The 57671-nt window shown below is 59.6% G+C and carries 45 protein-coding genes, 4 tRNA genes and 1 pseudogene (2 of these 50 cut by a window edge); 43 read left to right on the top strand and 7 right to left on the bottom strand.

What is annotated here, in order from left to right:
• The 13 genes and pseudogenes from nuoE to AC1DA5_RS05395 all read left to right on the top strand — a co-directional run.
• Positions 1 to 532, top strand: partial view of an NADH-quinone oxidoreductase subunit NuoE gene (gene nuoE / locus AC1DA5_RS05455; RefSeq protein WP_092648796.1) — the 3' portion only. The gene continues 158 nt to the left of window position 1, outside the view; the window shows 532 of its 690 coding nt (coding positions 159-690); its start codon lies beyond the left edge, outside the window; the stop codon is at positions 530 to 532.
• The gene (gene nuoF / locus AC1DA5_RS05450; protein WP_092648795.1) at positions 529 to 1830 is read left to right on the top strand and encodes an NADH-quinone oxidoreductase subunit NuoF; all 1302 of its coding nucleotides are present in this window, start codon (positions 529 to 531) and stop codon (positions 1828 to 1830) included. The genes nuoE and nuoF overlap by 4 nt, the downstream gene beginning before the upstream one ends.
• Positions 1827 to 4421, top strand: coding sequence for an NADH-quinone oxidoreductase subunit G (locus tag AC1DA5_RS05445; protein WP_480289488.1), 2595 nt, complete (start codon positions 1827 to 1829; stop codon positions 4419 to 4421). The genes nuoF and AC1DA5_RS05445 overlap by 4 nt, the downstream gene beginning before the upstream one ends.
• Positions 4421 to 5761: an NADH-quinone oxidoreductase subunit NuoH gene (gene nuoH / locus AC1DA5_RS05440; protein WP_480289522.1), complete on the top strand. Its 1341-nt coding sequence runs from the start codon at positions 4421 to 4423 to the stop codon at positions 5759 to 5761. The genes AC1DA5_RS05445 and nuoH overlap by 1 nt, the downstream gene beginning before the upstream one ends.
• Positions 5754 to 6446, top strand: coding sequence for an NADH-quinone oxidoreductase subunit NuoI (gene nuoI, locus AC1DA5_RS05435; protein ID WP_058237191.1), 693 nt, complete (start codon positions 5754 to 5756; stop codon positions 6444 to 6446). Before nuoH ends, nuoI begins: the two co-directional genes overlap by 8 nt.
• Positions 6447 to 6466: 20 nt before the next feature.
• Positions 6467 to 7360 (top strand): annotated as a pseudogene (locus AC1DA5_RS05430) (NADH-quinone oxidoreductase subunit J); the annotation flags it as partial.
• Between the two features lie 191 nt (positions 7361 to 7551).
• Complete coding sequence (gene nuoK, locus AC1DA5_RS05425) at positions 7552 to 7851, top strand: NADH-quinone oxidoreductase subunit NuoK (protein ID WP_058237190.1); 300 nt, start codon at positions 7552 to 7554, stop codon at positions 7849 to 7851.
• 15 nt (positions 7852 to 7866) lie between these two features.
• On the top strand, positions 7867 to 9822 hold the full coding sequence (nuoL, locus tag AC1DA5_RS05420) for an NADH-quinone oxidoreductase subunit L (RefSeq protein WP_480289487.1): 1956 nt from the start codon (positions 7867 to 7869) through the stop codon (positions 9820 to 9822).
• 18 nt (positions 9823 to 9840) lie between these two features.
• Positions 9841 to 11484: a complex I subunit 4 family protein gene (locus tag AC1DA5_RS05415; RefSeq protein ID WP_070725374.1), complete on the top strand. Its 1644-nt coding sequence runs from the start codon at positions 9841 to 9843 to the stop codon at positions 11482 to 11484.
• Between the two features lie 5 nt (positions 11485 to 11489).
• The gene (gene nuoN, locus AC1DA5_RS05410; protein WP_480289520.1) at positions 11490 to 13058 is read left to right on the top strand and encodes an NADH-quinone oxidoreductase subunit NuoN; all 1569 of its coding nucleotides are present in this window, start codon (positions 11490 to 11492) and stop codon (positions 13056 to 13058) included.
• Positions 13055 to 14080: a polyprenyl synthetase family protein gene (locus AC1DA5_RS05405; RefSeq protein WP_480289486.1), complete on the top strand. Its 1026-nt coding sequence runs from the start codon at positions 13055 to 13057 to the stop codon at positions 14078 to 14080. Before nuoN ends, AC1DA5_RS05405 begins: the two co-directional genes overlap by 4 nt.
• A 123-nt stretch (positions 14081 to 14203) precedes the next feature.
• Positions 14204 to 15703 (top strand): FAD-dependent oxidoreductase, encoded by a 1500-nt coding sequence (locus AC1DA5_RS05400; protein ID WP_480289518.1) that lies wholly within the window; start codon positions 14204 to 14206, stop codon positions 15701 to 15703.
• A 12-nt stretch (positions 15704 to 15715) separates the two neighbouring features.
• On the top strand, positions 15716 to 16606 hold the full coding sequence (locus AC1DA5_RS05395; RefSeq protein ID WP_480289485.1) for a M48 family metalloprotease: 891 nt from the start codon (positions 15716 to 15718) through the stop codon (positions 16604 to 16606).
• A gap of 351 nt (positions 16607 to 16957) precedes the next feature.
• Here the strand turns inward: AC1DA5_RS05395 and AC1DA5_RS05390 are convergent, their stop codons facing one another.
• Positions 16958 to 17461: a YajQ family cyclic di-GMP-binding protein gene (locus AC1DA5_RS05390; RefSeq protein ID WP_480289483.1), complete on the bottom strand. Its 504-nt coding sequence runs from the start codon at positions 17459 to 17461 to the stop codon at positions 16958 to 16960.
• A gap of 137 nt (positions 17462 to 17598) precedes the next feature.
• Here AC1DA5_RS05390 and AC1DA5_RS05385 point away from each other — a divergent pair.
• The 6 genes from AC1DA5_RS05385 (at position 17599) to AC1DA5_RS05360 (ending at position 20802) form a co-directional block, all read left to right on the top strand.
• Positions 17599 to 17680 (top strand) — tRNA-Tyr (locus AC1DA5_RS05385).
• A 116-nt stretch (positions 17681 to 17796) separates the two neighbouring features.
• Positions 17797 to 17869 (top strand) — tRNA-Thr (locus AC1DA5_RS05380).
• A 33-nt stretch (positions 17870 to 17902) separates the two neighbouring features.
• Positions 17903 to 17976: transfer RNA gene (locus tag AC1DA5_RS05375), tRNA-Met, on the top strand.
• A gap of 55 nt (positions 17977 to 18031) precedes the next feature.
• Entirely contained in the window at positions 18032 to 18202 is a 171-nt protein-coding gene (rpmG, locus tag AC1DA5_RS05370; RefSeq protein WP_074026201.1) for a 50S ribosomal protein L33, read from the top strand.
• A 151-nt stretch (positions 18203 to 18353) separates the two neighbouring features.
• Complete coding sequence (locus AC1DA5_RS05365; protein ID WP_480289480.1) at positions 18354 to 19586, top strand: MFS transporter; 1233 nt, start codon at positions 18354 to 18356, stop codon at positions 19584 to 19586.
• Position 19587: 1 nt separating this feature from the next.
• The gene (locus AC1DA5_RS05360; RefSeq protein WP_480289478.1) at positions 19588 to 20802 is read left to right on the top strand and encodes a UDP-N-acetylmuramate dehydrogenase; all 1215 of its coding nucleotides are present in this window, start codon (positions 19588 to 19590) and stop codon (positions 20800 to 20802) included.
• Here AC1DA5_RS05360 and AC1DA5_RS05355 read toward each other — a convergent pair.
• The 4 genes from AC1DA5_RS05355 to AC1DA5_RS05340 all read right to left on the bottom strand — a co-directional run bounded on the left by AC1DA5_RS05355 (position 20799) and on the right by AC1DA5_RS05340 (position 25158).
• A complete protein-coding gene (locus AC1DA5_RS05355; protein WP_480289476.1) occupies positions 20799 to 21779 on the bottom strand; it encodes an esterase/lipase family protein in 981 nt (326 codons plus the stop codon). The genes AC1DA5_RS05360 and AC1DA5_RS05355 overlap by 4 nt on opposite strands.
• Position 21780: 1 nt before the next feature.
• Positions 21781 to 22881 carry an adenosine deaminase gene (locus AC1DA5_RS05350; protein ID WP_058237862.1) on the bottom strand — a complete coding sequence of 367 codons (1101 nt, stop codon included), beginning with the start codon at positions 22879 to 22881 and terminating at the stop codon, positions 21781 to 21783.
• A 25-nt stretch (positions 22882 to 22906) separates the two neighbouring features.
• Positions 22907 to 23746 (bottom strand): alpha/beta hydrolase, encoded by an 840-nt coding sequence (locus tag AC1DA5_RS05345; RefSeq protein ID WP_058237184.1) that lies wholly within the window; start codon positions 23744 to 23746, stop codon positions 22907 to 22909.
• A gap of 197 nt (positions 23747 to 23943) precedes the next feature.
• Positions 23944 to 25158 carry a pyridoxal phosphate-dependent aminotransferase gene (locus AC1DA5_RS05340; protein ID WP_092648790.1) on the bottom strand — a complete coding sequence of 405 codons (1215 nt, stop codon included), beginning with the start codon at positions 25156 to 25158 and terminating at the stop codon, positions 23944 to 23946.
• Between the two features lie 204 nt (positions 25159 to 25362).
• Here AC1DA5_RS05340 and AC1DA5_RS05335 point away from each other — a divergent pair.
• The 12 genes from AC1DA5_RS05335 to AC1DA5_RS05280 all read left to right on the top strand — a co-directional run bounded on the left by AC1DA5_RS05335 (position 25363) and on the right by AC1DA5_RS05280 (position 41672).
• A tRNA-Trp gene (locus tag AC1DA5_RS05335) sits at positions 25363 to 25436 on the top strand.
• Positions 25437 to 25519: 83 nt separating this feature from the next.
• Positions 25520 to 25816: a preprotein translocase subunit SecE gene (gene secE / locus AC1DA5_RS05330; protein WP_058237861.1), complete on the top strand. Its 297-nt coding sequence runs from the start codon at positions 25520 to 25522 to the stop codon at positions 25814 to 25816.
• A 100-nt stretch (positions 25817 to 25916) separates the two neighbouring features.
• Positions 25917 to 26906 (top strand): transcription termination/antitermination protein NusG, encoded by a 990-nt coding sequence (nusG, locus tag AC1DA5_RS05325; RefSeq protein ID WP_480289473.1) that lies wholly within the window; start codon positions 25917 to 25919, stop codon positions 26904 to 26906.
• Between the two features lie 200 nt (positions 26907 to 27106).
• On the top strand, positions 27107 to 27538 hold the full coding sequence (gene rplK / locus AC1DA5_RS05320) for a 50S ribosomal protein L11 (RefSeq protein WP_058237182.1): 432 nt from the start codon (positions 27107 to 27109) through the stop codon (positions 27536 to 27538).
• A 74-nt stretch (positions 27539 to 27612) separates the two neighbouring features.
• Positions 27613 to 28326, top strand: a complete 714-nt coding sequence (rplA, locus tag AC1DA5_RS05315; RefSeq protein WP_058237181.1) for a 50S ribosomal protein L1 — start codon at positions 27613 to 27615, stop codon at positions 28324 to 28326.
• 1010 nt (positions 28327 to 29336) lie between these two features.
• A complete protein-coding gene (gene rplJ / locus AC1DA5_RS05310) occupies positions 29337 to 29858 on the top strand; it encodes a 50S ribosomal protein L10 (RefSeq protein ID WP_058237180.1) in 522 nt (173 codons plus the stop codon).
• Positions 29859 to 29960: 102 nt separating this feature from the next.
• The gene (gene rplL, locus AC1DA5_RS05305; RefSeq protein WP_058237859.1) at positions 29961 to 30347 is read left to right on the top strand and encodes a 50S ribosomal protein L7/L12; all 387 of its coding nucleotides are present in this window, start codon (positions 29961 to 29963) and stop codon (positions 30345 to 30347) included.
• A 255-nt stretch (positions 30348 to 30602) separates the two neighbouring features.
• Positions 30603 to 31616: a dTDP-glucose 4,6-dehydratase gene (rfbB, locus tag AC1DA5_RS05300; protein ID WP_480289470.1), complete on the top strand. Its 1014-nt coding sequence runs from the start codon at positions 30603 to 30605 to the stop codon at positions 31614 to 31616.
• 399 nt (positions 31617 to 32015) lie between these two features.
• On the top strand, positions 32016 to 33365 hold the full coding sequence (locus AC1DA5_RS05295; protein ID WP_480289468.1) for a serine hydrolase domain-containing protein: 1350 nt from the start codon (positions 32016 to 32018) through the stop codon (positions 33363 to 33365).
• 270 nt (positions 33366 to 33635) lie between these two features.
• Entirely contained in the window at positions 33636 to 33857 is a 222-nt protein-coding gene (locus AC1DA5_RS05290; RefSeq protein ID WP_480289466.1) for a hypothetical protein, read from the top strand.
• A gap of 279 nt (positions 33858 to 34136) precedes the next feature.
• The gene (gene rpoB, locus AC1DA5_RS05285) at positions 34137 to 37616 is read left to right on the top strand and encodes a DNA-directed RNA polymerase subunit beta (protein WP_480289465.1); all 3480 of its coding nucleotides are present in this window, start codon (positions 34137 to 34139) and stop codon (positions 37614 to 37616) included.
• A gap of 150 nt (positions 37617 to 37766) precedes the next feature.
• The gene (locus AC1DA5_RS05280) at positions 37767 to 41672 is read left to right on the top strand and encodes a DNA-directed RNA polymerase subunit beta' (protein WP_092648787.1); all 3906 of its coding nucleotides are present in this window, start codon (positions 37767 to 37769) and stop codon (positions 41670 to 41672) included.
• A gap of 416 nt (positions 41673 to 42088) precedes the next feature.
• On the opposite strand, the gene AC1DA5_RS05275 is transcribed toward AC1DA5_RS05280, so the two are convergent.
• Complete coding sequence (locus AC1DA5_RS05275) at positions 42089 to 42742, bottom strand: hypothetical protein (RefSeq protein ID WP_480289463.1); 654 nt, start codon at positions 42740 to 42742, stop codon at positions 42089 to 42091.
• Positions 42743 to 42921: 179 nt separating this feature from the next.
• Positions 42922 to 43602: a DUF6318 family protein gene (locus tag AC1DA5_RS05270; RefSeq protein WP_480289462.1), complete on the bottom strand. Its 681-nt coding sequence runs from the start codon at positions 43600 to 43602 to the stop codon at positions 42922 to 42924.
• A gap of 398 nt (positions 43603 to 44000) precedes the next feature.
• Between AC1DA5_RS05270 and AC1DA5_RS05265 the strand changes: the two genes are divergently transcribed.
• From AC1DA5_RS05265 to rplV, 12 genes are all read left to right on the top strand, one after another.
• Positions 44001 to 44954, top strand: a complete 954-nt coding sequence (locus tag AC1DA5_RS05265; RefSeq protein WP_480289460.1) for a cutinase family protein — start codon at positions 44001 to 44003, stop codon at positions 44952 to 44954.
• 3148 nt (positions 44955 to 48102) lie between these two features.
• Positions 48103 to 48477 (top strand): 30S ribosomal protein S12, encoded by a 375-nt coding sequence (gene rpsL, locus AC1DA5_RS05260; RefSeq protein WP_058237858.1) that lies wholly within the window; start codon positions 48103 to 48105, stop codon positions 48475 to 48477.
• A complete protein-coding gene (gene rpsG / locus AC1DA5_RS05255) occupies positions 48477 to 48947 on the top strand; it encodes a 30S ribosomal protein S7 (RefSeq protein ID WP_058237171.1) in 471 nt (156 codons plus the stop codon). The genes rpsL and rpsG overlap by 1 nt, the downstream gene beginning before the upstream one ends.
• Positions 48948 to 49096: 149 nt before the next feature.
• Positions 49097 to 51220 carry an elongation factor G gene (gene fusA / locus AC1DA5_RS05250; RefSeq protein ID WP_058237170.1) on the top strand — a complete coding sequence of 708 codons (2124 nt, stop codon included), beginning with the start codon at positions 49097 to 49099 and terminating at the stop codon, positions 51218 to 51220.
• 349 nt (positions 51221 to 51569) lie between these two features.
• On the top strand, positions 51570 to 52760 hold the full coding sequence (tuf, locus tag AC1DA5_RS05245) for an elongation factor Tu (RefSeq protein ID WP_058237169.1): 1191 nt from the start codon (positions 51570 to 51572) through the stop codon (positions 52758 to 52760).
• Between the two features lie 1737 nt (positions 52761 to 54497).
• Positions 54498 to 54806: a 30S ribosomal protein S10 gene (gene rpsJ, locus AC1DA5_RS05240; RefSeq protein WP_058237857.1), complete on the top strand. Its 309-nt coding sequence runs from the start codon at positions 54498 to 54500 to the stop codon at positions 54804 to 54806.
• A gap of 11 nt (positions 54807 to 54817) precedes the next feature.
• Positions 54818 to 55486 carry a 50S ribosomal protein L3 gene (gene rplC / locus AC1DA5_RS05235; protein ID WP_058237167.1) on the top strand — a complete coding sequence of 223 codons (669 nt, stop codon included), beginning with the start codon at positions 54818 to 54820 and terminating at the stop codon, positions 55484 to 55486.
• Position 55487: 1 nt separating this feature from the next.
• The gene (rplD, locus tag AC1DA5_RS05230) at positions 55488 to 56144 is read left to right on the top strand and encodes a 50S ribosomal protein L4 (RefSeq protein WP_058237856.1); all 657 of its coding nucleotides are present in this window, start codon (positions 55488 to 55490) and stop codon (positions 56142 to 56144) included.
• The gene (rplW, locus tag AC1DA5_RS05225; RefSeq protein ID WP_058237166.1) at positions 56141 to 56446 is read left to right on the top strand and encodes a 50S ribosomal protein L23; all 306 of its coding nucleotides are present in this window, start codon (positions 56141 to 56143) and stop codon (positions 56444 to 56446) included. The genes rplD and rplW overlap by 4 nt, the downstream gene beginning before the upstream one ends.
• Positions 56447 to 56473: 27 nt before the next feature.
• Positions 56474 to 57310, top strand: coding sequence for a 50S ribosomal protein L2 (rplB, locus tag AC1DA5_RS05220; protein WP_058237165.1), 837 nt, complete (start codon positions 56474 to 56476; stop codon positions 57308 to 57310).
• Between the two features lie 15 nt (positions 57311 to 57325).
• Complete coding sequence (rpsS, locus tag AC1DA5_RS05215; RefSeq protein WP_058237164.1) at positions 57326 to 57607, top strand: 30S ribosomal protein S19; 282 nt, start codon at positions 57326 to 57328, stop codon at positions 57605 to 57607.
• A 31-nt stretch (positions 57608 to 57638) separates the two neighbouring features.
• Positions 57639 to 57671 carry the start of a 50S ribosomal protein L22 gene (gene rplV / locus AC1DA5_RS05210; protein ID WP_058237163.1) on the top strand. It continues 339 nt past the right edge of the window, so the window shows 33 of its 372 coding nt (coding positions 1-33); it begins with the start codon at positions 57639 to 57641; its stop codon lies off the right edge, out of view.

Here is a 57671-nt window from a genome sequence, read left to right as displayed (position 1 = left end):
CGCTGACATCCTCGACCTGACACGTGCGGAAGTGTCCGCTGTGGCGACGTTCTATACCCAGTACAAGCGCCATCCCACGGGAGACTACCTGGTGGGCGTGTGCACGAACGCGCTGTGCGCCGTGCTGGGCGGTGACGCAATCTGGGAGGCCGTCTCACAGCATGTGGGAGTTGGCACCGATGAGACCAGTGAATCCGGCAAGATTACGCTGGAACGCCTCGAATGCAACGCCGCGTGTGACTACGCGCCCGTCATGATGGTCAACTGGGAGTTCTTCGATAACCAGACACCGCAGTCAGCGATTCAGCTGATCGACGACATCGAGGCCGATAAGCCGATCCACCCGACGCGTGGTGCCGACACGGTCCACACGTTCAAAGAGGTCGAGCACGTACTTGCCGGTTTTCTTGATGGTCACGAACATGAGGGCCCTTCAGCGGGCGAGAACTCACTGCTGGGCCTGCGCATCGCAGAGCAGAACAACTGGAATGCTCCGGTGCGGACCGGTTCTGAACAGGAGGAGGACAAGTGAGCTCCTTAAGCGCACCATCAACCCTCACGCCGATCCTGACGCGCGGGTGGGATGCAGAGCGGTCATGGACGCTGCAGTCTTACCTGAGCCGTGGCGGATACGAAGGATTGAAAGCCGCCCGCGCCCTTGAACCGTCTGACATCGTCGAGAAGGTCAAGGCTGCCGGTCTGCGAGGCCGAGGCGGCGCAGGCTTCCCGACCGGACTCAAGTGGTCCTTCCTGCCTCCCGATGACGGCAAGCCGCGGTACCTCGTGGTCAACGCCGACGAATCAGAACCGGGAACCTGCAAGGACATCCCGCTGATCATGGCGAACCCGCACATTCTGGTTGAAGGCATGGCGATCACATGCCGCGCCATTAACTGCCACCACGCTTTCGTCTACCTGCGTGGCGAGGTCGTCCACGTCTACCGCCGCCTCCTGAATGCGATTCGCGAAGCTGAAGAGGCTGGCCTGCTGGAAGACCTGCGCATCATTGCTCACGCAGGTGCCGGTGCCTACATCTGCGGTGAAGAAACCGCACTGCTGGACTCCCTGGAAGGTCGTCGCGGACATCCGCGCCTGAAGCCCCCGTTCCCGGCAGCTGAAGGCCTGTACGCGCGCCCGACTGTTATTAACAATGCCGAATCCATTTCGCAGGTGCCAGGGATTTTCCGCAACGGAGATGACTGGTACGCCTCGATGGGCACGGAAAAATCCAAGGGCCACGGTATTTTCTCCGTCTCAGGCCACGTCAAGAACCCAGGCCAGTTTGAAGCACCATTCGGCATCACGATGCGCGAACTGATCGAAATGGCCGGAGGCATCCGCGAAGGCCACACCCTCAAGTTCTGGACACCAGGCGGATCATCCACCCCGCTGTTTACCGAAGCTGAACTTGATGTGTCCCTCGATTACGAATCCGTGGGACAGGCCGGATCGATGCTGGCAACGCGTGCACTGCAGGTGTTCGACGAGACCACATCGGTCGTGCGCGTCATTACCCGCTGGACCGAGTTCTATCAGCACGAATCGTGCGGCAAATGCACGCCGTGCCGTGAAGGAACGTACTGGCTCAAGCAGATCATGCTGCGCCTGGAACAGGGCAAAGGACTTCCCGGAGACGTCGATCTGCTCGAAGAGATCGCCGGGAACATCGCCGGTCGCAGCTTCTGCGCACTCGGTGACGCTGCAGCCACACCAATCAGGTCCGGCATCAGCAAGTTCCGAGAAGAATTCGAAGCCGGTTTGACGACGCCCGCACAGGAGCTGTTCCCGTACGAAGCGTCCGCTAACTTCACTAGAGGAGGTGCCCGATGAGCGACGCGCCAGAAATGGTCGATATTACGATCGATGACATCCAGATGTCCGTTCCCAAGGGAACGCTGGTCATTCGCGCTGCGGAACAGGCTGGAATTCGTATTCCACGATTCTGCGATCACCCACTGCTCGCACCTGCAGCTGCATGCCGCCAGTGCCTTGTCGAAGTCGGAATGCCTGACCGCAAGACCGGCGAGCTGCGCTTCATGCCCAAGCCGCAGCCCTCATGCGCACAGACAGTCAGCCCGGGAATGGTCGTCAAGACCCAGTTCACCTCCGAGATTGCCGACAAAGCACAGCGCGGCGTTATGGAGTTCCTGCTGATCAACCACCCGCTGGACTGCCCTATCTGCGACAAGGGCGGCGAATGTCCCCTGCAGAACCAGGCCATGACAGAAGGACGCGCAAAGTCACGATTCGCTGACGCCAAGCGCACCTTCCCCAAGCCTCTGAAGCTGACCAGCCACATCATGCTGGACCGTGACCGCTGCATCCTGTGCCAGCGCTGCGTGCGTTTCGGTAAGGAGATTGCAGGCGACGCGTTCATCGACCTGCAAGGTCGCGGCGGCGGTACCTCACCGACAGACGACCATTACTTCATGGGCGAACAGATCGGCTCCTTCGACACCCAGGTCATCGGGTTCCACGACGAAGGTGCCCACGACGCGGGAACTGTGCCGCTGTCTGGCCCATACGGCGAGGCTGGCGTCATTGGATCCATCAACGGGGGAGAGCTTCCACCATCAGGATACGACCAGTCGGGACGCGCATTCGCCTCGTACTTCTCCGGCAACGTTATTCAGATCTGCCCGGTCGGCGCGCTCACCGCGTCGTCCTACCGCTTCCGTGCACGCCCCTTCGACCTGGTTTCCACACCGTCGGTGTCAGAACACGACGCATCCGGATCAGCGATCCGTATCGACGTGCGTCGCGGCCAGGTCGTGCGCCGCATGGCCGGCAACGATCCGGACGTGAACGAAGAGTGGATCACCGATAAGGATCGCTTCGCCTTTGAATGGGATCGTGAATCCCGCCTGACCACACCGCTGGTTCGAGAAAACGGTCAGATGGTGCCGACCTCCTGGGCCGACGCGCTGCACCGCGTGGCTGAAGGACTGAAGGTGGCGCGTGACAAGGGAACAGTTGGCATGCTTCCTGGCGGCCGTCTGACCTTCGAGGATGCCTGGGCATGGTCCAAGTTTGCTCGCACTGTTGTGGGGACCGATTCCATCGATGCACGCGTTCGCGAAACCAGCGAGGAAGAACGCCAATTCCTCGCAGCACACGTAGCAGGAACAGGCCTGGGTGTGACGTATGCGGATCTGGAAAAGGCCGGGAGCGTCCTGCTGGTCGCACTCGAGCCCGAAGACGAATGCGGATCCATTTTCCTGCGCTTGCGTAAAGGCGTCCTGAAGGGAACCACTCACGTCACGACCATTGCGCCGATGACGACAAGTGGATCACTCAAGCTCAACGCACAGGTGGTGCACGCCGCACCCGGAACTGAAACCGAAGTTCTCGCGTCGCTCACCAGCGGAGCAGCGGCCGAAGGCACCGCCCTCGTCGAATCTCTGTCCGACGGCGGGATCATCCTGGTCGGAGAACGCGCAGCGCGCACCCCCGGGCTGCTGACTGCAACCGCCAAGCTCGCTCAGGCAACTGGAGCTCGACTCCAGTGGGTTCCACGCCGAAGCGGTGACCGCGCAGCGGTTGAAGCCGGACTTCTTCCCGGCCTGCTGCCATTTGGTCGCTCACTTGCCGATGCCGGTGCCCGCGAAAGCATGGGCTGGGATACGGCAGGCATGCCGACCACAACCGGCATGGACATTCAGGACATTCTGGACGGTGTGCGCACCGGCTCTGTCAGCGCCCTGATCGTGGGAGGTGTTGACCTGCGTGACCTGCCCGATCCGAAAGCGGCACGCAATGCGCTCGACGCAGTGGACTTCCTCGTGTCGATGGAAGTGCGCGCGTCCGATGTCACTGAGCTTGCTGACGTGGTGCTGCCCGTTGCCCCGCCACTGGAAAAGAACGGTACCTTCATCAACTGGGAAGGCCGACTGCGCCCCTTCGGCCAGGCGATCTCGTCACGCTCGCTGACTGATCGCGATGTGCTCGTGCGACTGGCGCGCGAATTTGATGTCGATCTGGGTGGAGCCACGCTGAAGGATCTGTATGACGAGGTCAACCCCGTGATGGACTGGTCCGGTGAACGCTGCGTCATGGATGTGGCTACCACAACCGCCCCGCCTGTCGAATCGGTGAGCGAGGGACAGGCTGTTCTGGCCACTCACAAACCGATGCTCGACGCCGGACGCCTTCAGGACGGCGCACCGCAGCTGGCTGGAACAGCGCGCCGCCCCGTTGCCTTCATCTCGCAGGCAACGCTGTCGGCTTTGGGAATGTCGCAAGGCGACACCCTGACTGTTAGCTCCGAACGCGGATCGCTCACGCTGCCGGTGGAGGTCACCGATCTGCCCGATCGTGTGGTCTGGCTGCCTGAGTGCTCCCAAGGATCACTTGTACATGAGTCACTGGGAACAGCCGGTTCCGTTGTGACGCTCTCACACGCAGTGGAGGTGACCCGATGATGACAACGCTTCCGCTGGCGATTCCCGACTACACAGTGGCGGACTTCTCCCAGGAAACGTGGTGGCTGACCCTCATCAAAGCGGTCTTCATCATCTTGTTCCTGATTTTCAACGTGTTGCTCGCCCTGTGGGTGGAACGACGCGGACTGGGACGCATGCAGACCAGGCCCGGCCCGAACGTTGCCGGCCCGTTCGGCCTGTTCCAGGCTTTCGCTGACGCGTTGAAACTGCTGTTCAAAGAGGACATGTGGACCAGGCGCTCCGATAAGTTCCTCTACTTCATGGCCCCGGCCATCGCAGCGTTCTGCGCATTCAGCGTGTTCGCGGTGATCCCGCTTGGCCCGAACGTCAGCATGTTCGGCCACTCAACGCCACTGCAGCTGGCCGACATGCCGGTTGCTGCGCTGTATATCCTGGCGATCACCTCGCTGGGCCTGTACGGCATCGTCCTCGGTGGCTGGTCGACGCGTTCGACGCTGCCGCTGTACGGCGCCGTGCGTTCATCCGCGCAGGTGATCTCCTATGAACTGTCGATGGGCCTGGCCCTGGTCTCCGTGTTCATTATGTCGGGATCAATGTCCACCTCCCAGATCGTTGCCGCACAGACTCCGTTCTGGTGGGCAGTGACGCTGGCACCCGCCTTCGTTATCTACTGCATCTCGGCAGTCGGCGAGGTCAACCGTCTGCCTTTTGACCTGCCCGAAGCTGAAGGCGAACTTGTCGCCGGACACATGACGGAGTACTCCTCCATGAAATTCGGCTGGTACTACCTGTCCGAATACGTCAACATGCTGAACGTGTCAGCCGTGGCAACCACCATGTTCTTTGGCGGATGGCACGCACCGTGGCCGTTGTCGCACGTGCCCGTCATCAACGACGGATGGTTCGGAATCGTGTGGTTCTTCCTGAAGATGTGGTTCTTCATGTTCCTGATGATCTGGACGCGAGGCACGCTGCTGCGTATCCGATACGACCAGTTCATGCAGTTTGGCTGGAAGCGTCTCATCCCGGTTGCCCTGGCATGGGTCGTTGCCGTAGCAGTGCTGCGTGGAGTGACCGCCTGGGTTGACACCTCAATGCCGGTGATCCTTGGCGTGATCCTCGCGATCTTCGTCATCGCCCTTGCAGTCATGTGGTTCCTGGATTCCGGTGAGGGCGAAACCACCGGCGAGGGAGACGACGTGACCGAAACGTTCGATCCGTTAGCCGACGGATTCCCTGTCCCGCCCAAGCCCGGCCAGCAGCTGCCGCCGTCACCGCGAGCCGGCAGAGCCCAGCCAGTTGGGGTTGCAGCCAACACGACTGTCGCGACTGATGCTCAGGAGGAAACCGATGAGTAAGTCAGACAAGCATCTTCCGCCATTGGGACCCGATGAGGAGCTGCTCTACGAGCACGATCATCGCGGCCCGGTCAGTGAGTTCTTTGCCCCCGTGGCAGGGTATGGCGTGACGATCACGTCATTCTTCCGCCCCACTGTCACCGAACAGTACCCCTTCGAGGGGCCGTTCGTGCAGCCGCGTTTCCACGGGCGCCACCAGCTCAACCGTTACGCCGACGGCCTGGAAAAGTGCATCGGCTGCGAGCTGTGCGCGTGGGCCTGCCCGGCCGACGCCATCCTCGTCGAAGCCCACTCAAACACGCCTGACGCACAGTACTCGCCAGGGGAACGTTACGGCGCGGTCTACCAGATCAACTACCTGCGTTGCATCTTCTGCGGATTCTGCATCGAAGCTTGCCCCACGCGTGCGCTCACCATGGGACACAACTTCGAACTGTCGGAGTACCGCCGCGAAGCGGAAATCTACGAAAAGCACCAGCTCCTTGTTCCCCTTGCCGACGGCATGCTGGCACCACCACACCCGATGGTCGAAGGCATGTCCGACGACGACTACTACAAGGGTGAGGTGACTGGACCGACGCAACGCCAGATCGACTGGGTACGCGAGCGTCGACCCGAAGATTCTTCACTGCAGTCCGCTCAGCAGGCGGTTGCACAACCAGTTGAACAGGAGGCTGCGCGGTGACAGAAACAGCATGGCCACTGATGGGCAGCACAGGCGAGGCGATCCTTTTCAGTTGCGTCGCCGTCGTCATGGTGCTGGGCGCCCTCGGTGTGCTCTTCTTCAAGAAAGCTGCGTACTCCGCGATCTGTATGGTCGCGGTGATGATTGGACTGGCAGTATTGTTCATCGCTCTGGGAGCACCGTTCTTGGGTGCTGTCCAAGTCGTCGTCTACACCGGCGCCATCATGATGCTGTTCTTGTTCGTCATCATGATGATCGGCCTGGGAGCCACCGACGGATACCAATTCCAGTCACGCGGTGCAATCACTGCCGCATGCATCGGCGGGCTCGGCATGATCGCCATTTTTGCCGGTATCGGCGCGAAAACAGTGTTGTCCGCGAGCAAAGCCTCGAGCGTTGACCCGTACTCCAATGAGCCGGTCACCTCGCTGGCATCCTCACTGTTCGCAGACCACTGGATGTCAATGGAACTAGCGGGCACTCTGCTCATCACTGCCGCGATCGGCGCGATGCTGCTGACTCACACGGACCGCCTGGGACCCTCGTTCAATCAGCGCACTACGGCTGAAGCCAAGATGAAGGCCTTCAAGGAAAGCGGCCGTCACATTGGACAGCTTCCGGCGCCTGGCGTGTTCGCTCATTCGAACGCAACGGACGTTCCGGCAATCGGCGGCGACACACTCGCCCCGGTGGAAGATTCCGTGCCGCGTGTCTTCCGCGTGCGAGGATTGGGCCGTTCACTGAACCAGGTTGCCCCTGACATTGCAGAGTCTTTGCAGCTGACGCGCGCCGGGTTGCTGGACGATTCACCATTCAAGGCAGGAAAAAACGTGTCGGTTCCTCGATCCGGAGCCTGGGGCATGCCGGGGCCTTCCGCGCCCACCGGCCTCAACCAGCCTGAAGCGTCCGCGGCTGACCGCAACGCGCAGGCCGAGACCTCGGCCAACGAAGCTGATCCGAAGGGCATGGGCGAGGTGCAGACCGCACCGGATGCCGGACAAGCCAATACTGATCATGTACAGGGACCGGGCGCGAACGCCGGCCCTACGCAGGGCGGAAGCAATAACAATGCTCAGCCGCACACACCTGGTGAAGGAGCTGCCAAATGAGTATGGCATGGTACCTGATCCTCGCGGGCGTGATCTTCTCCATCGGAGCGGTCGTAGTCCTCGTGAGGCGTTCCGCGGTGATCTCACTGATGGGTGTGGAGCTCATGCTGAACTCCGCGAACCTCGCCCTCGTGACCTTCGCACGTATCCACGCAGATGTTGCCGGACAGATCATGGCGTTCTTTGTCATGGTTGTCGCCGCAGCTGAAGTGGTCGTCGGACTGGCCATCATCGTATCCATCTTCCGTGCACGCGCGACAACCGGCGTGGACGACAACAACCTGCTAAAGAACTAAGGGAGGACCATTTCAATGACCACTACCCTCCCCGCTTTGACGGCCGCAACAGGGCCGGCAGCACTTGCGTGGCTTATGGTCGCGATCCCACTGGCGTCCGCAATCCTGTTGCTCGTCCTTGGGCGGCGCGCAGACAAATGGGGCCACATCCTCGGTGTGATCGCCTCGTGGGCGTCATTCGTTGTCGGCGTCGTTATCCTGGTGCAGATGCTTGGACTTCCAGCAGGTGAGCGACGACTGTCCATCGATCTGTTCTCGTGGATTCCGGCCGGCGACCTGTCCATCAACTTTGGAACCCTGATCGACCCGCTGTCGATGACCTTCGTGATGCTCGTGACCTTCGTGGGCTCGCTCATCCACGTATACGCCATCGCCTACATGGAACACGACGGGGATCGCCGCCGCTTCTTTGCCTACTTGAACTTCTTCATCGCCTCCATGCTGACACTGGTCATCGCGAATTCTTACGCAGTGCTCTTCATGGGATGGGAAGGCGTAGGCCTTGCCTCATACCTGCTGATCGGCTTCTGGAACCAGGTGCCCGACAATGCGACCGCCGCGAAGAAGGCGTTTGTCATGAACCGTGTCGGTGACATGGGCATGCTGATCGCCATGATGGGGATGGTTGCCTATGTCGGCTCCGTCTCCATGAATGACGTCAGCACTGCAGCTGCGGGACTGTCCACTGCACAGGCGACACTCATCGGTATCTTCCTGCTGGTCGCTGCCTGTGGTAAGTCCGCGCAGTTCCCACTGCAGGCATGGCTCGGTGACGCAATGGCCGGCCCGACGCCGGTGTCCGCGCTGATCCACGCGGCCACGATGGTGACCGCAGGTGTGTACCTGATTGTCCGCTCCGGCGCGATCTTCCTGGCAGCCCCTGCCGCATCACTGACAGTGGCGATCATCGGTGCGATCACGTTGCTGTTCGGCGCGATCGTCGGTTCGGCCAAGGACGACATGAAGAAGGTGCTGGCAGCATCAACGATGTCGCAGATCGGCTACATGCTTCTGGGTGCGGGTCTTGGCCCCATCGGCTGGGCGTTCGCCATCTTCCACCTGTTCACGCACGGTTTCTTCAAGGCATTGATGTTCTTGGGAGCAGGCTCCGTCATGCACGGCATGAACGATCAGGTCAACATGCGTCGCTTCGGTGCCCTGCGCACCGCGATGAAAGTCACCTGGATTACGTTCGCATGCGGCTGGCTCGCCATCCTCGGCGTGCCGCCATTCTCCGGATTCTTCTCAAAGGACAAGCTCATCGAGGCGGCATTTGCAGCGTCCTCGTTCTCCGGAATGTCAACACCCTGGGCTCCGTGGGTATTCGGCCTGGTCACAATGTTCGGTGCCGGAATCACCGCGTTCTACATGTCGCGCCTGTTCTTCATGATCTTCCACGGAGAAGCACGCTGGACAGATTCAACACCCGAGCAGGAAGTCCACCCGCACGAGTCGTCCCCTCTGATGACCATCCCGATGATCATTCTGGCGGTTTGCTCGGTACTCATCGGTGGACTGCTCAGCATCGGCGGAGCATTCACCTCATGGCTGGTTCCCGCAGTGGGGGAGACCCCTCACGTTGAGCCGGTCCTGCCGGTGTGGCTGATCCAGGTCGCCACCCTGCTGCTTGTCGTGATCGGCGTCGCCGTTGCGTGGTTCATGTACGTGAAGAAGCCGGTCCCGATTGGCGTCCCGGCAGGCAACGCGCTCACGCAGGCTGCACGCCAGGATCTGTACCAGGACCACCTCAACGAGAAACTCTTCATGATGCCCGGACAGGCGTTGGTCACCGTGGCAACAGAGGGCGATCGAAAGGTGGTCGACGGTGCAGTGGGCGGCTTGAGCTGGCTCACCGTTGGTGCGGGTCGCCTCGTCGCCATCACACAGAACGGTTTGGTGCGAACCTATGCGTCTTACATCCTTGGCGGCGTTCTTGTCGTCTTGGCAATCGTCCTCGGCTTCAGGCTGTGAGGGTGAGGAGGAGAATCAATGACTACTACTGATCTCATCCAGTCCAGTTCAATCCCGTGGCTGACGATCATGGTTGCCTGGCCGCTCGTGGCCGGCGCACTGGTCGGCCTCATCCCGGGGTTGCGTGCGCGCGGACGCCTTGTGGCGTTGGGCGCCTCGCTCATCGAATTGGTGCTCGGTATCATCGTTGCCACGCAATTCGACTGGACCACACCTGCCACACACCAGCTCGGTGAATCATATTCGTGGATCCCGCAGATGGGCGTGTCATGGGCGCTCGGCGTAAATGCCCTCGGCCTTGTGATGATCTTGCTGGCCGTCGCACTGGTGCCGCTCGTTCTGCTTGCTGCGCCTGCTCGCCTCGCCGGTTCCACGCACGAGGGCGACGCGCGCGACGCTGACGCTGACGAACGTGAGTCGCGTGAGGGCGCCTATAGCGCGCTGATCCTCGTCCTTGAAATGTTCATGGTCGTGATCTTCGCAGCCTTCGACGTGATCGTCTTCTACATCGCATTTGAAGCGATGCTGGTGCCGCTGTTCTTTATGATCGGCACCTACGGAGTGGGCGAGGCTGTGGCACGCCGCAAGGCTGCCATCAAGTTCCTGCTGTACTCGCTTGCCGGTGGCCTGGCCATGTTGGGCGGTCTGGTGGCACTGTGGGCAGTTGTCCCGCAAAAGTCCGAGACGTTCTTCCGCCTGGACACTCTCTCTCAATTCACCCCGATGCTGCCGTCCTCGTGGGCGATGGGAATCTTCTGGGCCTTCATGGTCGCCTTCATCATCAAGGCGCCGATGGTTCCGGTCCACACATGGCTGCCTGACACGGCGGCAGTTGCCCGCCCAGGTACATCCGTCCTGCTGGTCGGCGTGCTCGACAAGATCGGCACATTCGGAATGATCACGCTGTGCGTGAGCCTTTTCCCGCAGGCAGCGGCCAAGTGCGCCGTCGCCATGTGCGTTGCCGCCATCGTCTCAATCCTGTGGGGCGGTCTGGCCGCCATCGGACAAAACGACATTATGCGACTGGTGTCCTACACCTCGGTGTCACACTTCGGCTTCATGGTGCTGGGCATCTTCATCGGCTCGCAGCTGGCGTTGACCGGCGCGATGATCTACATGGTCGCTCACGGTGTCTCGATCGCCGCCATGTTCCTGATCTCCGGCTTCCTGACCCGCCGAGGCGGGACACGCGAGATTCCTGCATACCGCGGAATGCAGCGTGTGACTCCGGTGATCGCCGGCACGTGGTTGGTGTCCGGTTTGGCTTCAATCGCCCTGCCTGGCTTGTCAGGGTTCGTCCCTGAATACATGGTGCTGATGGGGTCCTTCTCCGTGTCAGTTCCGATCGCGCTGTTCGCTGTGCTGGGTGTCATCATCGCCGCCCTGTACGTGCTGCTGCCGTATCAGAAGGTCTTCACCGGCCCGCCAAACGAACCAATGCGCCACCTCACTGACATGAACGGTCGCGAAAAGGCCGTCGTGACGCCGCTGATCATCGCGATGGCTGTCATCGGCTTGTGGTCTGCTCCGATTGTCGGAGCACTGACCCCGGTATCAGACCAGGTCTTGAACGCAGGAAGCGCGGCGAGTGCGCCAGCGCAGACAGATGGGCAAACCTCTGACGCACCTGCCGATACGTCAACTGAAGGGAGCTCCAAGTGATTCCCATGAACGTCGCTACAACTACGGCCAGTGTTCCGTGGGCGAGCCTGACACCAGTGCTGATTGTGCTCGGTGGAGCAGTACTGGCAGTCCTGGTTGAATCATTTGCCCCCGCGCGCCTTCGTCGCCCGCTGGGAATTGGGGTCTCCCTCGTCGTGACCGCTGCAGCTATCGTCGTGCTCTCATGGCGCTGGGTTGTCGTAGCTGACACGCCGCAGGGTTTCGATGAATACATTGAGGACCCGCTGACAGTGGGTGCGCAACTGATTCTTGCCGTCATCACCTTCCTGGCGTTACTCGTCATCTCGGATCGTACGCAGATTCGTGATGGAACCTTCGCTGGACAGCCCTCGGACCGTCCCGGTTCCGTGGATGAGGAGCTGACAGAAAAGAAGCGCTACCAACGTTCGGAAATGTTTGCCCTCGTCCTGTTCTCGCTGGGTGGCATGATGGTGTTCCCTGCAGCGGACTCAATGATCATGCTGTTCGTGGCACTCGAGGTGATGTCGCTACCGCTGTACATCCTGTGTGCGACAGCGCGCCGTCACCGCCAACTGTCACAGGAAGCTGCGCTGAAGTACTTCATCCTCGGCGCATTCGCCTCGGCCTTCTTCCTGATGGGCATGGCACTGCTGTACGGGTACTCAGGTGGACTGAAGTTCTCCGGAGTGTACAAGGTCATGACCCAGAGCACGGGCGAGATGGACTGGCTGTTGCTGGCCGGCATCGTCATGGTGCTGGTGGGCCTGCTCTTCAAGGTTGGTGCTGCCCCGTTCCACGCATGGACGCCTGACGTTTACACCGGCGCACCCAGCCCGATCACCGGTTTCATGGCAGCTGCAGTGAAAATGGCTGCCTTTGCCGCGATCCTGCGTTTCTACCAGGTCCTCGCCGGACACTTCACATGGGATCTGCTGATCCCGATGAGTATTATCGCTGTCCTGACGATGGTGGTTGGCACCGTCGCAGGTCTGGTCCAAACAGACATCAAACGCATGCTGGCGTACTCGTCAATCGCGCATGCGGGCTTCATCCTGCTGGCGGTCTTGTCCCTGGTCAAGGGATCGGCAGGCCACGTCCTGTTCTACGTCCTGGCATACGCGCTGGCCACCATCGGCTCCTTCGCTGCGGTTACGCTGGTTCGCTCCGGCACCCGCTCTGGTGATTCGCTGGAGGTAGGCGGAGAGGCAACGGCTTTGGATCGCTGGGCCGGACTGGGCAAACGCAGCCCGCTGCTGGCAGGCAGCGTCCTGGTGTTCCTGATGTCATTCGCCGGCATTCCATTGACCAGCGGCTTCATTGGAAAGTTCGTTGTATTTTCAGATGCCTTCGCTGGCCAACTCGGATGGTTGGTTGCGATCGGCCTGCTGTGCTCCGTGGCAACAGCGTTCTACTACTTCCGTGTTGTTCGCCTGATGTTCTTCACTGAACCAAGTGAGAACACCGTGGTCATTAAGAGCGAAGGCCTCACTGCGATCGCTATTGCTGTGTGTGCGCTTGGGACGATCCTGCTGGGCATCGTTCCTGGGCCCGTCTTGTCAATGCTCTCAAATGTCGCTATCTTCTTGCCGTGACAGCTGTGAATTCTTATTCCGTACTTGACCTTGACGTCCCTTCTCTCGAAGCGCGTATCACTCCTGCGCTGGAAAGCGTGGAGGAGCTGCTGAATGACGCAGTTCGAGGCGGGCGTGACCTGGTCGAAGAACTCACACGCCATCTGAGCGTGGCGGGAGGCAAACGGATCCGCCCGGCTTTGACGCTTGTGTGTGCGCAGCTCGGTGACCCCGAGCGCGCAACGAGCGAGCGTGTCATCAGCGCAGCAACCGCAATGGAGCTGACGCACCTGGCATCGCTCTATCACGACGACGTCATGGACAGCGCACCCACTCGGCGCGGGGTTACCTCCGCACAGCACATGTGGGGTAACAACCGCGCCATCCTCGCTGGCGATGTGCTCTTTGCCAGGGCATCACGCCTGATAGCTTCCCTGGGACCTGAATCGGTGGCGCATCACTCAGACACCTTTGAGCGTCTGTGCATGGGGCAGCTCAACGAAACCTTCGGACCACCCGAAGACGCCGACCCGGTCGAGTTCTATCTGCAGGTTTTGGCAGACAAGACAGGATCGCTCCTTTCAGCATCAGCTTTCTTTGGAGCCTTCCACGGCGGAGCCGGCAGAGAGGTCGCTGACCTTGTTGCCACCTACGGTGAGAAGGTCGGCGTCGCTTTCCAGATCGCTGATGATGTTCTGGATCTTGCCTCCACAGGTGAGACCTCAGGGAAGACCCCGGGAACTGACCTGCGTGAAGGCGTGGATACACTGCCCGTCTTGCTGTTGCGCCGCCACGTGGCACACAACGGTGACGATGCGGCAGGCCAGGAAATCCTGGACGCAATCGACGGGGATCTGAGTTCCGATGGCGTCCTGGCTGACGTTGTTGACATGCTGCGCCATCACCAAGTGCTGCAGGAGACTCGCGACCTAGCTGAAAAGTGGTGCGACGATGCAGTGGCAGTGCTGGACGCCCTCGACGATTCTGAACCCAAACAGGCGCTGACTGCTTTCGCTCATCTTATGGTCAACCGCTTGTCCTGATCGTGCGTGGGCGGCGCCATAGTGCCGTTCCTGTGAAGCGCGCTAGGATGGTGTGTTGTATCGAAAACGCGGCTCGAGCCACGCTCATTCGTGCGTGGTGAGCCTGAGAAGGGACGAATGACTGTGACAGCAACGAACGTTGCCGTTGTCGGGGCCGGCCCGGCTGGTATTTATGCTTCGGACATCTTGTCGAAATCAGATCTCGATGTGAATATCGACCTGTTCGAACGCCTGCCTGCTCCCTACGGACTCGTTCGCTACGGCGTGGCTCCTGATCATCCGCGCATCAAACAAATCATCGTTGCCCTCTACAAGATCCTGCAGCGAGGCGACATCCGCCTGCTCGGCAACGTGGAGATCGGTCGCGACGTGACGATCGACGATCTGCGCGAACACTACGACGCCGTCATCTTGGCAACCGGAGCTGACCGTGATGCTCCGCTAAACATCCCAGGTGTCGACCTGCCGCAGTCATATGGTGCAGCCGACTTTGTCTCGTGGTACGACGGGCATCCGGACTACCCGCGCACCTGGCCGCTTGACGCGCGCGAGGTTGCCGTCATCGGTGTGGGCAATGTGGCGCTGGATGTGTCCCGCATCCTCTCTAAGCATGTGCATGACCTGATGGTGACTGAAGTGCCGGACAACGTGGCGAAAATTCTCGAAGACAATCCCATCACCGATGTACATGTTTTTGGCCGCCGAGGTCCCGCGCAGGTCAAGTTCACGCCACTCGAGCTGCGTGAACTGGGCAAAGTGCCCGACGTTGACGTGATTGTCGATGAGGAAGACTTTGATTTTGATGAAGGCTCCGAACAGACGATGCGCTCATCCAACCAGCAGCGCCAGGTCGTCAAGACACTGACGAACTACGCCTCGGTGGATCCAGAAGAGCGCCAAGCCTCCCGCCGTATCCATATCCACCTGTTCCAGTCACCCTCGGAAATTCTGGCGGACAGCAAAGGTAACGTGCGCGCACTGCGCACCGAACGCACTGAACTGGTCGGTGACGGCAGCGTGCGCGGCACCGGAGTGATGACTGACTGGCCGGTGCAGGCCGTGTACCGGGCCGTCGGATACTTTTCGTCGCCCATCCCCGGCGTGCCGTTTGACGAGGTTCGTGGCGTGATCCCGAATAACGAGGGACGCGTTGTCACCGAGCCGGGGTCAACGGAAATTGTTTCAGGCGTGTACGCGACCGGATGGGTGAAGCGTGGCCCCGTGGGCCTGATCGGCTCCACCAAGTCGGACGCACAGCAAACCATTGCGCACCTGGTTGAAGATGCCGAGGCTGGCGCTCTGCATGCCACCAGTGAAGCGGTGGGACACGATGCGATGATCAAACTGCTTGACGAGCGTGGCGTCGCCTACACGACATGGGAAGGCTGGGAGCTGCTGGATGCGTACGAACGCGAACTGGGCTCACGGTATGGTGAGCTTTCTGGTGGTCGCGGTACACGTGAGCGTGTCAAGGTCGTCTCCCGTAATGCGATGACGGCGATTTCTCGCAGTGAAGAGCATTCGCACGACGATGAGGACCTGATTGGTCAGCCCGGTGAGATGGGCGTGCCCACGGCTATTGAGCGATTTGGTGATCACTACACCGGTCCGCGCGGCGAATGAGACACTAGAGATATGAAATCGCGTTCGCGTGTCGCGTCCAACACAGTGCGCACAATCCTTCTGTTTGCCGTCCTGTGGGCGGTGCTCCTCGGTATTGGTGCGATTTTGGCGCATACAACCGGGTCGATGGTGTGGCTGTGGGTGATGGGCGGCGTATCGCTGATCGGTACGTTCTTCACCTACTGGAACTCGGCGTCCTTGGCGCTGCGCCAGATGAATGCCGAGCCTATGGATCAAAGTCTGTATCCGGAGGTTTACCGCATTGTCGAGGATCTGAGCCGGCAGGCCGATCAGCCAATGCCGACACTGTGGATTGCGCCGACGATGGCGCCTAACGCGTTTGCAACGGGACGTAACCCGAAAAATGCTGCGGTGTGCGTGACCGCCGGTATCCTCGATCTGCTCAATGAGCGTGAGCTGCGCGGTGTGATCGGGCATGAGCTGTCTCATGTGTACAACCGTGACATTCTGATTACTGCAATCGCCTCGTCCCTGGCGGGCATCATGGCAATTGCTGGGCGCTCTCTGCTGTGGATGGGAGGCGGCAGCCGTCGTAACCGTGACGGTGGGGGAGTGGCCGGACTGATACTGTCACTGGTTGCCGCGATTGTTGCGCCGCTGATCGGCATGCTCATCCAGCTGGCGATTTCACGCACGCGTGAGTACGAGGCGGATCACGACGGCGCGATTTTGTCGCACGACCCCCTTGCTTTAGCGTCGGCGTTGAAGAAGCTTGAGGTGGGCACCAGCCGCGTGCCACTTGAGCGTACACCGGAGCACCAGGGCGCAGCCCAGATGATGATTGCGAATCCGTTCAGTGGGGAATCGGTGCGCTCGCTCATGTCCACGCACCCGCCGATGGAAGAGCGGATCCGCCGCTTGGAGGAACTGGCCGGCTATTAGGGCGAACATCGGCTCCTCTCTCATTTTCCCATCTGTCGATTAGGACGCGAATGCGAGCTCCCTGCGCACGCACTCTCTGATTCTCCCAACTGTCGATCAGAAGACGCCAGGCTGCACCTTCCCTGCCAGCCTTGTCAGGCTGATACGTGGGAAATCCCTATTTTCCTGCAGTTTTACCTTGCAGTGAGGGAAGCAATCAGTGCTCGCATAGGTGAAGCTGCCTCCAGGTCGACAGTTGGGGACAGGAGAGTGGGGTGCTTCAGATATGGGCGAAGACGCCCGCACTGCCTCGAGATCGACAGTTGGGGACAAGGCAGAGGGGGGCGAGGACGCTATCGGACGGCCATGATCCTACCGATAGTTCACGAACTGCAACGCGCAGTCGATCTTCTGGCCCGCTTCGCCTCTGAGCAGTGCAATGACTTCTTGCAGGGAATCGCGCGACTTTGACGAAACGCGAACCTCATCTCCCTGGATCTGTGCCTTCACGCCCTTCGGGCCTTCGTCGCGAATCAGCTTTGTAATCTTCCTGGCATTGTCCTGGCTGATACCTTCGCGCAGGGGAGCGACCAGTCGATAGATTTTTCCGGACGGCTGAGGCTCACGATCCTTCAGATCCAGCGCCTTGAGTGAAACCTTGCGTCTGGTGAGCTTGGAGCGCAGCACGTCCACAATGGCCATCACGCGTTCGGGGGAGTTCGCTTCCATCACCACCGTATCGCCCGACAGTTCGATCGATGCGTCCACGTTACGGAAGTCGTAGCGTTGGGACACCTCCCTCGCCGCCTGGTTGACAGCGTTATCCACTTCCTGCCGGTCGAGTTTGGAGACAATGTCGAATGATGAATCAGCCATGGGAATCCCTTCCTATCAGCGTCTGGCTATGAGTGTGCTCGATATCTCGCATTTGAGCGGGTCAAAACCGGTGATCCGATTGGCGCTCACGCTTGTATTTTTGTTATTCTTTCACGGCACCGATGATTGGTGTCAATGGCGGGGTGCCCGAGCGGCCAAAGGGAGCTGACTGTAAATCAGCCGCGGAATGCTTCGGGGGTTCGAATCCCTCCCCCGCCACTGGACTGAATGCCACAAGTGCTTCGCTCTCGAGGTGCTCAGTTCTGCGACGTGAGGATGCTCTCAAGCCTGGAGATTGCTTCGAGCATGAGTGTCAGGCTAGAGTTTCTCTCGTTGCCCCGATAGCTCAGTCGGCAGAGCGTCTCCATGGTAAGGAGAAGGTCAAGGGTTCGATTCCCTTTCGGGGCTCTGGTTTGCGGCCTCGCAGTCGCGACCTACCACGGCGGGGTAGCTCAGCTGGTTAGAGCGCACGACTCATAATCGTGAGGTCGCGGGTTCGAGTCCCGCCCCCGCTACCGTGACCTCCCGGTCTCCGGCGATAATCTCAGAACCTCAAGTGAAGGAAAGATCGTGGCAAGCAAGTCTCAGGACGTTCGCCCCAAGATCACTCTGGCGTGCTCGGAGTGCAAGGAACGTAACTACATCACCAGGAAGAATCGTCGCAATACGCCTGACCGCCTCGAGCTGGCCAAGTATTGCCCGCGTTGCCGCAAGTCGACGACGCACCGTGAAACTCGGTGACGTTCCAGCGACGCCTCGCAACTGTCATTCCCCCGGAGCTGTTCAACAGCCCGGGGGTTTATGCACGCTGCGTTTCCGCCGCCCCGGCGCACTAGATAGCCACGCACGGCACTTATTCGATCGGCACAATATGACCACAGGGAAGGCTGTCATGAGCCTGTCACGCAGAAACCTGCCCCAATCGCGGATACACCGTGCCGTCATCGCTGACGCCGCCATGTTTTTTTTCATGGGCTTTGCCAGCTCCTCGTGGGTGTCCCGCCTGCCGGCAGTGCGTGATTCCCTGAACCTCAGCCCGACTCAGATCGGCACAATGCTCCTTATCGGCTCCATCGGGTCACTGGTGGCGCTGCCCTCCTCAGGCCCGGTAGTCGGTGCGATCGGACCACGCATGAGCGGCCGCCTCGCGGGTGTGCTGTGGGCTGTGGGTATGGGCTGCGTGGTGGCATCCATCCACGTGGGGTCGCTCGGCTTGTTGTCGCTGAGCCTTATCTTCGTGTCGATGGGCATGTCGTTGACGGGGTCAACAATCAACACTGCAGGCGGACTAATCGAGGTCGTCCTCGGCCACCCAGTCCTGGACCGATTCCACGCGATGTTCTCGATCGGCACGGTCACTGGCGCCCTTTCAGGCGCCGCAATGGCGAGGGCGGCCGTCCATGTCACCCATCATCTGCTGGGAGTGATCGTCTTTGGCCTGACCTGCGTCGCAGTCGCAACCGCGTTCCTGCTCACCGAGGACGATGTGCTCGCCCAATCTGTGAGCGACGGCGCTCCCAAGCGTCGCCGGATATTTGGAAGCGGCGGATCAACGGCCCGTACGCGAAAGGCGTGGGGCGAAAAACGCACGCTGTTGATCGGCCTGATGGTGTTGTCCTCGGGATTGCTGGAGGGGTCAGCGAATAATTGGCTTGCACTGGCGATGGTTGATGGGTACGACATGACGGCGGCGCAAGGTTCTGCGGTACTGTCCGGTTTCCTCGCCACGGTGGCGGTCGTCAGGCTCAGTGCTGCGTGGCTGCGTCGGCACTGGCCACCCGATGTCTTACTGCGCGGCATGCTGATCGCCGCATGTCCCGGACTGATCCTGGTCGGTTTCGCACCCGTGTGGGGTATTGCGATGATTGGTGTGGTGTTGTGGGCATTCGGCGCCGCCCTGGTGTATCCCACCGGTGCTTCCGCACTGTCCCACGATCCGTCGATGACAGCTGCGCGCCTGTCGGTGCTGTCCACCATCAATTACGGTGCATTCCTGATCGGTCCGCCTGTGCTCGGCTTACTCGCCTCGCATATGGGGTACCACCGTGCGTTGGCGTGTCTGGTTGTTCCGGTTGCGGTTGGTGCATGGCTGACGCGCTACCTGCGACCTGAATCAGACAGCTAGGATGTCCTACGTGAGCGAACAGGGGAAGAACCGACCACCGATCAACGCCGAGGAGCATAGGCGCCCGCGCGCCCGTACGCATGCCCCCCGCCTGTCTGACATGACGACCTTTCGTGTCGGCGGTCCGGTGACCACCCTTGTTGAGCCTTCCACTGAAGACGCCTTCGTTGACGCGTTGCGCCGCGCCGACGGTGAACACAGCCCTGACCGCCTCCTGATTCTCGGCGGCGGATCGAACATCTTGGCTGATGATGCGCCGTTTGATGGAACGGTGATTCGTGACGCTCGCACAAGCCTTGAAACAGATGTCACCTGGATCCCCTCGGAACCATCCGCGCCGCAGAGCTCACCTGTCATCGTGACGGCTGCATCTGGCGTAGCGTGGGACGCCCTCGTCAATGAGAGTGTGAAGCGGGGACTGTCGGGCCTGGAAGCACTGTCAGGAATCCCTGGAACGGTTGGGGCGGCACCTGTGCAGAACATCGGAGCGTACGGCGGCGAAGTTGCCCACACACTGCTCCGCATAGGCGCGTGGGATCGCCTTGAGCAGCGCCGCGTCGAGTTGACCCACGATGACCTTGAGCTCGGCTATCGTTCATCCATTCTGAAGCAGTCGCGTCTGACACCTCGCATGGACGGCTCGCAGTGGGGGCCGACCGGGCGCTGGGTCGTCCTAGATGTCACGCTGCAGCTCACACGCTCACACATGTCTGCACCCGTCGCGTATTCCCAGCTCGCGCGCGCATTGGACGTTCCAATTGGACAGCAGGTCGAGACGAATCGCGTACGCAGCGAGGTCCTGCGCCTGCGTGCCTCCAAGGGCATGGTGATTGACGAGGGGGACCATGACACGTGGTCGGCCGGATCGTTCTTCACGAACCCGATTCTTGATGCCGATGAGGCGGAGCGGCTGTTGCCATCTGAGGCTCCGCGATTTGACGCTGGGCGGGGCCTGGTCAAGACATCGGCAGCGTGGCTGATCGACCGTGCGGGTTTTGGAAAAGGGTTTGCGCTGTCTGACGAGTGTGAACCGTGCGGTGGCCACGGCTCGGCGCGCGCCTCGTTGTCCACCAAGCACGTCCTGGCGCTGACTAACCGTGGAGGAGCCTGCGCACAGGATATCCGTGATCTGGCGCGGGCGGTGCGCGCAGGGGTGAAGGGACGTTTTGGGGTGACGCTTGTGCCAGAACCCGTTGTCCTGGGAGAGCAAATTTAACAGCGGTACGGCTCAGCCAGCTGGACCAATGTTCGTGCTGCTCCGCGCGATTCAAGCATCTGACCGTGACCGTAGATGGGCAAAATGACTCGGCGATGCGCGCCTGGAAGCGTAGTGGGAGGGACGTTCTCATCCCACGTCGCCTCAATCTGAGTGATCCGTGCGTTCAGGTCAGTGCGTGAGGCTAGGGGGCGAATGGCGGGGGAGCCGGGGGAGAGTTCACGCAAACTCGGGATCGGCAACAGGCGTGCGATCGGTGCTCCGTCGAAGGGCGTCGCAAAGGTGATGAGGTGCCGAATACGCCATCCCTCGGGACCGGCCATGATCGCTTTGGCCACCAGTCCGCCTTTGGAATGCGAATAGAGCAACACATGAGTGAGGTTTTCTCGCGCAAGGTAGCGCTCGGCCATCTGAGCAATCGCGTCAATCGGGCGGCGCATAGCGCGCACACCTTCCAGGATTCGTGCGTCCCACCCGGCGTCGGCCAGCGCGCGAGCCCACGGGTCGAGATAGTGGCGCGACTCCCAGATGCCGGGAATCCCGATGGCGACTGGACGCGCCGCGCAGTCAGGCGTTGCTGTGCTCGCAGCGAGCGTCGCAGGTGTGTGTGCGCTCGCGGCAGGCTGAGTGGGCGTACCCGCGTCTGTGGAAGGCTGGGCGAGCGCGCTACTTGTTACGGTTATCGACGAGGGTGACTGCGGGCCGGCCGATGGTGAGGCTGCCGAATCATCCGAACCGTTCTGACTGCCGGACGAATCACCGGCCGCCGAAAGCGTGTCGCATACGACAGATGTCATGAGCTGGAGGCGACGGCGCGCAGCGCCCACTAAATCGTTGGCAGCGACGGCCAGGCGCTGCGGAATTGGCGGTATCGTGACCCACGAAGGTGCCTCTTGGCGCAACGTCTCCGCAGGGGTGAACCAGTGCCACAGCGGCCACTGCCGAACCGATTCAGCAGCATTCTCGTGTTCGTTCATCTCACGGCTCATTGGCCAACCACCGATCAATCTGCGCGTTCCAGATGCGCCTGCGGTCAAATGACACCAGGGAGGCGCGGATCGACTGACGGGCCAGTTCCGCAAGCTGCTCGTCGCTCAGACCGAAAACATCTCGAGCAGCCTCGTATTGAGCCAACAGGCGCGAGTGGAACAGCAACGGGTCGTCGGCGCTCAAGGCGATTGTGGCGCCGGCCGCCATCAAGTCAGGCAAAGGGACGTGCGCTATGTCTGGATACACCCCGAGGTGCACGTTAGACGTGGGACATACTTCCAACGCAATGCCGTCATCGACCAGGCGCTTGAGCAGGTCCGGATCCTCCGCGCTCCTGACACCGTGTCCCAGCCGGGTCGGGGAGAGCGCTGCCAGGACTTCACGCACCGATGAGGGTCCCAGCAGCTCGCCTCCATGCGGAACCGACGCAAGACCAGCGTCGCGCGCAATGTTGAAGGCAGCACCGAACTGCGCGGTTGAGCCCACCCGCTCGTCGTTGGACAGACCGAATCCCACGACGGTGCCCGGCTCCCTGCCAGCGTACTGAGATGCCAGGCGGGCGAGGGTGCGTGCATCTAAGGGGTGGCGGATACGAGAGGCAGCGACCACGATGCTGACATCCACACCAGTTGCTTCGCTGGATGCGCGCGCCTCGTCCAGAATGATTTCGAGGGCGGGAGTGATGCCGCCAACCCACGGTGCATACGACGTGGGATCAACTTGCATTTCCAGATGCACAGAGCCTTCCGCCGCGTCATCCTCGGCAGCCTCACGCACGAGGCGGCGCATAACATCCTCGGTGCGAACTAACACGCGGGCTGCATCGTAGGCGCGCTGGAAGCGGAACCATCCGCGCGCATCTGCCGGAACAGTGAGCGGATCCATGTCCAGCAAATGAGGCGGCAGTCGGACGCCTTTTTCCACAGCGAGTTCGACCAGAGTGCGCGGTCGCATCGCGCCGGTGAAGTGCAGATGCAGATGTGCCTTGGGCAATGTGGCCAGGGGGCGCCGGCCGGGGGGCGTGGGCGCCGCCTTCGTCAATATGGGCTGGTCACTGGGACTGGGTGAAGCAATTGGACGCAGCGGCATCGGCGGGGGCATGCTGTGAGAATGTTCAGGCATCAGCACCATTATCGGCAGCCGGCCGGCGCGCGTCCATCCACAGGGCGATATCCCGCATCAGGCCGGGACCTTCAGGCTCGTTCAGTACTTCGTGGTATGCGCCGTCGATGACGCGTAGGTGCGCGTCGGGGGTGTGCGTGCCCCATGCCAGTGACAGTCGAGCATTGCGCACGAATTCCTCTGACCCACTCGGGCGAGCAAGATGGTCATGTGAGCCGTGGATGACCAGGGTGGGCACGCTGAGTGAATCGGCTCGTGCGATCGTGTGGTCGCCCTGAACGCACATCGTCAGAGCAGTGATCAGCGGGACGGGTCCATGGAAATTGAGCGGATCGTTTTCGTAGTCGTCCACCACGTCTGGGTCGCGCGAGACGCCGCCCGCATCAAGCTTCGCTGTGGGCAATCCGGGGGCGACGCGAGCCAGTGTCAGCATGGAGCGAGCTACCTTGGCAGTGATCGGCGCGGCGGGACGAAATGCCGGACCGGTCAGCACCATGCCGGCAACATGATCCGGATCGATGAGGACAGATGCAGCGGTGATAATGCCGCCCATGGAATGACCCAACACAAATAGCTGCGATGTGCGCGAATTGGCGAGGGCGTCTGCGCGCGCTGCGCGGTGCTCTGTAATGAGACGGCCGACATCGACTTGAGCACGTGGACCATCTGCACTTCCGTGTCCGCTCAGATCGAATGTCACTGCGTCGTAGCCATCGTGATTGAGAGAATCGACGAGGCGCCTGTAGCGGCCTTGATGCTCGGCGTATCCGTGGCAGATCAAGACGGTGCCGTGTGGCTGGGGATCGGATGTGTGATGGGTGAACAACTGCATACCACTATTGTGCCTGTTAAAAGGCGCTGATGAGCGCTTATCAGCGCCAAAAGGGCAGAATTGGTGGTGCGGCCGCAACAGCAAATGGTCAGGTGCGGGCATGCTGAGACTGAGATGGAATTCGCCGATGCTGAAGCAGAAACAACGCTCGCCGATGCTGAACCAGCGATCAGCCTCGCCCAGGCAGAAAGTGAGTCTTAGTCGCGGTCAGCCAGGAGCTTTTGAATACGGCCAACGCCTTCTGCCAGATCATCGTCGGAAAGCGCGTACGACAGGCGAATAAAGCCGCTGGGGCCAAAGGCCTCACCCGGCACTACCGCGACCTCAGCTTCCTTCAAGATGAAGTCGGCGAGTTCAGCGGACGTGGTGCACGTGGTGCCGCGAATGGAGGTGTTCAAGAGTCCCTCCACCGATGGGTACGCGTAGAAGGCGCCCTTCGGTGTGGGTACGGTCAATCCTTCGATTTCACTGAGCATGTCGATCATCGTGCGTCGGCGGCGGTCAAACGCCTGGCGCATACGCTCCACGTCCTCCAGGCCACCCTCGAGCGCGGTTTTGGCAGCCCACTGGGCAACGTTGTTGACGTTGGAGGTTAAGTGAGACTGGAAAGATGTGGCCGCCTTGACCATGTCCTGTGGGCCAACCATCCAGCCCACACGCCAGCCGGTCATCGCGTATGTCTTTGCGACGCCGTTAAGGACGAGGGTCTGGTCAGCCAGTTCGGGAACCAGCTTGACAACGTGAGCAGTCTGGGCGCCGTCGTACAGCAGATGCTCGTAGATCTCATCGGTGATGACCCAGATACCGTGCTCCAGTGCCCACTGGCCGATTTGGCGAGTTTCTTCGGGTGTGTACACCGCGCCAGTCGGGTTCGAGGGGGAACAGTGCAGCAATGCGACAGTCTTATCGGTGCGCGCCTCTTCGAGCTGGTCAACGGTGACTTTGTAATCCTGGTCAGCACCGGCAAAAACGGGAACCGTGGTGCCTCCGGCAAGTTTGATGGCCTCGGGGTATGTCGTCCAGTAGGGGGTTGGCAGGAGAACTTCATCACCGGGATCGAGGACAGCTGCGAACGCCTCGAACACGGCCTGCTTGCCGCCGTTGGTGACCAGAATCTGGCTGGGGTCGACCTCGTAGCCCGAGTCGCGCAGCGTCTTGGCTGCGATTGCCTCGCGCAGTTCCGGCAGACCTGAGGCTGGGCTGTAACGATGCATCCGAGGATCGTGGCAGGCTTTGGCGGCTGCTTCGACGATCTGGTTGGGGGTCGGAAAGTCAGGTTCGCCGGCGCCGAAACCAATGACGGGGACGCCCTGAGCCTTGAGAGCTTTCGCCTTGGCATCCACGGCTAAAGTCGCTGATGGTGTGATGGAACGAAGACGCGCTGAGGCGCGGTGAGCAGTTTGGTTCGACATGTCTCTATCGTTGCACGATTGGAGGCCGTGCGGAAGAAAATTCCTAGGAATGGACGCGCTATGATCAGGGGTGCTGGTGCGGACGGTGGAAGCCAAAAACGCAGATCTGTGATTTTCTACATGCGGCGTGAAGTTGTACACTGGCGCGTTAACGCCCTAAACTAGCGGGGCGGGTCATGGGCGTCAGCCTGTGACAAGCGGTGAAGGGCAGTGGCGCAATTAGGTAGCGCACCGGTCTCCAAAACCGGCGGTTGTGGGTTCGATTCCCGCCTGCCCTGCTACATTGTAGATATCGGCCTACACGACAAGGAGAGGTTCTGTGAGCGACAGTCGCGCACTTGGCGGACCCGACAATGACGGTCTGCCCGACGTGCCGGACAAGCCGAGCGCTCCTGTGCGTCGTGACCGCACGAAGAGTGCACCGACTCCGAGCCGTGAGAAGTCGACGCATGAGGAAGGCGAAAAGCGTGGACTGTTCTCCCGCATTCGCCTGTTCATCAGCCAGGTCATCGCTGAGATGAAGAAGGTGACGTATCCGACTCGCAACGAAACATGGACGTACTTCGTTGTCGTGATCGTCTTCGTCACCGCTGTGATGGCATACACAGGACTTTTAGACCTGATATTCGGTAAGCTAAACGCATTGATATTCGGCTGAACCCGATTGACCCGCCGGCAGGAACCTGCAGGCGGGTTTCTTCTACGGTTCGTCAACCACTGCTGACAAGCCCACGCGCGTTGGCTCTGAAGGAGGACACGTGAGCGACCACATTGAAAACGCACCAGATGCGGATGAGACTACCGCTGTAAACGATACGCACGTCGACGCTGATTCTGCCCCTCAGTTCGTCTCTGCATCCGAATCTGTATCGGAGGGCAGCGGCGCGCAGAAAGCTGATGGTGCCGAGACAGCTGATGGCGTCGAGACAGCTGACTCCACCCTCGCGCAGGAAGAAACTGCAGCTGTGATTGAGTCAGTTGCTGCCACCGAGCACGGTGGATCCGATGCTGATGCGGCTGTAGCTGAGGCGCCCGCTCATGATGAGGTGCCTGCTAAGGATCAGCCACCCTCGGAAATTGGCGACGCTGAAGCAAGCGAGCAGCCGGGCGATGCGGACACTGAATCCGCGGCTGACGAAATCGAAGACCCCATCGAAGTTCTGCGTGGCGAGCTGCGCCTTCTGCCAGGCGACTGGTACGTCATCCACACGTATTCCGGCCACGAGCGCAAGGTCAAGGCTAACCTTGAACAGCGCATCACCAGCCAGAACATGGAGGACTACATCTACCGCGTTGAGGTTCCCGACGAATATGTCATGGAATTCCGCGGCTCTCAGAAGAAGCGTGTGCGTCGTGTGCGCATCCCCGGATACGTCCTGGTGTGCATGGACTTCACTGACGCGTCATACCGAGTTGTCAAGGAAACGCCAGCCGTGACCGGCTTCGTTGGCGATCAGCACAATCCGATGCCTCTGTCTGAAGATGAGGTTGTCATGATGCTCACCCCGAACGTCATGGAAGAGGCCGCTCAGGAAAACAAGACTGGCCCGGCTCCGGTTCAGGAACTCAAGGTCAGCTACGAGGTGGGCGAAGTTGTCACAGTGGTGGACGGACCGTTCGAAACGATGAACGCCGTAATCTCCGAGATCATGCCCGAGACCCAGAAGCTGAAAGTTCTGGTCACGATTTTCGAGCGCGAAACGCCTCTGGAACTCAACTTCGATCAGGTTCAAAAGATCGACGACTAGTCGCCGCGGCGCAGGGGCGGACACGCCCGCCCAGGTGTTGCGCACAGCTTAGTGAGTGATGTCGCGCACGAGAACTTGGGATCAAGGTATCTGACGCGATATCATCGCTGTTTGTGCGTCTGCATTTGCGTGTAGGACGCGCAGGCGGATCGGCAACCGTCGGTTCGCTTCGAATCACCAATGAAAGACCCGTAACTTATATGGCACCAAAGAAGAAGGTCACCGGCCTGATCAAGCTGCAGATCCCTGCCGGTGCTGCAACTCCGGCTCCGCCAGTTGGCCCGGCACTGAGCCAGCACGGCGTGAACATCGTGGAGTTCACCAAGGCGTACAACGCTGCAACCGAATCTCAGCGCGGCAATATCGTCCCTGTTGAGATCACCGTCTATGAAGACCGTACGTTCACGTTCGTTCTCAAGACGCCTCCGGCTGCACAGATGATCAAGAAGGCGGCTGGCGTGGACAAGGGCTCACCGACGCCTCACACCACCAAGGTGGCAAACCTGACCAAAGATCAGGTTCGCGAGATCGCTGAGACCAAGATGCAGGACCTCAACGCCAACGACATCGAAGCCGCGATCAAGATCATTGCCGGCACCGCCCGTTCCATGGGCATCACCGTCAGCGACTGATACGTCACCAAACCAATCTTTGTGGAAGGGCAAGCGCTTGCCCGAACACACCACACCTGCAAGGAGATAGCAGAATGACAAAGCGCTCGAAGAGCTACCGGGCCGCCGCGGAGAAGATCCACGCCGGTGAGGTATACGAACCTCTTGAAGCCATGAAACTGGCAAAAGAAACCACTGTCACCAAGTTTGACGCCACCGTTGAGGTGATGTTCCGACTGGGTGTCGATCCCCGTAAAGCAGACCAGATGGTCCGCGGAACCGTTTCCCTGCCGCACGGCACTGGCAAGACCTCACGGGTCTTGGTCTTCGCTGTGGGCCCGCGCGCGCAGGAAGCGATCGACGCCGGAGCTGACGAGGTCGGCGGCGACGAACTGATTGAGAAGGTCCAGAAGGGCTACACCGATTTTGATGTGGCCGTCGCAACCCCTGACATGATGGGCAAGGTTGGCCGTCTGGGTCGCGTCCTCGGTCCTCGTGGCCTCATGCCGAACCCGAAGACCGGAACGGTCACGATGGAAGTTGGCAAGGCTGTCAAGGAGATCAAGGGTGGCCGTATCGAGTTCCGTGTGGACAAGCACGCGAACCTGGCGTTCATCATCGGCAAGGCATCCTTCACTGCTGAGCAGTTGACGGAAAACTACGCCGCTGCCCTCGATGAAGTCCTGCGTCTGAAGCCGTCCTCCTCCAAGGGTCGCTACATCACGAAGGCCACCGTTTCAACGACGATGGGCCCTGGCATCCCGTTGGATCCGACCAAGACGCGCGATCTGCTCGGCACTGACGACTGATTGTTCGATGCCTGACGGCATTGATTCTCGGTGCTTCGGCGATCGGTTGCAGAGATGACCGGTTGGGTTGATGACCAGGCGGATTGATGCCTGAGCGATCATCGACGAGGGTGCCGCAGCGCCCGCGTCACGTCGCAATCTTGATAAATGGGGGTGGGTTCGCACGCGTGTGCGAACCCACCCTCATTGTGTGCCGTCATCGATGAGCCCTGTCTTGAACGCGCGGTCTCTTTCTAGCGCACCGTCTCCAGCGCATGGCATTTTGACCTGCGCCGACTTCAGCACATGGCGACTCTCTAGTGGAACGTCTTCGTTGCGTGCCACCTTTTCCGCGTCCGGTCTCATCCGCATTTCGTCTTACTCTCGGCAGCCCCCTTTTACCGAAGCCCACCCACCCCTACCAATCCCAACTGTCGATCTCGATGGACCAAGAAGGCGGGCTGGATTACTGGCTTTCACCACTGACGAACGTCTTCACTGATCAGAGAGTGTTATTCGAGGAAGGTGTGGGCCTCCCTCGTCAATTAGGACGACAACGGGAGCTCCAGATCGACAGTTGGGGATTAATGCGGAGAGGATGAGGGGGAGGCGGGGAAGATGAGGGGAGGCGGAGAGGAAGGCCGAGGAGCAGGTCGAGAGCAGGCCAAGAGGGATGCCGAGGGGAGCTAAGAGAGCGAGCGGAGAGAACGGCGAGAAAAAGTGAGAGGAGAACACGTGGGAATGTGCAGGATGTCAGAGGCATAAGGGCGGGAATAAATAGCGGCACGCAAACGTGTTTCGTTGCACACACCGCACAGTAGAGGCCGCACATCGATCTTGGTATAGTGAAACAGCCAAAGACCGTCGGACATCTACTGACAGTAGATCGAAGCGCAAGAGCGACCGACGCAGGTAACGTGACTTGAACAGCTCCCTTGCGGAAACCTGGACAAGCGTGGTGCAAGCCCGACACGAACCTGCGTGTCGGGCTTTTTCGTGGGTACGGCGGCTGACTTTTCGGAAGGAGGACCATGGCGAGGTCTGACAAGGAGGCAGTTGTCGCCGAGCTGACGGAGAAGTTCCGCAACTCGGATGCCGTGCTGCTGACTGAGTATCGCGGTCTGACCGTTGCACAGCTCAAGGAGCTGCGTCGCGGTTTGGGCAATGACGTGAGCTACGCCGTGGTGAAGAACACGCTGGCACGGCTGGCGGCCCGCGAAGTCGGATTCGATTTCCTCGAGGACGACCTGAAGGGCCCGACAGCTATTGCATTCGTCAGCGGTGAGCCGGTTGAGGCCGCCAAGACGCTGCGTGATTTTGCCAAGGATAACCCGGCGCTGGTTTTGAAGTCTGGCGCTATGGATGGTGTCGCACTCGATGCTGACGCCGTCAAGAAGCTTGCTGATCTGGAATCCCGCGAGGTCCTGCTGGCCAAGGCTGCAGGTGCCCTCAAGGCGAAGCTCTCCCAGGCTGCGTACGCATTCAATGCACTGCCCACCAAGGCTGTGCGCACAATCGATGCTCTTCGCGACAAGCAGGAGCAAGCGGCCTGACGCGACAGGCCCCGGGTTACTGGCCTCACCGCCATGCACCCGGACTCATTTACACAACGTAATCTGCTCGCGTAGCAGGCCAAACAAGGAAGGATGCCACTCATGGCTAAGCTCTCCGCAGATGAGCTCATCGAAGCTTTCAAGGAAATGACCCTGATCGAGCTGTCCGATTTCGTCAAGCAGTTCGAAGAGGTCTTCGACGTTGAGGCTGCCGCACCGGCCGCCGCCGTTGTTGCAGCACCAGCCGCTGGCGGTGAAGAAGCAGCAGCTGAAGAAAAGACCGAGTTCGAGGTTGTCCTCGAAGCAGCCGGCGACAAGAAGGTTGCCGTTATCAAGGCTGTCAAGTCCCTCACCGGCCTCGGCCTGAAGGACGCCAAGGGCCTGGTTGACGGCGCACCGTCGACCATCTTCGAGAACGCTTCCAAGGAAGACGCCGAGAAGGCCAAGGCAGAGATCGAAGAGGCTGGCGGCACCGTCACCCTCAAGTGATTTCACTTGAAACTCTCGCGCTAGCTTAAGCGCATATCAAGTTGTCGCGGTTCAGCATCAGCTGGGCCGCGACACTTGTATATGGGCGGTGTGGCCACTGTGCGCAGTGTGGGCAGGCGGTGACGCGCGAGCCCCGCAACCGTGATGTCTGCACGCTAGCCGTCCGGCAGCGATGTCTGCACGCGAATGCCGCGCCCCGCTGCTCCGAGTGGGAGTGCTTTCCGTGTGACAATTGACGAGGGGAAAGGAGGATCCATGTCGGACACCATGAACTCCCTGCTGGTCACCGGTGGCTGCGGTTTCGTCGGCAGTAACTTTGTGCGATTCGCACTCGAACGCGATCCTCATATTCGCATCACGGTGCTCGACAAGTTGACCTATGCCGCCAACCGGCACAATCTTGATGGTTTGCCGCCCGGCAGAGTCGCCCTCGTCGTTGGGGATATTTGTGACGAGGAGCTGGTTGAATCCCTGGTCGCTGACCACGAGGCCGTCGTGAACTTTGCCGCCGAAAGCCACAATGACAAATCGATTGCTGACCCCGAGCCTTTCATCCACACTAACATTTCAGGCACCTACAGACTGCTGGAGGCATGCCGGCACCATGAGCGGCGCTTTCATCACGTCAGCACCGACGAAGTGTACGGCGACCTGGCTCTCGATGATTCCATGCGATTCACTGAAGAATCACCTGTGAAGCCGTCAAGCCCTTACAGCGCCAGCAAAGCCTCGTCTGACCTGCTGGCATGCGCGTGGTTTCGCACCTTCGGTGTCCGGGTGACGATTTCGAACAGCTCGAACAACTACGGACCATATCAACACATTGAGAAATTCATTCCTCGACAGATCACGAACATTTTGACCGGCCGGCGCGCCAAGCTGTACGGCGATGGACGAAACGTTCGCGACTGGATCCATGTCGACGACCATTCGGCGGCCGTTTGGCAGATCCTGTGTCGCGGCATACCCGGAGAAACATACCTGATTTCCGCCGAAGGGGAGCGTTCCAACTGTGACGTTTTACGCTCGATCTTGCGCCTCATGGGCAGGGACGAGGATGACTTCGACTGGGTCGGGGATCGGCCCGGCCATGATCGCCGATACGCGCTGGATGCGAGCAAACTGCGCCGGGATCTTGGGTGGGAGCCGGAAAAGAGGGATTTTGAAGCGGGGCTGGCTGAGGTGATCGCCTGGTATCGCTCACATGAATCGTGGTGGCGTGACGGCAAGGATGTCATTGAACATCAGTACGCACGCTGGGGGCACTGAAGATCTCGCCGTCTGCATCCTCGGTGTGTGGGGGCAGGATGTGTGCTGGGACGCTAAGCTGCGACTGGTGCGTCGCGTAATTGCAGGTATGCGGGTTTTCTGTGCTCCCGAAGCTCTCGGCGAAGGCGGCAGCTTCAACTCCGCCCTCCATTCCATTCCCCAACTGTCGATCTCACCTCGTTTGCACACACGCCGTATATGCTCGCGAGCTTCTGACCTGCAAAAGGAGCGGAGTCTGCTCGGCAATAGGTCACTCAGACCCGTTGAAATCGACAGATGGGGGACGAGGGGTGTGAGGGAGCGAAGGGCGGTATGCGGATCGGCCCGTGCGGCGGTAGCGGTGGCAGCGGCGGTGAACCTGCGAGAAACTGACAGTGCAAGCGCGCAAAGGAGAGTGCCATGAATACGGAAATGAACAGCCGGACAGATGCAGCCGCACGTGACATCGACGCGGATGAGCCGCGCCGCGCCGGAGAGGTGCACGGCTGGGTCGACGAACGATTCGAGTCGGTCAAGACTCTTTTCGCACGCATGCTCCAGCGCGATCCCACCTACTCTGCTCAGGTGTGCGCCTACGTCAACGGTGACAAGATCGTTGACTTATGGGGCGGCGGTCTCATGGATGGGCAGACGGTTACAGGGTTTTTCTCGGCAACAAAAGGTGCTTCCGCACTGACCTTGGCGCGCTTGGTTGACTCAGGTGACTTGGATCTTGAGCAGCGAGTTGCGTATTACTGGCCGGAGTTTGCCGCCTGTGGCAAAGACCAGATTACAGTCAGCCAAATGCTGTCCCATCAGGCGGGACTGCTTGGCGAAGAATCGATGCGTTTGATGGATGTGCCCTATGACTCGCGCGGGATGGCGGCAAAGTTGGCAGCCATGTCACCGCTGTGGCGCCCGGGCACGGCGTTTGGCTACCACGGCCGCACGATCGGACCGCTGATGGAGGAACTTTTCCGTCGAGTCGCCGGCGAGGACCTGCAAACCCATTACGAGCGTGAGGTTCGTGCCCCACGTGACATTGACTTCTATATCGGCTTTCCTGAATCGGAAGATGATCGCTACGAACCCATCCTGCCGTCTCTCCCCTTCGAGAAAGCCCTGGCGGAACGTGACAAGCGTGGCGAACGGGTTCCGGGAACCGCCGCTCTGTCCGACGATCCTGGCGCCGGGCCTGTCAGCGCTGATGAGCTTGCGGCAGCGGTAGGCCAGTGCGAGCTCGGAGATTCGCTTGGCGCGCTGTCCGCACTCGGTGGCGGCGTCATTGAGCCAGACAACACACCCACACCGAACCACCGCCATATTCGTGCCGCCGGCGTTGCGTCGACAGGTGGGGTCGGTTCCGCTCGCGGCCTGGCTCGCCTGTACGCAGCAGCTGTCACCGGTCTCAACGACTGTTCTGCTTCACGAATTGACGAGAGAAACCCACGCCATGATCTGTCTGAGCCGTTCTTAACGCCTGACACGGTGAAACTAATGGGAACGCAGCAGGTGTTCGGGATGGATCGAGTGCTGCAAAACGTCATGTGTTTTGCTCGGGTGTTTCAAAAGCCCAATGGTATGTTCCCGTTTGGCTCCTATCAGGCTATCGGGCACGACGGTGCGGGCGGAGCGTTGGGCTTTGCTGATCCGTTCTACGGCTTGGCATTCGGATACAACGTGCGCCGCATGAACGAGCCTGGCGGACTGGACCCGAAGTCAGTGCTGCTGTCTGCTTGTATTCGCGACATCCTTGGCGGCGGCCGGTAGGGCCTGCTGTCTGCTGGCTCGCGTGTATTGAGCACCTGGCGAGCGGTTACTAATTCGGTTCGCCGTTCGTTCCCGTGCTCGCTTTCTCTCACCACCCCCTTCCGTACTATTCCCGTCTGTCGATCTCGACTTTCTCCCCTCATTTACCCGACCGTCGATCTCGCCTTCCTCCCTTCGATTCACCCATCTGTCGATCTCAGCGCACTCAGTTCGGGTGTCATTGCACGTCCGCGCCTGCGACCTGCATAAACGGATGGGTACCCTCGTCAATTGCGAAGAAAACCGGTCGAGATCGACAGAAGGGAAGCGGAGGGAGAGGAGGAGAGGGAGAAGGAGAGAGGAGGGAGAGGGGGAGAGGAGGAGGGAGAGGCGGCACTCGGGGCTGGGAAAAGACGGCGACCAGCCGCCGGCAACAACCAGCCAGACGGAAAGGGCAGAAACAGCGAATGGAAAGGGTGGAAAACAGTGAAGGGGAGGGACAGAGAACAGTGAACGGGGGCAAAGAACAGTGAACGGGAGGGGCAGAGAAAAGTGAAAGCGCCGGTCAGGCCCCAAGCAACACGGCGGTGGGGTCCGTGAGATTGGGCACAGCTTCGCGCATACCCCTTGCCGACGGCGGCGAAGGATTCTAACATAACTATTTGCGCCTGATGACGCCCGAGGTGAGCTGTGCCCGCACGCGAGACCAGCGCTAAGTGTGCTAGCGACACAGTATCAGATAGGGGCGGCAGGCGGGAGCGCGCACTCACCGACTGCAGGGAAGGACACCCTTTGGCTGCCAGTAGCACCACTGCACATCAGCCCAGGAACCGTATCTCATTTGCGAAGCTTCGCGAACCTTTGCAGGCCCCGAACCTGCTGGGTCTGCAGATTCAGAGCTTCGACTGGCTTCTGGGGAACGACAATTGGAAACAACGCGTTGAGGCTGCGAAAGCTTCAGGCGGATTCGACGTGCCGGACGTTTCCGGGCTGGAAGAAATCTTCCAGGAGATCTCGCCGATCGAAGACGTCGCACAAACCATGTCATTGTCATTCCGCGACCATCGACTCGAACGCCCGAAGTACTCGGTCGAAGAGGCAAAGGCCAAGGATTACACGTACTCAGCACCGATGTACGTCACCGCCGAGTTCATGAATTACATGACCGGCGAAATCAAGTCGCAGACCGTCTTCATGGGTGACTTCCCCCTGATGACCAAGCGCGGCACTTTCATCATTAACGGCACGGAGCGCGTCGTTGTCTCCCAGCTGGTCCGTTCGCCTGGCGTGTACTTCGAGCGCACATCTGACCGCTCCTCCGATAAGGAAATCTTCGGAGCCAAAGTCATCCCCAGCCGCGGTGCCTGGCTCGAATTCGAGATCGACAAGCGCGACGCAGTGGGTGTGCGTATCGACCGCAAGCGTAAGCAGTCGGTGACTCACTTCCTCAAGGCTATCGGCATGACCGAAGCTGAGATCCGTGAACAGTTCGCGGACTACCCGGTTTTGCTGGAAACCCTTGAGAAGGACACGGTCGACACCCAGGAGGAAGCTCTCCTGGATATCTACCGCAAGATTCGCCCCGGTGAGCCCGCAGTCGTCGACGCAGCTCAGACACTGCTGAACAACTTCTACTTCGATTCCAAGCGCTACGACCTGGCGAAGGTTGGCCGCTACAAGATCAACAAGAAGCTGGCTCTGGATGCGGATCCTCGTACCTCCGTTCTGACGCTGGAAGACATCGTCACGACCATCAAATACATGCTCTCGATGCATAAGGGTGACAAGACGTTCACCGGCGTGCGTGGCGGCAAAGCCGTGGAAGTCAGCGTTGAGTCGGACGATATTGACCACTTTGGTAACCGTCGTATCCGCGCGGTGGGCGAACTGATCCAGTCGCAAGTGCGTACCGGCCTGGCGCGCATGGAACGCACCGTGCGTGAACGCATGACAACGCAGGAAGCCGATTCGATCACGCCTCAGTCGCTGATCAATATCCGCCCCGTTGTCGCAGCGATCAAGGAGTTCTTCGGAACATCCCAGCTGTCACAGTTCATGGATCAGAACAACCCGCTGGCCGGTTTGACGCACAAGCGCCGCCTGTCGGCACTGGGCCCTGGCGGTCTGTCGCGTGACCGTGCCGGCATGGAGGTCCGTGACGTTCACCCGTCGCACTACGGACGCATGTGCCCGATTGAAACCCCTGAAGGCCCAAACATTGGTCTGATCGGCACGATGGCGACGTTCGCGCGCATCAACCCCTTCGGTTTCATCGAGACGCCGTACCGCGTGGTGCGTGGCGGCCACGTCACCGACGAGGTCGAGTACCTGACCGCTGATGACGAGAACGGCCACTACATCGCTCAGGCATCATCGCCGCTGACGGAGGACAACACTTTTGCCGAAGAGATGGTTCTGTGCCGTCTCTCCGGCGAAGACCCGTTGCTCGTTGCACGCGACGACGTTGACTACATGGACGTTTCTGCACGTCAGATGGTCTCTGTTGCCACCGCGTTCATCCCGTTCCTCGAGCACGATGACGCCAACCGAGCCCTGATGGGCGCGAACATGCAGCGCCAGGCTGTCCCGTTGCTGCGCACCGAAGCTCCACTGGTCGGCACCGGCATGGAACGCCGCGCCGCTCAGGACTCAGGCGAAATGGTGATCGCTGAGCGCGCCGGTGTCGTCACCGAGGTCAGCGCCGACTTGATCGTCGTTGAAACTGACGAGGGTGGCCGCGACACCTACCGACTCGAAAAGTTTGAGCGCTCCAACCCCGGCAACTGCACGAACCAGCGTGTCATTGTCGAGGAAGGCCAACGCGTTGAAGAAGCAGACGTTCTGGCTGATGGCCCGGCCACCGACAACGGTGAAGTCGCCCTCGGAAAGAACCTGCTGGTCGCCTACATGTCGTGGGAAGGCCTGAACTACGAGGATGCCGTGATTCTGTCACGCCGCGTCGTGCAGGATGACGTCCTGACCTCCATCCATATTGAGGAGTACGAGGTTGACGCCCGCGAAACGAAGCTGGGCGACGAGGAAATCACGCGCGACATTCCGAACGTGTCCGAGGAATCACTGGCTGACCTTGACGAACGCGGCATCATCCGCATCGGCGCTGAGGTTCAGGCCGGCGACATCCTGGTCGGCAAGGTCACCCCGAAGGGTGAAACCGAACTGACCAGTGAGGAGCGCCTGCTGCGCGCCATCTTCGGTGAGAAGGCGCGCGAAGTGCGCGACACCTGCCTGCGTGTCCCACACGGTGAAGAGGGCATCGTCATTGGCGTGCGCGAGTTCAATGACGAAGAAGACGATCTGAACCCCGGCGTGCGCCAGACGGTGCGCGTGTACGTGGCTCAGCGCCGCAAGATCACCATTGGTGACAAGATGGCTGGCCGTCACGGAAACAAGGGCGTCGTCTCCAAGATTCTGCCTGTCGAAGACATGCCGTTCCTGGAAGATGGCACACCTGTGGACATCATCTTGAACCCGCTGGGCGTTCCTGGACGTATGAACGTCGGTCAGGTGCTCGAGTACCACCTCGGCTGGCTGGCTCACCAGGGTTGGGATGCCACGAAGGCGAAGGAAGCTGGCGAAGACTGGACGAAGTTCCTGCCTGAGAACGGCATCAGCGCCGAGCCCGGCTCCTTGGTTGCAACCCCCGTGTTCGACGGTCTGGAAGCAGATGAGCTGCAAGGCCTGCTGCGTTCAGTTCGTCCCAACCGTGATGGAGAGCGCTTGACCAACGATGAAGGTAAAGCTCAGCTGTTTGATGGCCGTTCGGGTGAACCGTTCCCGTACCCCATCGCAGTGGGGTACGCCTACATGCTCAAGCTGCACCACTTGGTTGACGACAAGATTCATGCCCGTTCAACCGGCCCGTACTCGATGATTACGCAGCAGCCGCTGGGTGGTAAAGCCCAGTTCGGTGGCCAGCGCTTCGGCGAGATGGAGGTGTGGGCACTGGAGGCCTACGGTGCCGCCTACGCCCTCCAGGAGCTGCTCACCATCAAGTCGGACGACACCGTTGGACGTGTCAAGGTCTACGAAGCCATTGTCAAGGGTGAAGACATCCCGGAACCTGGTATTCCAGAGTCCTTCAGGGTCCTCATCCAGGAAATGCGCTCGCTGTGCTTGAACGTTGAAGCACTCGACGCGGCAGGCAACCCGATTGACCTGCGCGACGAGGACGAATCGTACGATGCGCAAGAGGATATGGGCATCACCTTGGATGCCCGTCCGAACGCAGCAGCAACCATTGACGCCATTTAACTCAGTCGGTTCCGCGGCGCACAGGTCGCCCTCGTCAATCAAGACGACGAACGAGGGCGACGCGCTTGCGGGGAACCTCAGCCCCTCCAGCGGCGGGCTTGAGCAGACCACTTACGCTGGAACCGACGAACTAATGCAAGGAGCGAGACCTTGATCGACGCTAAGACGTTCGACAGCCTCAAGATCACCCTGGCAACGACAGATGACATCTCAGGATGGTCCCACGGCGAGGTAAAAAAGCCCGAAACGATTAACTACCGCACCCTCAAGCCTGAGCGCGACGGCTTGTTCGGTGAACAGATTTTTGGTCCGACCCGCGACTGGGAATGTGCGTGTGGCAAGTACAAGCGCGTGCGCTACAAGGGCATCGTGTGTGAAAAGTGTGGCGTCGAAGTCACACGCTCGAAGGTGCGTCGCGAGCGCATGGGTCATATCGACCTGGCAGCGCCTGTCACGCACATCTGGTACTTCAAAGGCGTGCCCTCACGCCTCGGATACGTCCTGGACCTGGCTCCGAAGGACCTCGAAAAGGTTATCTACTTCGCTGCCTACATGATCACCGAGGTTGACGAAAAGGGTCGCGACGAGGACCTTGCCGACCTGCGCAGCGAGCTCGAAGTTGAAAAGGGCCACCTGGAGTCCCAGCGTGACGACGCGATCAACCAGCGCGCCGAAAAGCTGGAGCAGACCCTGGCACAGATGGAAGCCGATGGCGCCAAAGCTGCCGATCGCGACCGTGAACGCAAGGCAGGGGAACGCGAAATGGGGCAGATTCGCCGCCGTTTCGACCGCGACCTGGAACAGCTGGAGACCGTGTGGGAGCGTTTCCGCGACCTCAAGGTTGGTGACCTGGAAGGTGACGAGCGCCTATACCGCGCCATGCAGCTGCGTTACGGCACGTACTTCAAGGGCGATATGGGTGCAGCCGCCATTCAGAAGCGTCTGCAGACCTTCGACCTGGATGCCGAAGTGGAGAACCTGCGCAACACGATCGCCAACGAGTCGGGCCCGCGCAAGACCCGTGCGATCAAGCGCCTGAAGGTCGTCAACGCCTTTGTGCAAACCGGTAACAAGCCTGAGTCGATGGTGCTGACCGCTATCCCCGTCATCCCGCCGGATCTGCGCCCGATGGTTCAGCTGGACGGTGGCCGCTTTGCGACCTCGGACCTGAACGATCTGTACCGTCGCGTCATCAACCGCAACACGCGCCTGAAGAGGCTGCTGGAGCTGGGTGCGCCCGAGATCATTGTCAACAACGAAAAGCGCATGCTGCAGGAGTCTGTGGACGCGCTGTTCGACAACGGCCGTCGTGGCCGCCCCGTGGCCGGTCCTGGTAACCGCCCGCTGAAGTCGATCTCTGACATGCTCAAAGGCAAGCAGGGTCGTTTCCGTCAAAACCTGCTCGGTAAGCGCGTGGACTACTCGGGCCGTTCGGTCATCGTGGTGGGCCCGCAGCTGAAACTGCACCAGTGCGGTCTGCCCAAGCAGATGGCTCTGGAACTGTTCAAGCCATTCGTGATGAAGCGCCTGGTTGAGAAGTCGTTCGCGCAGAACGTCAAGGCAGCCAAGCGTAAGGTTGAGCGCCAGCGCCCCGAGGTGTGGGACGTCCTCGACGACGTTATTCGTGAGCACCCGGTGCTGCTGAACCGCGCACCTACACTGCACCGCCTGGGCATTCAAGCCTTCGAACCGCAGCTGATTGAAGGTAAAGCTATTCAGCTGCACCCGCTGGCCTGTGGCGCGTTCAACGCTGACTTTGACGGTGACCAGATGGCAGTCCACCTCCCGCTGGGTGCTGAGGCTCAGGCTGAGGCACGCATCCTGATGCTGTCGACGAACAACATCCTCAAGCCTTCCGACGGTCGCCCTGTTGCAATGCCGTCGCAGGACATGATCATTGGTCTGTTCCACCTGACCAGTGATCCTGATCCGGCTGTTGAGGTGGCGACTGATGAAAACGGTGAGCCGGTTGTGCCGTGCTATTCGTCAGTGGCTGAGGCACGTATGGCGTTTGATCGTGGCGAACTGGATCTGAATGCCCGTGCACGGATCCGCTTCACCGACATTGTGCCGCCCAAGGGCTGGGAAGTCCCGGAGAACTGGGAAGAAGGCGATCCGATCCTGCTGGAAACCTCGCTGGGGCGCGCGATCTTCAACGAGACTCTGCCGGTCGACTACCCGTTCGTCAACTACGTTGTGGGTAAGAAGCAGCTGGGAACGATCGTTAACACATTGACGGAGCGTTACCCGAACGTCCTCGTCGCCGAATCTCTGGACGCACTGAAAGCTGCCGGTTTCCACTGGTCAACTTGGTCTGGCATCACAATCGCGTTCTCTGACATTCAGGCGTCAGACCGCAAGGAAGAAATCCTGGCGCGTTACGAAGCCAAGGCTGCGGAGATTCAGGACCAGTTCGACACCGGTATCATCCTGGAAGAAACCCGGTACGAGGAACTGGTCAAGCTGTGGCTGAAGTGCACTGAGGAAGTTGCTGACGACATGCGTCAGAACTTCGATGCTCGCAACACCGTCTACCGCATGGTGTCGTCGGGTGCTCGTGGTAACTGGAGCCAGGTCCAGCAGATCGCCGGTATGCGTGGTCTGGTGTCTGACCCGAAGCAGAAGCTCATTGAGCGTCCGATTAAGGCAAACTACCGTGAAGGCCTGACGGTTCTGGAGTACTTCATCGCAACTCACGGCGCTCGTAAGGGTCTGGCTGATACCGCTCTTCGTACCGCCGAATCTGGTTACCTGACCCGCCGTCTGGTCGACGTGTCGCAGGACGTGATTGTGCGTGAAGAGAACTGCGGTACCCGCGCCGGCATTCGCGTGCCGATCGCCCGCAAGAACGAGTTCGACGAGTGGGAAGCCGTTGAAGCGGTTGAGACTACCGCGTACGCCCGTACGCTTGCTCGCGATGCGGTGGGTGAAGATGGCACTGTCGTGGCGGAGGCTGGCACCGACATTGGTGATGACCTGATTGCTCAGATGGTTGCCGCCGGTGTGACCGAGGTGACGACCCGTTCCGTGCTGACCTGTGAGTCGGCGGTGGGCGTGTGCGCCAGCTGTTATGGCCGTTCGCTGGCCACCGGTAAGCGTGTCTCGATCGGTGAAGCTGTCGGTATTATCGCAGCTCAGTCGATTGGTGAGCCTGGTACCCAGCTGACGATGCGTACGTTCCACACCGGTGGTGCTGCGTCGGCTGCTGACATTACCCAGGGTCTGCCGCGTGTTCAGGAGCTCTTCGAGGCGCGCAGCCCGAAGATTGAAGCCAAGATGAACGAGGCCGCCGGTCGCGTCCATATTGACGACGAAGATCCCGGTTCACGCAAGATCGTGATCACTCGCGATGATGGCCGTGAGGATTCAGTCATCGAGGTGACTCGTCGCCAGAAACTCCTGGTGAACGAGGGCGACCACATCGAAGCTGGAACCCCGTTGACTGAAGGCCAGTTGGATCCCAAGGAGGTCCTGCGTATTATGGGCCGCAATGTGGCTCAGAAGCAGCTGGTTGATGAGGTGCAGAAGGTCTACCGCGATCAGGGTGTGGGTATTCACGCCAAGCACATCGAGGTCATCGTGCGCCAGATGCTGCGCAAGATCACTATTCTGGAGCCGGGCGACACCTCGTTCATGCCGGGTCAGCTGGTGGATCGTTCAGCGTACTTGTCGGCCAACCGTCGAGTTGCCGCCGAGGGCGGTCAGCCCGCGTCAGGTCGCCAGATGCTGATGGGTATCACCAAGGCGTCGTTGGCAACGGATTCGTGGCTGTCGGCTGCGTCCTTCCAGGAGACCACAAAGGTCCTGACCGAAGCCGCCATGAACGGCAAGGTTGATCACCTGGTGGGTCTGAAGGAGAACGTCATCCTCGGAAAGTTGATCCCGGCCGGCACCGGCCTGGCTCGCTACAACCAGGTTGTCGTGGAGCCCACTGCTGAGGCAATGGCCGATGCGAACTATTCCGAACTGGATTTCCAGGATGGAGAAGTTCCTGAGTCCTTCCTGGCCTCGCTCGACTCGATCGATTTCGGAATTCCGTTCCACGGCCAGAACTGACCGTTAACCTCAGGTGGCTGGTGTAAGCCCGCGAATTGCGGCGGGCTTGCACCAGCCGCTTCTTTTTATGGCGCGGTATGGTGCCTTGCACGGTGTGATGAGGTCCCTCGTTACGGCGTGGTGAGGCTCTTTGTGCGCTGAGGGGAGTATTTCCTCCGCGACTGGGCGAGTTGCCTTAAGCGGTGTGGTGGAGGCTCCTCGTTGTGGAGTGGCGAATTTCCTTGTGCGGTGAAGGAGAGCTTGTGCGGTGAGGGAAAGCTTAAGGTGCGCGAGAGAGATTCATTGTGTGGTCTGGCGACTCCCTCCCCGCTCAGTCACTGTCTCTTTCAAGGAAGTACCGATTGCGATGTCGAGGCGGTTATCTTTCTTGAATTAGCTGGTGTTTTCTCGGTTTACTTTGTGGTTTCTCTGTTTGGTTAGTGTCCGTGGGTTTTTTCGGCGTGGTCGGTGAGGACTTGGTGGGGTTTGGTTAACAGGAATGGGGCGCTGGTTTCTCTTGTGCTTGTAATGCTAGGGATTGTGTGCGTGGTGCCGGTGAACGGGTTGGTTAGTGTGACGTCCCACGTGGTGGTGAGTGTGACGGTTTGGTGGGGTGATTCGTTTTGCCATGAGTGTGTGTGCACCATGTTGGGGTAGGGGTTTCCTGGGGTGGTGGTGATCAGTGGTGGGGTGTGGTCGTTGAAGTCGAATGTGTAGGTGGAGGCGTGAAGGGTGAGGGTGACGGTGTGGTTGAAGACGGTGAGGGTGTGGGTTTGGGTGGGGGTGGCGGCGTAGATGTTGGAGGGCACTTCGGTGAAGGCGTGTTGGTGTGGTTGGATGGTCAGGCCTGCGCCGCGTAGGGTGATGGTGTTCAGGGCTGTGCGCACGATGGTGTCGGTTGACGGAGTGGCGGGCTGGTCTGGTTCTTTTCCTTCAGGTTTTTCTGTTGGTGGTGGGGTGCATTTGTCTGCTGGTGTGGCGCCGGCTGTGCCGGTGCCGATCTTGCAGCGCACCTGCCAGCCCGGTACACGAAACCCACCAACCGGTCCCTCAACAACCTCAACCACACCGGCAGGCGCTCCGTCATCCATTGCGGGATAGTCGATTCCTGGCACAAGTGACGTTTCTTCAACTGAAAAACGATAACTAATTTCTCCGTACGATTCACTTGTCACGAGCGTTTCGAAATCTGGCGGAGAATCGGATTCGGGAGAAGATACTGGGCTAAGAACGAAGGCCACGCTAAAGAGCGCGGAGGTGAATCTCCTTTTCATGGTCGGGAATCCTCTACTTCTTCCTTTGATTTAGCATGGAAGCTATTCATCACGAACGACGATCCCTCTATCTTGATCTCAAATTCCATGGTGAGCGGATTCTCATCGAATTCAGTGATTTCGTCGTTTCGATACTCGACGTACGCGGCAGTCATGACATCTGCGGTAAGGAAATAGAGGTTTTGATTCTCCGGGTGAGAAATAGGGTCGCTCGTTGACTGGATGGCGTATTTGATTCCCTCAACCCATTCATCCATTTCATACAGAGAAGATATGTTTTCGATAAAACTGTTACATAAGGTGCAGGTTGGGCTGCTGACTTTTTTGAGGGTGGTGGTGTTGCCGGTGTTGATGGAGTATGCGAGGAGGTTGAGGTAGTACTCGGCGAAGTAGCGTGCCCCGAACGCGTCCATGTTGGTGGCAGCACTGGGTAGTTGTGGTTCGTGTGGTTCCACCCAGTCCACGGGCCTGCCGAGCTTCCCGTTGGGTAAAATCGGGTACTCACCGGACATGGGTATGCTGTGGGCTGCATCGCCTGACCCGCTTTGATTGGCAGAGGCTTCAATGTTGTTGCTTTGCCCGTCTTGTGCCTGGCTACATGCAGCCAGCATGATCATTCCGGCCACTACTGGAACAAGGAGCCTGGCGTGCGTGGAGCGTCGTGATCGTCGTGTCATGTGCACCACACTACGAAACGGCACTACCGCCCGTACAGACCCAATTCATAATTGTGGACCAAACTCCTCCTGCACCCACCTGTCGATCTGGAAGCCTCTCACTGGATTCATCACGGCTCTACCTCCCGATAGGTAACTCCTGACCAGTGCAAACGCCTCGCCCGTGGGTGCGATTGCCGGTGACCTGCCCTTCAGATCGACAGACGGGGAAAGAGGGAAGGAGAGGGAGAAGGAAAGTACAGATCTGCCGACGATTCCCAGAATATGGATCGTCAAAGTCGGCCCGAAACATCGAGAAAACTCACTGATGCCGATCTGGAGCGTACTGCGTGTAGCAGTAGATGGGAGTCTCCCTCGTTAATGGGTAGAATTTGGGTGGAACCGAGAGGGAGTGACGGATGAGAAAGCTCGGACTACCTGCGCTGATTGCTGTGACGGCACTCACTGCAGCCGGGTGTGTGGCCGGTAACAGCCCTGCCGAGCCGGAGCAGTCTCTCGCTCAATCCGCCCTTTCGAATCAGTCAACCTCGTCGAACCAATCGGAAATAGAAACCGACAACCCCATCGAAGCTGCCCCCGACCAATCCCAATCCAGCCATCCAGCCGAGCAGTCTTTCATGACCACCGGAGAATGCGTGGACGTCGTGGCGATTAATGCGCGTGGAACGAATGAGGAGACCGGCGGCGGTGGCCTCACTGATGCCGTAGCGGGCGAGATCGTTGAGAAATGGTCGAAAGACGCGCGTGCCATTGCGCTGGAATATCCCGCAAGTTTTGACGTTAATGCTTCCGTCGAAGACGGGGTTTTAGCTCTGACCGCGATGCTTGAAGATGGCGCGGCTCGGTGCCCGAATCAGAAATACGTGCTCGTGGGTTATTCGCAGGGCGCGATCGTTGTCGCTGAGACGCTGAGCAAGCCTGAAGACCGGCTGATCATGGGCGATGTCGAGCGACTGAGTGAGCCTGCGCGGAAGGCGATTGCTGCCGTCGAGCTATACGGTGATCCTGGTTTTGTTGGGTCGATGCCGTATAACCGCGGCGACTACGATCCGCGTTTTAACGGGATGTTGCCGCGGCACTCGCAGGCTTTAGCTGAATTTGCCACCCGGATTCGTGACTTTTGCGTTGCGGAGGATCTATTTTGCCAGGGGAGCCGGCGCACAGGTATTCAGCGCTCGGCTCATTCGCTCTACTGGACGAACGGCATGCAGGCTGAAGGTGCAGCTCACGCGTTGGAGCGCCTTTACCGGAGGGCCGAGTTGGCTGGAGAGGATATCGGTGCCGAAGGCGCAGCGCCTGAGGAAGCTGACAGTGGCGACGTCCAAAGTGGAGGGGCAAATAACGGGCACTAAGGGCGCCGTGATGTGTCCTTTTGGCTCTGACATCGAGTGCCGTGACGCTTCCGAGGCCTCTGGTGCTGTTGTGTCCGAGGTTTCTTCAGATCTTGGTTGCCACAGTCGCAAAATGGTGTTGTTTCCCTCCCCGCCGCCCTGTCCACCCAAGTGTCGATTTGGCTGCCGTATCCTCCCAATTGACGAGGGTGCCCCACGCATCGTCACTGGCCAGCAGGCATTTGTGGATCGAGATGCGTGGAGAGAACCGTCGGATGGGCCTTGAAATCGACAGTAGGGGAGAGAGGGAGATGGGAATTGGAGACTATTAACGGCGGAAGAACAGTATCGAGTCTCTGCATTGGCGCAGAGAAGCACATAGAATTGACTACGTTGATCCACTAGTCAAATGGAGGAGACACCGTGATCAAGAAACTCTTCAAGCTCGTTCTTTTTGGCGCTCTCGCAGCGTTCGCCGGCCTCATTGCGATCCAATACGATGGCCCTCGCAACTTCCTGAAAGACCTTGGTGTGCCGCTGTAAGCAACTAATTCGCAGATCGAAGACCTGTCGGATTTGCACGCTTAGTCACGCCGATTAGTCTCTAGGTGCCGAGCTGTACCACCAAGGTAGAGCTCGGCACCTTCATGCAGTTTTCGGCAGTTCTTTCACGAAGCAAGCACATTCAACAGTGCGCCACATTCAGGGCATCTGCATTCAACTCGTTGGCACCGATCTCGCGCGGGCGCTCGCGGCCTCCCTCGTCGATTCGGAGAACCAATACGTCGATCAGCGCTTTCCACGCGCGTCCCACGCAACCGGGCTTCGATCCGCGCAGCCGAATGCTCAGGGTGGTGCAAATCGTCCCAAATGAAGCGTTCGAAAACCCAGCCGCGCGCCTCCAAATCTCGCTGCCTCCTGCCCTCAGATTGGTAAGAGTGAGCGATCTGTGAGTGCGACACGCCTCGTTTGCTGCGGCCGTCAAATTCAAGTGCGACCTTCTCGCGCGGAAAAGCAATATCGATGAAGTACACGCTCGCCGGGCGCGCTCCAGCAAGGCTCTCAGCTGGGCGTTGGTGCACTTCAAACTGTGTACGCACAGCGTGAAGCTTCCGACTGCGAACTATCCACAGCAGCATCGCCTCGCCAATTGATTCGCAGCCCGCATCCGCATGCTGTATGAGCCATCTCGCGCGAGCCACATTGCGATGCCCCCTCGGAAAGCGACTAAGCTGGCGGACCAGAGCAGCTCGCACACGCTCTTCAGCCTTGCGAGACCTGTCCTGATGGTGCTTGTTGAAGTGACTCAGCCGACGCATCCCGTCGCATAGCGTCACGAACGCGTGGCTCGCCGGCATCGTGAGAGCGCACAAAATGAGCGTGTCCTCAAGTGTCGCCACACGTAGCAGCATTCGACGGCGCGACCCCGACACGTCGCTTTCACGCCCGCGGTCGATGCTGGATCCGCGGATTCTGACCGTGCGTATCGGCCCGATAGCTGGTACCTGGTGTCGCATTATTCGGGCAGCTGGGATAGAAATTCTGCTTGCTTCGATGGGGGATCGCCGAGGGTGGCCGCAACGAATCTCAATCCGAGGCAAGGTCGGGGATTCGTTTCCTGGTCTGCCATGCGTAAGGATGTGAACGTCAGGCGAACGGTCCCAGCACCACAGGCCGTGGAGCAAAGCTGCAGATGGGCCTATGAATGTCGCGTGCGGATGCGTCAGACAGGTGGCCGCAATCCGTGCCAAGGCGGCATCATTGCGGATCTTCCACGTTTCACTCTGGGTAGCGCTGGGATCGATGCGCCACGTGACGCCTCGCTTAACGCGCGCGTAGTACTGACCAGTTTGTTTCTTAAGGGCGCTGAGGCGGCGGTGGCGCGAGGTTGTGGCGAGGTGAAGGTGCTCGATGTAGGTGGTCACTCGGATACCTCCTTTCTAAGGGTGCCCAGTTGTCGAGCACTGACTGTGTGGCGATAGAGCTGGATGCGTGATGGTTGTGTTGGGCGTGCGGACGGTTATGTCGAGTTGCATGGCTGAAAGAGCATGACATGGGGAAGCGGCGTATGCGGCAATAAGAGCGGCAGCTTGTGGATACGGTGGTGGTAGGGGTGATACTTGTGGATAACTCGGCTTGAGCCGGGCGGGTACCCTCGGCCGTGAGGATTCCCTCTGGTCGGTTCGCCTTGGAATATTCCACGATTCCATCGGGACAACTTCTGCAGGGAGGTCGCCGGGCAATCTTTCCGCTTTCCTTCCACTACTCCCTCCCTTCCTTTCTTTCACCCAACTGTCGATCTCGAGGCGCGATTCGACAAGATGTTTTTTAAAACCGCAGGTCAAGAACAGTTTTTATGAAAGGTAGTGCCGAAGATCGTGCTGAAATCGACAGTTGGGTAAGGGTAAGAGTAAGAGTAAGAGGAGCAGGGGCGGAGGAAGGGACGGGGTCGATGGGAAGCCCTCCTTGGAAGGTCGCCCGGCAGTCGCCGTAAGCGGCCTGCCGCGAGGCGTCGGAAGTTTCCGTGACTCCATTCCTAACAATCCACTCCGACCGCGCCTCCGTCCAGAATGCGCCTTAGCTCACGCCGTACACAATTGACGTGCCCGCCGCCCACAAACTAAGCTGAAATGCGGTAACCCGAGTACATCGGGTCACCTGACCGCTTGATCACACGATCTGGCGGCGATGCGACACTGATCGCACCAGTGATCAAGACGCAGCGCCACAACCGGTGATACAAGCATCGGGCTCCACAAGGAGGATACCGAGCGGACGGCCATCGCCCCCTCGCCCTCGTGCCATCGGAGCTCCGGGCGTCATTCTCTGACCGCACGGGCAGCAGGCCCCACAGCCTGGGTGCACAGCAGAACAAGCTGAGCAACACGCTAACCGTCGGACATCATGGCGCGCCGGCCCCTGATGGATCAACGCTGCCCAGTCAGGGGACTTGACAATATCGGGCTGACTGAAGCCAGGGTGCCTGCGCTACGCCGGGCACCACACAAGAAAACGCACGACGATGCGTGGCTTGCCCTCGTCAACCGGCAACGATCCGCCGCCGAACTCACGGCAGCGAAATTCAACCGGACACTGGCCCGACAACGGGGCAGCTGCTGACACAGGCAAACACAGTCATCAGAGTGCACAACGACTGGAGAATTTTTCAGTGCCTACAATCCAGCAGCTCGTCCGCAAAGGGCGCAGCTCCAAGCGCGGCAAAGTGAAGACGCCTGCGCTCAAGGGCTCGCCTCAGCGCCGTGGCGTGTGCACCCGTGTGTACACCGCCACCCCGAAGAAGCCGAACTCTGCGCTGCGCAAGGTTGCCCGTGTGCGCCTTTCGTCAGGCATCGAAGTGACGGCTTACATCCCAGGTGAGGGACACAACCTCCAGGAGCACTCCATCGTGCTCGTCCGCGGTGGTCGTGTGAAGGACCTCCCTGGTGTCCGTTACCGTATTGTCCGCGGATCACTTGATACGCAGGGCGTGCGCAACCGCCAGCAGGCTCGTTCACGTTACGGTGCGAAGAAGGAGAAGAAGTAATGCCTCGTAAAGGCCCAGCTCCCAAGCGCCCGCTTGTCGACGATCCGGTTTACGGTTCCAAGATCGTCTCGCAACTGGTCAACCGTGTTCTGCTCGACGGCAAAAAGTCGTTGGCTGAACGCATCGTGTACGGCGCGCTCGAGACAGTGCGTGAGCGTACCGAGCAGGATCCAGTGGTGGTTCTCAAGCGCGCTCTGGACAACATCCGCCCAGCCCTTGAGGTGCGTTCCCGCCGTGTCGGTGGCGCTACCTACCAGGTTCCGGTTGAGGTTCGCCCGGCCCGCGCCACCACTCTGGCTCTGCGCTGGCTGGTTGACTTCTCGCGTCAACGTCGTGAGAAGACCATGACCGAGCGTCTCGCTAACGAAGTTCTCGATGCGTCCAACGGCCTCGGTGCCGCTGTGAAGCGCCGCGAGGACATGCACAAGATGGCCGAATCGAACCGCGCATTCGCCCATTACCGTTGGTGATTTTTCCATTCCCGAGGGCGGCCTCTGACGCCGCTGACAACCATGCTGCGTGAAATAATACTTTTGCCAGCTGTTTAATCCCCAGCGGGGCTCCGCCCTCGTTAATGGGGATCACCGAAAGAACGCACGACGAAGCGAAGGACAACTCCGTGGCACAAGAAGTGCTAACAGACCTGAGGAAGGTCCGCAATATTGGCATCATGGCTCACATTGATGCCGGCAAGACGACCGTGACTGAACGCATCCTGTTCTACACGGGCATTAACTACAAGATCGGTGAAACGCACGACGGTGCGTCAACCACTGACTGGATGGACCAGGAAAAGGAACGTGGCATCACGATTACCTCGGCTGCTGTGACCTGTTTCTGGAAAGGCAACCAGATCAACATCATCGATACCCCTGGCCACGTGGACTTCACGGTGGAAGTTGAGCGCTCACTGCGTGTGCTCGACGGCGCCGTGGCTGTCTTCGATGGTAAGGAAGGTGTGGAGCCTCAGTCAGAAACCGTGTGGCGTCAGGCCGACAAGTACAACGTCCCACGTATCTGCTTCATCAACAAGATGGACAAGCTGGGCGCCGACTTCTACTACTCGGTGCAGACCATCAAGGATCGCCTCAAAGCGAACCCGATCGTCATGCAGCTGCCCATTGGCGCCGAGGATACCTTCGAAGGCAACGTTGACTTGCTGTCAATGAAGGCTTTCCATTACCCGGCAACTGACGCAGACGGTAAGCCCACCCTTGGTGCCATCGTCGAGGAAGGCGAGATTCCCGCCGACCTGCAGGACAAGGCCGAGGAATACCGTGAGGCTCTGATGGAAGCCGCCGCTGAAGGCAACGACGAGCTCATGGAAGCCTACCTGGAAAACGGCGAACTGACCGTTGACCAGATCAAGGAAGGCGTGCGTGCGCTGACCGTTTCAGGCAAGGCCTTCCCGGTCTACTGCGGTACCGCACTGCGCAACATGGGTGTTCAGCCCGTGCTGGACGGTGTGATCAGCTTCCTGCCCTCACCTCTGGATATCGAATCCGTCAGCGGTTTCGAACCTGGTGATGACTCTGAGGTAGAGAACCTCGTTCGTCATCCCGATGAGAACGAGCCTTTCTCAGCGCTGGCATTCAAGATTGCGGCGCACCCGTTCTACGGCAAGCTGACCTTCATCCGCGTCTACTCCGGCAAGATGGAAGCCGGCTCCCAGATCATGAATTCGACCAAGGGTAAGCGTGAGCGTATCTCCAAGATCTTCCAGATGCACTCCAACAAGGAGAACCCGGTTGATCTGGCGCACGCTGGTCACATCTACGCTGTGATCGGTCTGAAAGACACCACCACCGGCGACACGCTGTGTGACCTGAACGATCAGATTGTTCTGGAGTCGATGACCTTCCCGAAGCCCGTTATTCACGTGGCTGTCGAGCCGAAGTCGAAGGCTGACCAGGAAAAGATGGGCGTCGCCATCCAGAAGCTGGCTGAAGAGGACCCGACCTTCACCGTTGAGCTGGACCAGGAAAGTGGCCAGACCATCATCGGTGGTATGGGCGAGCTTCACCTCGACATCATTGTTGACCGTATGCGTCGCGAATTCAAGGTCGAGGCTAACGTCGGCAAGCCGATGGTCGCCTACCGCGAGACGATCCGTAAGACCGTCGAAAAGTTTGAATACACTCACAAGAAGCAGACCGGTGGTTCGGGTCAGTTCGCCCGCGTCATCATCATGCTGGAGCCGCTGCCGAGCGATTCCGAAGAAGAGTACGTCTTCGAGGACAAAGTCACCGGTGGCCGCGTTCCGCGTGAGTACATCCCCTCTGTAAACGCTGGTATTCAGGAAGCCATGCACTCCGGTGTTCTGGCTGGATACCCGATGGTGGATGTCAAAGCCACGCTTCTTGACGGTGCATACCACGAAGTTGACTCGTCTGAAATGGCGTTCAAGATCGCAGGTTCAATGGCCATGCGTGAAGCCGCCAAGAAGGCGAAGCCGGTTCTTCTTGAGCCGATTATGGCCGTCGAGGTGCGTACGCCTGATGAATATCTGGGCGACGTGATCGGCGACCTGAACTCTCGTCGTGGTGCCATCCAGTCAATGGATGAGCAGCATGGTGTGCGTGTTGTTCGCGCGCAAGTTCCGCTGTCGGAAATGTTCGGATACGTTGGCGACCTGCGGTCCAAGACCCAGGGACGCGCCGTGTACTCGATGCAGTTCGACAGCTACGCCGAGGTTCCTCGTAGCGTTTCAGAGGAAATCGTCGGAAAGTCTCGGGGCGAGTGAGTCCCACGGGGTCGGATCAACCCCGATCGGTGTACCGTAGTGCTATTGCCTGTTGCACTGCGTGATTGCACTGGTCAGATCGGTCAGCGGTGGGGAACTTCGCAGTAGCGGGGGTCCCGCGCCGGAACCGATCGGTCGAGACCGGAGCGTCAGTGCAGCGCAAGACGGATAGCGCCGGGATTCCGGTGAGCGAGGTGGCGGGGATCACTGTCAAGGGGCAGTGTGAAAGCTGCAGCGCAGATCCGCACTCCAATTCAATAGAAACCCTGTAGGATCTCACGCCCTGTGGGTGTTAAGCTAACACCTAGCCATAGGCTGAGAACATCTACCCGAGTCCAGGAGGACACAAGTGGCGAAGGCCAAGTTCGAGCGCACCAAGCCGCACGTCAACATCGGTACCATCGGACACGTTGACCACGGCAAGACGACGCTGACAGCAGCAATTACCAAAGTTCTGCACGACAAGTACCCGGAACTGAACGAGTACACGCCGTTCGAGAACGTCGACAACGCTCCTGAAGAGCGCGATCGTGGCATCACGATTAACGTCTCCCACGTGGAGTACCAGACCGAGAAGCGTCACTACGCACACGTTGACGCCCCCGGTCACGCTGACTACATCAAGAACATGATCACCGGTGCAGCCCAGATGGACGGCGCAATTCTGGTGGTCGCAGCAACCGACGGCCCGATGGCTCAGACCCGCGAGCACGTTCTGCTTGCCCGTCAGGTCGGCGTCCCCACCATCCTTGTTGCTCTGAACAAGAGCGATGCCGTGGATGATGAGGAAATGCTGGAGCTCGTTGAGGAAGAATGCCGCGACCTGCTCAACTCTCAGGACTTCGATGGCGACAACGCCCCGATCATCCGCGTCTCGGCGCTCAAGGCTCTTGAGGGCGACGAGAAGTGGACGAAGGCAATCGAAGAGCTCATGGATGCAGTGGACGAGTACGTCCCGACCCCTGAGCGCGATCTCGACAAGCCGTTCCTGATGCCGATCGAGGACGTCTTCACCATCACCGGCCGTGGCACCGTTGTGACCGGCCGTGTCGAGCGCGGCAAGCTGGCTCTGAACTCTGAAGTCGAGATCCTCGGCATCCGCCCGACCCAGAAGACCACCGTCACCGGTATCGAAATGTTCCACAAGTCCATGGATGAAGCATGGGCAGGCGAGAACTGCGGTCTGTTGCTGCGTGGCACGAAGCGCGAAGATGTCGAGCGCGGCCAGGTTGTGGCCGTCCCCGGCTCCATCACGCCTCACACGAACTTCAAGGGCCAGGTTTACATCCTGAAGAAGGACGAAGGCGGCCGTCACAAGCCGTTCTTCTCCAACTACCGTCCTCAGTTCTACTTCCGTACCACGGACGTCACCGGCGTCATCACGCTGCCCGAGGGCACCGAGATGGTTATGCCTGGCGACACCACAGAAATCACCGTTGAACTGATTCACCCCATCGCAATGGAGCCCGGCCTGGGCTTCGCTATCCGCGAGGGTGGCCACACCGTTGGTTCAGGTCGTGTGACCGAAATCGATAAGTGATTCGGTAGCTGGGTACAGTTGGCATTGAGCCGACTGTAACTGGCGCTGGCACTCGCGAGGTTCCCCGTTTGGGCCGTTTGAGTCGGTATTGACGAGGGCGCCTGGCGGTGAGCCGAATGAGCTGAGATGGGCTTGGTGGCATCGAAAGATGCTTCCAAGCCCATCTTTTTTGTGCTGCTGTATCTTCTTGCCGTTTCTGTCTTTTTGCGTGCTCTGTTTCAAAGCGCGCCCATTCCTTTGGCGCCCTCTGGCCTGAAGCGTGTTCTGCCTTTTGGTAGCGCCGCCCTTTTCTCGTGCTCTGTCTTTTGGCGGCTCCGGCTCCTAGCTGTAGTCCGTCTCTTAGCCTGCTCCGGCCTTTAGCGTTCTCCGCCCTTTTGTCGGCCCAGTGTGATTCGTGCTTCCCATTGTCTGACCGTGAGATCAATAGCCAAGGGGCGTGTATATGCTTTCTGTCGCTATTACGCGGCGATGGCGCTGTATGCTCCAACGAATTCGGGTCTGGCACCTTTTCGCGCTCCGAACTGTTCCGGCCCCATCTCTTCTTGCGTTCCGAACTGTTCCGGCCTGAGCCGTTCTACTTTGAACTGTTCCGCCTCGAGCTTTTTGCTCCTAGCTGTCTATCTGCCTGTTTCCCACCGGTTGTTTACCCAACTGTCGATCTCGGCAGCATTCCGTTTGAGTAAACGAAGGTGAATTGGCTGTGACCTGCACCGATGCAGTCGCGCCAAGGGATGTCCTTCCATAGGTGTCCTTGAGATCGACAGATGGGTAGAGGTGGGGAAAGGGCAGTGCTGGAAAGAAGTCTCTGCAGAGATTAGGAGTGAAGGCGCGGTGGCGCCGCAAGAACTCCTCCGATCGGCTACGCGAACAATCTTGTAGGTATGCCTATGTGCTAGACCTAACATCTATTGTTTGCGAATGCTTCTCGAAGGAGTTCCGAAAAAACTTCGAACACGGATACTCCGCAGATCTTTTCGTTAAGACTTCCCTCCCTCTACCCGAGTGTCGATTTGAAGGCTGAAAGTTCCGGTCCTGCTTCCCTAGCAGCCCCTTGACCAGCTGTGATGCGTGGAAGTCTCAGCGGAGAATCGTCGATTCGACCCTCAGATCGACAGTTGGGAACTGGGGGATAGGGCAAGTGAGGGACAGGACTAAGTGGGGAGGGCCCGAGCGGAAGAAGGGGCTATGGGGGGGTGAGGGGACCAAGTGGGGAACGGGCATGAGGTGGAGATGGGAGCAAGTGAGCGCTGAGAATTGAACGGACGAGCACATTGTGGAAGGGCAGACTGCCGAGTGACAGGCTGTAGAGAGACAGGGTGAGGTGGAAGGATGGCACGCGGGCAGAGTGCGGATGGGCAGGCTGGGGTAGCTGAGGGGGTGCACCAGCGATAGTGATACTGACGACAATTCTTGGCAGCAGGGTGACAGAATGTGCCTCCGTGGGCCCGTAGCAAGGCATAAAAGCTGGATAGCAGGCTAGTTGTCAGGTGATTCACACCGGTTTTTGCCTGAGCGGACTTGAACCAACGAGGGGTTTTCTGTCAAACTAATCAGGTTGCCCCGCGAGGGTGGGGCTCATCCAGACCAAAATCTGGCCGGGCTTTATAGCCCGAGTTCTTTAGATAAGACAACGGTCCGTCCCTCACCCGAGGGAAACCGCGTACGAATGTGTCGCGAATTGCGACACGCCCGAATGCGGGGACCGGTGACGAAGCTGTACGAGAAGAGGTAGACGGCATGGCGGGACAGAAGATCCGCATCCGGCTTAAGTCCTATGACCACGAGGTCATCGACAGCTCCGCGCGCAAGATTGTGGAGACCGTGCAACGCGCGGGCGCCACGGTCGTGGGCCCGGTGCCACTGCCGACCGAAAAGAACGTGTTCGTCGTCATTCGGTCGCCCCACAAATACAAGGACAGCCGCGAGCACTTTGAGATGCGCACACACAAGCGGCTCATCGACATCATCGACCCGACTCCGAAGGCCGTCGACTCGCTTATGCGTCTTGACTTGCCTGCGGACGTCAATATTGAGATCAAGCTCTGAGGACATCTGCAATGACAACTGATACCAAGCAGAAGGCCAGCACGCCCATGACGGCGCTGTTGGGCCGCAAGCTCGGCATGACCCAGGTATGGGACGCCGAAGGGCGTCTTGTCCCGCTCACTGTCGTGCAGGTCGGCACCAACGTCGTCACACAGGTGCGTACCGAAGAGGTTGACGGTTACTCTGCGATTCAAATCGGTTACGGCAAGATTGACCCCCGCAAGGTGACAAAGCCTCTCGCGGGACACTTTGCCAAGGCAGGCGTGGAACCACGTCGCCACCTAGCCGAAGTTCGCACAACCGAGGCCGATAACTACGCAGCGGGGCAGGAACTCGACGCAACCGTGTTTGAAGCGGGACAGCATGTTGACGTTTCCGGAAACACCAAGGGCAAGGGATTTGCCGGTGTGATGAAGCGTCACGGCTTTGCAGGCGTGGGAGCCTCTCACGGCGCCCACCGCAATCACCGCAAGCCAGGCTCCATTGGTGCCTGTGCAACACCTGGTCGCATTTTTAAGGGACAGCGCATGGCCGGCCGTATGGGCAATGCGCGCCGCACAATTCAGAATCTGACGATCCAGGCTGTGGACGCCGAAAAGGGCCTCCTGCTCATTAGCGGCGCAATCCCCGGCCCGAAGAACGGTATCGTCCTGGTTCGCACGTCCGTGAAGGGTGCGTGACATGACTGATAACCAAACCACGCGCACGATCGATGTGCTCGACCGTGAGGGCAAGAAGGTCGACACGATCGACCTGCCCGGTGAAATTTTCGACGTGCCGGCGAACATTCCGCTGATGCATCAAGTCGTCGTGGCGCAGCTTGCTGCGGCCCGACAGGGAACACACGCGACCAAGACCCGTGGCATGGTTTCCGGCGGCGGCAAGAAGCCGTACCGCCAGAAGGGAACCGGTAACGCTCGTCAGGGCTCCATCCGCGCACCGCAGTTCACCGGTGGCGGAGTGGTTCACGGACCTCAGCCGCGTAACTACGCACAACGCACCCCGAAGAAAATGAAGGTCGGCGCTCTGCGCTGCGCACTGTCCGATCGCGCTCGTAACGATCGCATTCACGTTGTGACTTCATTGTTCGAGGGCGACAAGCCGTCCACCAAGACAGCTCTGAAAGCTCTGCGGACAATCGTTGCTGGCAACGACAACGTCCTGGTGGTCCTTGAACGCGGTGAAGATCTGACGGCACTGAGCCTGCGCAACCTGCAGGAAACTCACATTCTGTGGGTTGATCAGCTCAACACCTATGACGTCCTCGACAACGACGATGTCATCTTCACCAAGGGCGCCCTCGAGACTTTCCTCGGTACTAAGGAGGAGACCAAGTGAGCGCACTCGAATCCACCAAGAACCCGCGCGACATCATCTTGAAGCCTGTCGTGACTGAGAAGTCATCGATCCTGATGGATCAGGGCAAGTACACATTTGAAGTTGATCCTCGCGCCAACAAGACCGAGATCAAGATTGCTGTCGAGGCAATCTTTGGTGTCAAGGTTGCCTCTGTCGCGACCCAGAACCGTAAGGGTAAGGAATACCGGACCCGCAACGGAATCGGAAAGCGCAAGGACGTCAAGCGAGCAATCGTGACCGTTCGCGAAGGCACCATCGACATCTTCGGCGATCAGGCCTGAAGGCAGCCGGAGAGGTAGAGGAACATTATGGGAATCCGCAAATACAAGCCCACAACGCCGGGCCGTCGCGGCTCAAGTGTGTCGGACTTTGCTGAAATCACGCGTTCTACGCCAGAAAAGTCGCTGCTGCGTCCGCTGAGCAAGACCGGTGGTCGTAACGCGCACGGCCGCGTGACCTCGCGTCACCGCGGTGGTGGCCACAAGCGCGCCTACCGCGTGATCGACTTCCGTCGCCATGACAAGGACGGCATCCCCGCCGTTGTGGCTCACATCGAATACGATCCGAACCGCACCTCGCGCATCGCACTGCTGCACTACGAGGACGGAGCCAAGCGTTACATCCTGGCACCGGCCAACCTGTATCAGGGTGACCGCGTGGAAGCAGGCCCACAGGCTGATATCAAGCCAGGTAACTGCCTGCCGCTGCGTAACATCCCTCTCGGTACCGTCGTGCACGCAGTTGAGCTGCAGCCCGGTGGTGGCGCGCAAATCGCGCGTTCCGCTGGAGCGTCTGTGCAGCTCGTTGCCAAAGAAGGCCGCTTCGCGCAACTGCGTATGCCTTCCGGTGAAATCCGCAACGTTGATGCTGCATGCCGTGCAACTGTTGGCGAGGTCGGCAACTCCGATCACTCCAACATCAATTGGGGTAAAGCAGGCCGTATGCGTTGGAAGGGCAAGCGCCCCCACGTTCGCGGTGTTGTGATGAACCCGGTCGACCACCCGCATGGTGGTGGTGAGGGCCGTACCTCTGGTGGTCGCCATCCGGTGTCACCGTGGGGCAAGCCCGAGGGCCGTACCCGTCGTCCGAACAAGGCCAGCGACAAGCTTATCGTGCGCCGTCGCCGGACCGGCAAGAAGCGCTGATAAGGAGCTGAAAATATGCCGCGTAGTTTGAAGAAGGGCCCCTTCGTCGACGACCACCTGCTCAAGAAAGTCGACAAGGCCAACGAAACCAATTCAAAAGCCGTCATCAAGACATGGTCACGCCGCTCAGTGATCACCCCAGACTTCCTGGGCCTCACATTTGCGGTGCATGACGGCCGCAAGCACGTCCCGGTGTTCGTCACCGAGGCGATGGTGGGTCACAAGTTGGGAGAATTCGCTCCCACTCGTACCTTCCGAGGCCATGACAAGGACGATCGCAAAGGACGTCGGCGCTGAGCCGGCCCTAGGGAAGAAAAGGCAGGATTTCATGGAAGCCAAGGCGCAGGCGCGTTACGTTCGC

It is taken from the genome of Pauljensenia sp. C0254C2 (genome assembly GCF_056583835.1).
Note: the sequence above shows the minus strand (reverse complement) of the source record. Positions and strands in the feature narration are given on the sequence as shown.

Bases quoted from the DNA above. Each gene is read 5' to 3' on its own strand.
- nuoI (WP_058237191.1), top strand. From the start codon at position 5,754: ATGAGTAAGTCAGACAAGCATCTTCCGCCATTGGGACCCGATGAGGAG.
- rpsG (WP_058237171.1), top strand. From the start codon at position 48,477: ATGCCTCGTAAAGGCCCAGCTCCCAAGCGCCCGCTTGTCGACGATCCG.
- rplK (WP_058237182.1), top strand. From the start codon at position 27,107: ATGGCACCAAAGAAGAAGGTCACCGGCCTGATCAAGCTGCAGATCCCT.
- AC1DA5_RS05445 (WP_480289488.1), top strand. From the start codon at position 1,827: ATGAGCGACGCGCCAGAAATGGTCGATATTACGATCGATGACATCCAG.
- AC1DA5_RS05275 (WP_480289463.1), bottom strand. From the start codon at position 42,742: ATGGATGACGGAGCGCCTGCCGGTGTGGTTGAGGTTGTTGAGGGACCG.
- AC1DA5_RS05415 (WP_070725374.1), top strand. From the start codon at position 9,841: ATGACTACTACTGATCTCATCCAGTCCAGTTCAATCCCGTGGCTGACG.
- AC1DA5_RS05390 (WP_480289483.1), bottom strand. From the start codon at position 17,461: ATGGCTGATTCATCATTCGACATTGTCTCCAAACTCGACCGGCAGGAA.
- AC1DA5_RS05395 (WP_480289485.1), top strand. From the start codon at position 15,716: ATGAAATCGCGTTCGCGTGTCGCGTCCAACACAGTGCGCACAATCCTT.
- rpsS (WP_058237164.1), top strand. From the start codon at position 57,326: ATGCCGCGTAGTTTGAAGAAGGGCCCCTTCGTCGACGACCACCTGCTC.
- rplC (WP_058237167.1), top strand. From the start codon at position 54,818: ATGACAACTGATACCAAGCAGAAGGCCAGCACGCCCATGACGGCGCTG.
- rfbB (WP_480289470.1), top strand. From the start codon at position 30,603: ATGTCGGACACCATGAACTCCCTGCTGGTCACCGGTGGCTGCGGTTTC.
- AC1DA5_RS05355 (WP_480289476.1), bottom strand. From the start codon at position 21,779: ATGAACGAACACGAGAATGCTGCTGAATCGGTTCGGCAGTGGCCGCTG.
- AC1DA5_RS05270 (WP_480289462.1), bottom strand. From the start codon at position 43,602: ATGACACGACGATCACGACGCTCCACGCACGCCAGGCTCCTTGTTCCA.
- nuoH (WP_480289522.1), top strand. From the start codon at position 4,421: ATGACAACGCTTCCGCTGGCGATTCCCGACTACACAGTGGCGGACTTC.
- rpsJ (WP_058237857.1), top strand. From the start codon at position 54,498: ATGGCGGGACAGAAGATCCGCATCCGGCTTAAGTCCTATGACCACGAG.
- AC1DA5_RS05265 (WP_480289460.1), top strand. From the start codon at position 44,001: ATGAGAAAGCTCGGACTACCTGCGCTGATTGCTGTGACGGCACTCACT.
- AC1DA5_RS05365 (WP_480289480.1), top strand. From the start codon at position 18,354: ATGAGCCTGTCACGCAGAAACCTGCCCCAATCGCGGATACACCGTGCC.
- rplL (WP_058237859.1), top strand. From the start codon at position 29,961: ATGGCTAAGCTCTCCGCAGATGAGCTCATCGAAGCTTTCAAGGAAATG.
- rplA (WP_058237181.1), top strand. From the start codon at position 27,613: ATGACAAAGCGCTCGAAGAGCTACCGGGCCGCCGCGGAGAAGATCCAC.
- AC1DA5_RS05295 (WP_480289468.1), top strand. From the start codon at position 32,016: ATGAATACGGAAATGAACAGCCGGACAGATGCAGCCGCACGTGACATC.
- rplJ (WP_058237180.1), top strand. From the start codon at position 29,337: ATGGCGAGGTCTGACAAGGAGGCAGTTGTCGCCGAGCTGACGGAGAAG.
- AC1DA5_RS05350 (WP_058237862.1), bottom strand. From the start codon at position 22,881: ATGCCGCTGCGTCCAATTGCTTCACCCAGTCCCAGTGACCAGCCCATA.
- nuoK (WP_058237190.1), top strand. From the start codon at position 7,552: ATGAGTATGGCATGGTACCTGATCCTCGCGGGCGTGATCTTCTCCATC.
- AC1DA5_RS05340 (WP_092648790.1), bottom strand. From the start codon at position 25,158: ATGTCGAACCAAACTGCTCACCGCGCCTCAGCGCGTCTTCGTTCCATC.
- AC1DA5_RS05360 (WP_480289478.1), top strand. From the start codon at position 19,588: ATGTCCTACGTGAGCGAACAGGGGAAGAACCGACCACCGATCAACGCC.
- rplD (WP_058237856.1), top strand. From the start codon at position 55,488: ATGACTGATAACCAAACCACGCGCACGATCGATGTGCTCGACCGTGAG.
- AC1DA5_RS05345 (WP_058237184.1), bottom strand. From the start codon at position 23,746: ATGCAGTTGTTCACCCATCACACATCCGATCCCCAGCCACACGGCACC.
- rplB (WP_058237165.1), top strand. From the start codon at position 56,474: ATGGGAATCCGCAAATACAAGCCCACAACGCCGGGCCGTCGCGGCTCA.
- nuoN (WP_480289520.1), top strand. From the start codon at position 11,490: ATGAACGTCGCTACAACTACGGCCAGTGTTCCGTGGGCGAGCCTGACA.
- nuoL (WP_480289487.1), top strand. From the start codon at position 7,867: ATGACCACTACCCTCCCCGCTTTGACGGCCGCAACAGGGCCGGCAGCA.